This window comes from Streptomyces sp. M92, assembly GCF_028473745.1.
GTDB lineage: Bacteria > Actinomycetota > Actinomycetes > Streptomycetales > Streptomycetaceae > Streptomyces.
The window spans coordinates 57672-110082 of the sequence record NZ_CP101138.1 but is presented as its reverse complement, the minus strand read 5'-3'; the positions used below and the strand labels follow the sequence as shown (position 1 = coordinate 110082).

Below are 52411 nucleotides of genomic sequence, written 5' to 3'. Positions count from 1 at the left end.
ACCCGATCCTGGAGTCGGATCGCCAAACGTGTTTCCGCAGGTCAAAGGCGTCTTCGGGGCTACGCTCTCTTCATGCATGAAAGTGCCCAAGGTCTCGCATCCGTCGGGGCCCCTCAGGCCCCTCAGGCCCGTCGGGAGCTCCGGTCCTCGGGCATGTCGCACACGACCTGACATTGGCGCGCGGGTTGACTGGGGCTCAGCTGGCATAGCAGCAGGAAGGCGTGGCTGGTCGAATCTGTGGCTGAGGTGGCACACGCGCGCCTGGACGGTCGGTGCCCCCGCCGTCGTGGTGGACTGGTTCGTGGCTGGGGTGTTGATGTGGTTCGGGGCCGGGAAATCGACGACAACGGATGACCGCGATCAGTGGAAGGCAACTACCGGTCGCGGGGAGCGCTGGATACTGACCCCACTGAGGCAAACCAACGGTCGGAACCCTGTGCGCACTGTCCTTGCGGCTCCGACTCAATCCTCGTTAAGACCAGATCAGTCGGGCCGGCCTCGGGTCGTTGCGCCTTTTGCGGGGATAGGTGCTAGTTCAGCTTGAGTTCCGTATCGGTCTCGCAGAGGAAGTGGAACCGTTGTGGCTGTGCGGACACTTGTTGCTGTGGACTTCCTACTGCACGAACGGGTCCGGTCTGGCGATCGGGCGGCGTTCGCCGAGATCTTCGACGAGCACGCGCGAGTCGTCTACGCCCACGCGATCCGGACGACGGGCGACTGGGCCATGGCCGAGGACGTCATGTCTCTCACCTTCCTGGAGGCTTGGCGGCTGCGTGACAAGCTGCGTGAGGAAGTCAGAAGCGTTCGGGCGTGGCTCTTGGGCATCGCGACGAACGTGATGCGCAATATCGCTCGGTCGGCACGCCGCCACCGGGAGGCAATGTCCCGTCTGCCGCCCCCGGAAGCGTTGCCGGACTTCTCCGACGAGCTGGTCGGTCAGATGGCCGATGCTCAACGCCTGGCCGCCGCCGCCAGAGCGCTGCAGCGTCTCAAGCGCAGCGAGCGCGAGGTCTTCACACTGGTCGTCTGGTCCGATCTGGGGTACGCGGCGGCCGCTGAGGCTTTGGGGATTCCGGTAGGCACCGTGCGTTCCCGGCTTTCCCGGGCGAGAGAGAAACTGCGCAGGCTCGTCGATGAGGAACTGGTGGTGCCGAATCTGGACGGTGCGGAACCGCGGACCGACAGCGGACACATATCGCACAGCGGGGTGGCCGCAGCCCGCACGTCCCACCGAAGGAGAGCACGATGAATCCGGAACAGCGGGAACGAGCCGAGCGTGAGCGGGCGAGCCGGACGCTGCCTCCCGCTCCCTACCCGGACCCGGCACCCGAACGCGTGGCAGCGCGCCGCGCACACCTCTTGAGCGAGGTCGACCGGCAGACGCATTCCCGTGCTTCCCGACTGGCACCGCGGCCGAAAGGACGTTGGGGCCTGGTATGGGGGGCAGCTGCCGCTGCAGGAGCTGTCGTCGCGGTCCTCAGCCTCGGCTCCGGACCCTCTGACACTGTGGGTAACGTGCCACCGGCCTCAGCAGCATCGGTCCAGCTGCTGGAAAGAGCGGCTCTGGCCGCCGCGACGACGCCGCAGACGACGGTGCGCGCCGGACAGTACTCGTACGTGAAGACGGTCGGCCACACATCGGTGCTGTCCGAGACCACGGCCGGCGAAATGGAGCTCCTGCGCGAGGACGAAAGCATGGAGCAGTGGACCTCGGTGGACGGCAGCGAGCAGACTCTGCAGCGCAAGGACGGCAACGACAGCTTGCTGCCCGGCACCGCAGGTGAGGGGAATCTGAACGCGCCGACCTACGACTTCCTGGCCGCCCTGCCGACCGATCCTGACACTCTGCTGAAGCGGATCCGCGACGACGCCGAGAGGAATCACGGAGCTGGCTCCGGCTCCACGACGGGACCGGACCAGGAAGCCTTCGTCACGATCGGTGATCTTCTGCGGAACGGGGTGACACCTCCCGAGACCGCTGCGGCTCTCTACCGTGCCGCTGCCCTTATTCCCGGCGTCGACGTCGTCCCCGACGCCGTCGACGCGGCAGGACGGAACGGGGTCGCCGTCGCCCGGACGCACGACGGTGAGCGCACTGAATGGATCTTCGACAGGAGCACGGCCCGACTCCTGGGTGAGCGCACAGTTCTTGTGGTGGACAACGCCTGGGGCGAAGCCGGCACAGTCGTCACCTCCGTCGCCGTCATCGACAGCGGCATCGTCGACGAGGCCGGACAGACTCCGTAGAGGGCGAACGGCCGCGCGGCACAACGTCATACACCCATGACGACGACCCGCACAAGATCGAACATCCGGACGATCGTGATCGAGAACCCGACATACTCGATCGCGGCCGTCCCGCACCCACGGAGCGTGCTGTGGGATCCCTGTGAATCACCGGCACAAAACCAGCACAGGAGAAGCAGCATGCGCTCTGCACGCGTCCTTGTCCCGGCTGTCGCCACCCTTTGTGCGTTGGCGGCGAGCGCGACGACTGCAACCGCGGTACCGGAGCCCGTCGCAGTACCTGAGGTCAGAATTACCACGCAGGCCGAGGAGGCCCAGCTGCAGGAGCAGCTCGCCGAATCCAAGCCCGTCATCGCCACCTACAAGGGCGAGAGAATCAACCTGGCTGACGGCTGGCAGGGGGCGCAGGCCTGTAACGAAGTACCGAGCGGTGAGGTCTACTGCTACGACAGCGCCGCCGAAGCGGACCAGGCAATGGCCGCGATCGCCCCGAAAACGACCAGAGGGTCGGAGAGTGGCAGGGCTGCAGCGACGGCCGGCGGTGCGTTCGGTCCTACAGCCTGGAGCGACTGCGCGTACGGGTGGGTCTGCCTGTGGGAGCACTCGGACTTCACGGGGCGCCGGCTTCAGTGGAGCGCCAAGGGGACCAAGCAGCTCGGGGACTGGGACTTCCGGGACAAGGCCAGTGCCGGCTGCGTACAGCGCGATCAGGGCGGTGTGTCGGTCTACGACGCCCGAACGGGCCTGCCTGACCCGTACATGGTCCTGACCAACGGGTACTGCTACAAGTTCTCCACTGCCAGCTACCCGACCGGTGGCACCTTCAACGACAAGGCCGACTACATAACCATGTGATCGGCCGGGTCGGCCTCATCTCGTGCTGACGACGCACTGCACGACGGCGCCTGAGAGACGTGCGTCCTGGCTGTCAGCCGCGGTCCCGTACGCCCCTGGTCGGGACCGCGGCGATCCGGTTCAGCGTCGGGCCGAGCGCTCCACCGCCGAGGCCGGTCTTCAGGAGGGCAGTAGGAAAGGTCCTCGCTGATGCCACGTCGTCACTGTTCTGGTCGATCGTCGCAGCTTCCGCAGAAGCCGCGCCGGGCCCCTTCCGTACGCCCTGACATCGCATTGTTGGAGTAGTAGTTGAGAGCTCACAGACTAGCTCGTAGCGGAATCGCCGGCCTTGCGGCCAGTGCGATCCTGACCGGGCTCATACAGGCCGCGCCGGCGTTCGCCGACTCGAGCCCTCCCAACCCGAAGCCTGCACCGAAGCCGACCGGCAGCTACCCGTCGTCCGACGTGCCCACGCGTGTGCCGGACCCCGGCAAGAAGCTCGGAAAGAGCTGGGACACCTCGCTGGACCGGGCCGTGACCACAGCGGCAGACAACGACGGATTCAAGGTCCTCGTGGCGGACAGCAAGGACGCCTACCAGTGGCGAACCGCTGCGACGCTCGCCGAGCCCGGCATGCCGGCGGACTCGTGGATCGGCAACTCCTGCGTCATGGACCGTGATCACGCTGCGGTCGTGTATGCGCCCCGGACGTTCACGAACAAGCCGGACCTGATGCAGGGTGGGGCGTTCACCGCAGTCGTCGATCTGAAGTCCGGTCAGGTGACGAAACTGCCCTTCACCGGATCGCTGGCCTACTTCGATCCGTCGTGCAACCCCACAACACGCACGGCCGTCTTCACGGCGTTTCGCGACAGCAAGACCCGGCTCGTCACCGTCGACACCAGCGGCAAGACGACCAGCGACACTTCTGTCACTGGTCAGGTGACCTCCGCCGTCCCGACCAAGGACGGTCTTGTCGCGGCACACGGCCGCCGTCTGGTGCGCGTCGACCCGACGAAGAGCAGCCTCACGCGGCTGGCTTCCGCGAACGAGGTGCCCTTCAGCATCCGCCCCACCAGCAAGGGCATCGCCTTCCTCGACCGTAAGGACAACACCGCCCACGCCAAACTGTGGAAGAAGGGGAGCGCACCGTCGCTTCTCGCGACGGGCGAGCTGGGCGACCTGGCCCTCCAGCAGGGAACCGACGGCCGGGCATTCCTCACCGGAGACACCACAGACGCAAACCTTGCCGGCACCGGGATCACCCGCCTGCACGTTTCGGCAGACACCGATGTGTCCACCCACGGCCGACTCGCTGTCGATCCCGTCCTCATGCCCGGCGTCCGTGCAGGCCTGGAACGGATCGGCAACGCAGGCAAGGGCTTCACCAAGGCAGAACCGACACCACGAGCTCGCGCCACTGACGACCCCACGCGGGACAGTGCCGACCCGCTGACCATCACCAGTGTCGCGACCGCCACCGGCGAGAAGATCACCCAGGCGGTCACCGACACAACCAGCGACACAGGAAAAGGCTCCTTCTCACCTGCCCTGCGCGCAGCCGCCGCCACGGAGAAGGCACCGGGAAAGAACGCGCGGACCGTTCAAGCGGCCGACGCACGGGCGCACAACCCGGTGGACACCGACCGCTGGTGCTCCATCCCCCGCAACGACGTCAAGGCGCTGGCCCTGCAGCCGACCCCTAACCAGGTCGAATGGGCTGTCAACATGGCGATCCGCGGCGAACTGCGCGCCAACTGGATCACGCAGGGAGGCTGGCGCTCCCAGTTGGGCCTGGGCACCGTCGACCCTCAGGGACTCTTCCCGCCTCCCGCCTTGAAGGGCGGTGGACAGATCCCGGCGCAGGTGCTGCTGGGCGTGCTCGCCCAGGAGTCGAACCTGTGGCAGGCGGAAGGCGGCGCCATCCCCGGTCAGATGGGCAACCCTCAAGCGGCGATCGCCGGCTTCTACGGTCATGAGGGCGAGACGTCCGAGGCGTACTGGAGGATTCGCTGGCACGAGTCCGACTGTGGCTACGGAGTCGGTCAGGTCACCGACGGCATGCGGCTCGCCGGCTATGAGAAGCCGGGTGAGACGTCCCTGTCCCCGACAAAGCAGAAGGCCGTCGCTCTGGACTACGCGGTCAACATCGCCGCGTCCATGTACATCCTCGCGGACAAGTGGAACCAGGTGCACACCGCCGGGCAGACCATCACCGTCAACAACGACGACCCGTCGAAACCGGAGAACTGGTTCGCCGCCCTGTGGAACTACAATCTCGGGTTCAACGAGAACAAGGGTGACGGCACGCCGTGGGGCCTGGGCTGGTACAACAACCCCGCGAACCCGTTCTACCCGCCCTCGCGGGACCCGTTCATGTCCGACCCGCGTGACGCCGCCAAGCCCCAGAACTGGCCCTACCAGGAAAAGGTGATGGGTTGGGCCGCCTGGTCCATGGACACCGGCTACTCCTATGCCACTTCCGGGCGGCAGGACTGGCCCGGTGAGTCCGGCTACGACTCCGCCGGCTTCCGGCCCGCCTGGTGGATCAACCCAGGCCAGCGCGACCGGATCAAGCCGCCACTGGACGCGTTCTGCAACGCCACCAACAACTGCGATGCCGCCAACCCGCCCGACTGTCCCGACGCGAAGTGCTATGAGACGTACTGGTGGCGCGGCGCAAACGTGACGTGGAAGGCGAACTGTGACGCCGACTGCGGTCACGAGAATGTCAAGTACGTCACGTCCCGCGCGGAACCCGGCCGTGGCTACCGTCTGCAGTACGGCACACCGGAGTGCGGCGCTGCCCCTGCCGGGGCACTGATCGTGGAGTCCGTACCTGACAACACCGCGACCTACGGCGGCTGCGCGTCCGGCACCGACGCCGGACACTTCCAGTTCACCTTCCACCCCAACCCCCTGGCGACCGGTCCAGGCCTGGGCCAGTACGAAGCCAAGGGAGACCTGCACCAGATCGGCGGCGGACAAGGTGGCCACTTCTGGTACACGCACACCCGCGACATCGCTCACCTCGGCGGTCCTGGCAACAGGATGACCATCGACGGCACCTGGACCCTCGACCGCGACGTCGAGTGGACACGCGTCTTCGCCCACCAACCCGACACGGGGGCGCACACCCAGCAGGCCCATTACGTGATCAAGGGAGTCGCCGGCGGCGACCGACACCGCTACGTCAACACCCACTTCAGCGCCAACACCTGGGTGGAACTCGGCGTCTACCGCTTCACCGGCACCCCTCAAGTCCAACTGACGAACACTACCGCCGACGGCACCGCCGACGAAGACGTCGCCTGGGACGCCGTCGCCTTCCAGCCGCTGTCAGGCAAGCCCAAGCACATGGTCGTCGCCATGGGCGACTCCTACACCTCCGGCGAGGGAGCCGGAGCCTACTCACCCGAGTCCGACAGAGACCACGGAGAGAGCGACTGGAACGCCTGCCGACGCAGCGACAACTCCTGGCCGCGCAAGCTCCGGCTGCCCGGTCACAGCACCAGCCTCGGCGAACTCTCGGACAACAGGAGCGCCACTGTCGACTTCCTCGACGTCAGCTGTTCCGGTGCGAAGACCTCGCAGCTGACCCCAGGCGACCCTCTGCCCTGGGGAAGGATCGGCAACTACCATGAGGTGAGCCAGATCGACTCCGGCGTCCTCAGCCCGGACACCACACTGGTCATGCTGACCATCGGCGGCAACGACGGGGACAATTTCACCAACGCCGTCACGAACTGCTACATCGTCGGAGTATGTGACCCCGCCGACTACACAGGCAAGGTCGACCAAGCGGTACTTGATACCGGGGGTCTCATCGCCGACATCGCACTCGCCGCGCCGAACGCACAGATCGTCCTTACGGGCTATCCACGCCTGGTCAGTGACGAGCAATGCGTGACAGCCGACTTCGACGCCCTGAACCAGCTGGCCGACTACGTCCGAGACAAGCAGAAGGCCAAGGTGGCGGAGCTGAGCAAGGCCGGGACCAAGGTGGCTTTCGCCGACCCGATACCCGCCTTCCAGGGGCACGGTATCTGTGACGGCGACGAGTGGATCAACCGTATCGTCGCCGGCCCGAACGGCGATGGCGACTTCCACGCCGGAGACCCGGCCAACCAGGTCCCATGCCTGCCCTGGCCCGGGGAGAACATCTGTGCCAGCCTCGAGTCGTTCCATCCCAAGAACGCCGGCACCACAGGCTATGCACGGGTCATGGAGCAGACACTGGCCGGTATCGGATACAAAGGCAGCTAGTGGCACCTGACCAAACAGGAGGTGCGGTGGTCACGAGGCCGGGGAACCGCCTCGTGACCACCGGCTGCCTCACCGTGCTGATCGCGTTGGCTGCCGTTCTAAGCCTCGTCGTCTCCTGGCTGTGGTATCGGCATTGGCACGACGGGAACGTCAACAGCGAGCGCAGGGAGCGGGCCCTGGCAGCGATCCTCGAGCAGGCTCAAGCCAGGGCGGACGAGACAGACCGCGCACTTGAGACGAGCGGCACCACCGACGTCGACACACTGACCCGAGTAATCTGGCAGCACTCCAAAGCCCCGGTGGTCACCTACGACGCGACCTACCGCGAATTCACTGCCACGGCTGCGTCATCCGCCCAATACGATGCGGAAACCATGCTCCCCGGTGGCGGATCGATCCAGGTGACCCGCTGCTTCGTCTTCACGTACACCCAACACCCTGGCCAGACGTGGACATCGAAGGTATCCGAGCGCGACGACGCCGCGTGCCGTCCGAGCACCCAAATCGGTAACCGGGTCCGCCTGGCGCTGACGCGCATATCAGGCATGTACACCGAGGACCTGACACCCGAGGGTGTACAGCATGTCCTGAACCCCACGAGACGCCGATCCTTCGACGTCAAGAATGTAGTGCACGAAGGGGACACGGTGATCGTCTCCGTCCTCGTCTCCAGCTCCGACGCACGAATCGACCAGTGCTACCGCTTCTCACGACCCGAATCAGGCGCCGTCGGCCAGGAGACAGCCACAGCGGTACCGGCACCCTCGTGCTGAGGGAAGCTGCGCCGCATGGCCGTCCGGCAAGAGGCCGAGCGAGAGGCCAGCCGTGCCAGAGACGGCCCACGCCCCGCCGTCGCTGTCTAGAGGCCCGACGCGGTTGCGCAGCGTGGAGCTGGCGGGCCGCTCGCACGCCGCGCCGGGCCGTCATGATTGAGGACGTGGACTACAGCCTTGTCATCGCGGCCGCCCAGGCCGCCGGCCCCTGCCCGCTCGGTGAGGAATCGGCCTGGGGCCGTCGCGTGCACGCCCTGACCGTCGACCTGCACCTGATCGCCCAGCAGGCGGCGCAGGACATCGACCGCCTGGAGAGCGCCTCGCGGTTCGTGGCGTTCCTGGAGAACGTGGAGATCGAGGAGTCCAGCCGCCGGGGCCTGCTCACCCTGCGCTCCCCGGCCGGGGACACGGAGCACATCCGCACCGAGCAGCAGGAGACCGACCGCGGCCGCGACCTCATCGAGCGGGCCCGCGGCCTGCAGGGCCGGTGGGTGCTGGTCTTCCGGTACAACGAGAAGGCCTCCGCGACCAAGAGCGTACGCATGCTCGCCCACCTCATGGATCTGGGCGACGGCGCCATCGCCGTGAACCTGGCCAAGAAGATCCTCCTCGACGACGCCGGCGGCGCCGTCCCCCGCGCACAGGCCGCATGGGCGGAGGCGGGCCTGCCGGACTCCGGCGCCGTCTCCGTCGAGCAACTGCAGCAGGCCCGCGCCGAACTGCGAGGCGAGTGAGCAACCCCGGCGGCGTGCTCCTAGCCGGTGAGGACCAGGTGATCGGGCACGCCGCGGAGGCGACCTGCCCGCCCGTCCGTGCCGCCTCCCCGTGGAGCGCTGCCTTCCGTCATGCCGCAGCAGATCAGGGGCGGAAGGCGGGGAGCCACCGCCACGGCCGGGCAGTCCGCCCTCCCGCCAGAGGGCTTTCCCAGGCTGCCGCCGCCTCAGGCAGACGAAGTCGCCTTCACCGCGGAAGCCTGTCAGAACTGTCTCGCACAACGCGTTGGTTCTGAGAGGACTACTGCGAATCGCGACCTGCGGAAACGTGATTGACGCCGGGCCTCTCGCGGAACTCTCGCAACCGGTCAGTTATGAGAATCAGACGGGGAGCGGATTCTCCCCGAGCCAGCGACGCACTTGCTCCGCCTCTTGCTCACGCCCGAGGCCGTCGAGTAGCCGCGCCTGCAGGCGCAGCACGCCATGGAGTCGCGGGAGGACTGTCGGCAGCGTGCCGATATGGCGGCGGTACAGTTCCACGGCCTCCCCCGTCGCGCGTAGCGCCCCGAGAAGCTCGCCTCCCGTCGCAGAGATCGCGGCCATGACATACAGCGAGCGCGCGAGGTCGGGTTCGTAGGCGGCGGGGTTGCTTGTGGCGAGCCGTTGGTAGATCTCCACCGCCTCCTGTTCGGCGGTGAGGGCCTCGTCCAGCCGTCCGGCCTCCGACAGCCGGATGCCGAGGTTGTTCAATGAGGCGGCGAAGTTGGGTTCGTAGGCGGCGGGGTTGCTCGTGGCGAGCCGTCGGTAGATCTCCACCGCTTCTTCGGCGGTGGTGAGGGCCTCACCCGGCCGCCCTGCTTCCGCCAGCCGGATGCCGAGGTTGGACAGCGAGGCGGCGAGGTCGGGGTGGTAGGCGGCGGGGTTGCTTGTGGCGAGCCGTTGGTAGATCTCCACCGCCTCCTGTTCGGCGGTGAGGGCCTCGCTGTGCCGCTCCACCTCCGACAGGAGGGTTCCGAGGTTGGACAGCGAGCGGGCGAGGTCGGGGTGGTAGGCGGCGGGGTTGCTTGTGGCGAGCCGTTGGTAGATCTCCACCGCCTCCTGTTCGGCGGTGAGGGCCTCGTCCAGCCGCCCGGCCTCCAACAGCCGGATGCCGAGGTTGGACAGCGAGCGAGCGAGGTCGGGCTGGTAGGCGGCGGGGTTGCTCGTGGCAAGCCTGCGCCGGATCACCACCGCCTCCTGTTCGGCGGTGAGAGCCTCGCTGCGCCGCCCCACCTCCGACAGGAGATTGCCGAGGTTGGACAGCGAGTGGGCGAGGTCGGGCTGGTAGGCGGCGGGGTTGCTCGTGGCAAGCCTGCGCCGGATCACCACCGCCTCCTCGGTGGCGGTGAGGGCCTCACTTCGCCGCCCCACCTCCAACAGCCAGACGCCGAGGTTGGACAGCGAGTGGGCGAGGTTGGGCTGGTAGGCGGCGGGGTTGCTCGTGGCAAGCCTGCGCCGGATCACCACCGCCTCTTCGGTGGCGGTGAGGGCCTCACTTCGCCGCCCCACTTTCGACAGGAGGGTTCCGAGGTTGGACAGCGAGCGGGCGAGGCCGGGGTGGTAGGCGGCGGGGTTGCTTGTGGCAAGCCGTTGGTAGATCTCCACCGCCTCCTGTTCGGCGGTGAGTGCCTCGTCCAGCCGTCCGGCCTCCGAGAGCCGGATGCCGAGGTCGTTCAGTGAGGCGGCGAGGTCGGGTTCGCGGGCGGCGGGGTCGCTGTGCGCAAGTCGTTGGTTGGCCTTGGCGAGGGTGCCGACGAGTCGCAGGGCGAGGGGGGTGAGGATGCGGGATGGGTAGGGGAGTGCCCCTGAGGCGGTCTCCATGGCCTCGTGGTCGAGGGGGGTGGTGTCCAGGGCGGTGTCGATGGTGTGCAGGGTGTGTTCGCTGTCGGCGGTGCGTTCGGCGTTGTAGTGGGCGATGGCTGCGCGGGCCAGGACGGTGATGGCCTGGGCCTGTTGGGCGGGGGTGCCCGCGGTGAGGAGAGCGGGCAGCAGGTCGCCGTGTTCTTCGAGGGTCTGGGAGGCGTGGTACTCGGCGACGCGGTCGGGTTGGAGGGAACCCCAGTAGTGGTCGGGGCCGCCCGGGTACAGGGAGGCCAGCCAGGCCGCGGCAGTCGTGTGCTGGTGATCGGGCAGGCCGGGCAGGGCGGTGATGACGCGCAGGGCCTCCTCTCGGGTTGCGGCCCCGCACAGGGCGGCCACGGCGACGGCGGCGCCCAGGGTGGGGACGGGCAGGGCGATTTTGTAGGCCGGGGTGGTCGCGCTGGCTTCCCAGAATCTTTCCTCGTGTTTGAGCAGAGTGCGCTCCGCAGGGGTGCCGGGAGGTGTGTCGGCGGGTCGGGGGCCGTGCTGGAGGAGGGCGACCAGGGCGGTCATCTGCAGGGTGAGGGCGTTGTCGTAGCCGGGGTTGTGCAGGTCGGCCGGGGGGTGGAGTGTGCCGGCCAGGGCTGTCCAGTCGTGGGCGGGCAGGGTGGGTACCTGGGGCAGCAGGCGGGCGAGGTCGCCGGCGGCCTGCCGGAAGGTGTCGTGCCGGTCCTGGGCGTGTCCGTCCGCAGGGGTGAGCGGACCGAGTCCGACGACGGGGGCTTCTTCGAGCAGGTCCCGTACGTCGGGGAGGGCCTGGAAGGAGCCGGTGCGCCATTGGCCGTCGGAGCGGGCGAGCAGCAGCAGGCGCACGCGGTGGCGGGAGCGGTGCAGGTGGGTGATGAGGCGGCGTAGCAGGCGGGGTCGGGTCTCGGCGTAGTCGAGGACCAGGAGGAGGGGCAGGGCGGTGTTGAGGGTGGCGAAGTCGGGTGGGGTGCCGTCGATGGCGGGGTCGTCGGTGAGGTCGGAGCGCAGGTGTCCGGTGGCCCAGCCCGCCCAGGAGAGGGTGTCGGTGAGGTGGCGGGCGAGGCGGGTCTTGCCTTGTCCGCCGGGCCCGGTCAGCACCCGTACCGAGATGGCCGGTGGTCCGCTCTCGCACCAGGTGCGCAGGTCGTCCAGTTCGCGGTCGCGGCTGTGGAAGGCGACGGCTTGGGTGTCCGCGCGCAGCAGCGCTGCGGGTGAGCGGAAGGTGCGGTCGACGGCGGCGGGGGTGAGCAGGGTGGCGGGTTCGACGGGTTCGAGGACGGGGTTCCAGCCGGTGTGCTCGGTGATGAGGGCGCGGAAGTCGGGGTCGGCGAGGAGGTTCGCGGCGGTGGTGGCGGTCAGGCGGCTGCCGCCTGTGTCGGCGCGGCGGTCGCGGCGTACGACGCCGCACAGCATGTCCCCGCCGTAGCCGTCGTCGGCCAGGAGGGCGGCTCCGGACATGCCGGACCAGCGGGTGCCGGCGCCGGCAGGGCCTTCGTGGGTGGGGCTGGTGCTGGTGATCTCGTAGCGGCCGGCGAGGGCGCCGGTGCCCGGGGCGATCGAGCCGGTCAGCTGCTCGTCCAGGCGCCGGCCGCCTTCGGAGTCCTTCTGCAGACGGGGGAATCCGGTCGCGGTGACCGGGTGGGGGCGGGTGCCGATGAGCAGTCCGTAGCGCTGGGGCGGCCGGGTCAGCAGATCCGCGAGGGACTGGGGGACCTGCCAGTCCTGGCCGTCGGTGACTTCGACCAGGGCGGCATCCACCTTCTTGTCCCAGCGCTGCCAGCGCACGATTGCCGAAAACTCCCGCCCGCCGGTGTCGGGCAGGCAAACCGTCACCGGGGCTCGCGCCGCCTGGTCCGCCCCGTCCAGAGCGTGAGCCGCAGTCAGGACCAGGCGTGGCGCGATCAGATAGCCCGAGCCGAACCCCCGTCTCCCGGTGCCTGCCTTGCTGACCCGGATCTGGGCCCGGCGGTCCAACTCCACGGACAATCCCCCTGTCTCGGTTCTCCGTGCGGTGATGCGGGTGAGGCGGGGCTACTCGGCGTCGCTGACGTCGACGTCGCCCCCACCGGGACGGTGCGGGGTCAGTTTCACGGTCACCGTGTGGGTGGCCTTGCGGCCGCTCTCCTTCTTGCCTCCCAGGCTGATCACGCTCCAGCGCAGACCGCCGTTGACACCCTTGGTGCCGGTCAGCTCCAGACCGAGGTCCAGCGTGATCTCCTCCAGCGTGAACAGCACCCCCTTGTCGCCCGGCCCTGTCGTGGCGGCGATCCTGCCCTGGGCCTCGGCGATCTGGTCCCGCAGCAGGGTGACCGCGTCCGCCAGGTCCATCCACTCCTCGTCCGCTCCGCTCGCACTGCTCATCTCGTCCCCCTCCGTCTCGAGCACACGACCTCCCTCCCGGCTGGAAGAAAGGCGTATCCGGCTCTTTGTCCACGTGCCAACCATCGGAAACGGTTCCCTGCTCGGCGTGTGCGGGCGGCCGGCCGTACCCCGAGCCGGGGCAGGCCGGTCAGTACTGGGCCCTCGGGGAGTATCCGGACGGTAATCAGCGACAGTGGCTGACTCGGAGCAAGGTTCGGCTACGCCGAGGGTGCTGACGCGGTTCTCGTGCTCGCGGCGGGCCTTGCGCTGGGCCGGGAACGCCGGAACGCCCTGGGCGCCGACGAGCGGCTGGCATCGGTCGAGGAGCTGGCGGTGCACGTCGGGGACGGCGCTGACGCGCAGGGTGTAGCCCTGGCTGCGCCGTACGGTCATCCCCTGGTCGAGCGCGGCCCGCTCGGCGAGGTCCAGTTCGGCAGTGCGGAGGAAGCCGGCGACCGTGCCGGGCATGTCGAGAGTGGCCGGCAGTTCTGCGGCGGGGAACCTCCTCGACGGCGGTGTGGTCGGGCACGAGGCCGGCGACGGCGGTGCGGATCGCGCCGTGACGACCCACGGCCTTCGCGCTGATCCACTCCGTGACGGAGCACAGGATCAGACGAAGGCCGCCTGTACGTCCGCTGAACTGCGAGAAAGCTGATCAAGTTCGAGGCAGTCGTTCGACGTCGCGGCGCGGTGTGCCGACAGATGTCTGTCACTCGTCCGCAGGCTCCGCGGGAGTGTCGAGGTGTCTGTCCAGAAAGGCGTTGATGAACTCCAGTCCGAAAACGTGTGTGCTCCGAGAGACATCGGAGGGCGACTCGCCGAACCACAGGACAGTCTCCGGGCTGTGTTTGGCCTCATCGAGCCACATGCGAAGCCTGCCGAGTCGTCCTCCGCTCAGCCGGATGACAGCCTAATGCACACGTTCACGCTCCGCGCCTGCATAGAGATCAAGGACTGACAGGACGTTCGCGGCTTCGGCATCCGGAAACGTGGCGTCGCAAAGCTGACGGATTGCTGGTGACACAGCCACGTCCAACATCCTGCCGACCCCTCTCGGGTTCGGCAACGGCCAGGATCAGGCGAGGTTGAACTACAAGCTCAGCGCCGACGCCGCCCCGGTCCCGCATGACGGACTACCGGCTTCGTGACTGTCCCAGGTCAGCGTCCACCGCTGACTCCGTCGACCGGTCCCCGTGGAACGCCGGGCCGCGGTCGGCAGAGCGGCGGCGTCGCGGAGGCAGGTCGGGCTCAGTACGTGGTGCGAGTCGGCCTGCCGCAGCCGTCAGCTGGAGAGGACGAGGGCGGCCCCCAGTAGGGAGATTGCTGCCGAGAGTACTTTGCGTCGCCAACCGCTCGTCTCGCCGAGCAGGACGATGCCGATCAGGACGTAGATGAACGCGGAACTCTGGTAGACGGGCAAAATGACACCCACAGGTCCTTCCGTCATGGCGACCACCAGGCCGTAATAGCCGGCTGCACCGGCTGTTCCGGCGAGGACGGCCGGCAGCAGGACGGGCCGGAGGGCGGCGGTGCTGGTGCCCTTGTTGAGGGCGAAGCCGGTCAGGGTGGTACCTGCGAAGCCGAGGAAGAGGATGACCGCAGGGTCGAACCAGGCGGTCAGTGCCTTGTCGGTGGTCAGGGCCAGTGTGATGGCGACTGTCGATGCCGCCGCGTAGGCCAGGCCTTTGCGGTTGAGCTGTTCACGCGGCAGTTGTGTGAGCGGTATGTAGGCGACGAGAAGGACGGCCAGTCCGATGGCGTGCGTCGCACTGACCGTCTCGCCGAAGAACACGACCCCGAAGAAAGCCGCCAGGATGAGCCGGAGCCGACTGATCGTCGCCGCGACGGACAGTTCGAGGAGCGCGGAACTGCGGAAGGCGCTGACGGAGTAGATGCTCCAGCAAGTGATGGCGGCGAGGACAAGGAGCAGAACCTCGCCGCTGGGGACGCCGGCGGGGTGGCCGGGGCGGAGCAGGGCGAGAGCGGCGAAGGGGACGGTGAGCAGGGTGCTGGTGAGTTGGTAGACGAGGAGGAACTCGTCCGCCCGGTCGCCGTGCCGGCGAAGCGTCGCGCGCGTGACTGTGCGGTCGGCCGTGTTGAGGACGATCGCGACGACCAGAGGTACGAGGTAGGGCATGATGCCTGGGCCTTTCGTGTGGAGCAGGCCGGAACAGCCAGGGGGCCTGGTGCCGTGGAGCGCTGGGCGGCGGAGTGGGGCAATGAGCGGCCGGCGACGCTGGGGAGGGCCGCCCGTGACCGAGGCCTCACGGCGGACAGGCACGGCGCCAAGACCCGCGAGCGTGCCTGATCCGCCCGAGCGGCCCTAGCTTCCGGCGGAGGTGAGCCCGGCACGGGCGCGTTGGTACGACAGGGAGTCGAGGCCCATTGCCAGGGCCTGGCGGACGGTGGGGTCATGACCAGTCAGGCGTGCTTCGAGTCGGTGGCGGATCTCGTCCATGCAGTCAATGCGGATGCGTGCCGCCTCTCGCGGGCTCCGCGCGGGGCCGTGGCCGGTGAAGGTGAACTTGAACGTGCGGGCGAGCTGCTTGCTCGACGCGAACGTGTCATGGGCGGCACACATGGCGGAGATCGTCCGCCGGAAGGTGCCGTCGCGCGAGACGCCGGCGAGGGCCGGTCCTGCGTCGGTGAGGTAGTCGGCGTAGCCGTCGTAGACCGCGTCGGGCGCGAGTCCGAGCGCAACGAGGTGGACGAAGGCAACGGCGTTGAGTGACTTGACCCATTCGTGCTGAAGCTCGTCGTGGTCGATCGGGCCCCGCTCGGGTATGCCGAAGCGCCGGTGCAGCCGGTGGACGGTGTCTGCCGATTCCTTGAGTTGCCCCGGGCCGAGGCGGGTGGCGAGCAGCGCGGTCAGCGGAACTGCGGGCTGTGTCTTCGCAGCGGAGTCGACGATGGCGCAGCTGAGCGGGCCGCGGAGCTGTGGCCACAGTGCGCCGGCCCTCATGTAGGCGCGGAAGACCTCGGGATGGATCGTGAGCATGGATGCCGTCAGCCCGCTGTTCCCGTCATCGCGTGAGCCCGCGCCGGCCGCCAGGCGACGGCTTTGCGAGCGGACATCGACCAGGCGACGTGCGTGACGACGATGTCGCCGTCCGGGAAGGTGGCCGACAGTTTCTCGCGCATGCCGTCTTCGAGTACGCGCCTTTGCGCGGTGTCGAGGCCCGCTCCGCCACTCGAGCTGGTCCGGATGCGGCCTACCCAGTCGTCCAGCGTGTACCGCTGCTCGAACCGACGTTCGTGCGTGCGGATCGAGGTGAAGCCGAGTTCGGCCGCCACCGGCGCCAGGCGGTCGTGGCTGCCCGTCCCGCCGTGGTCCGCCCAGTCGGGATTCACCTCGCGGATCACCTCCTCGGTGATGCGCGCGGCGGAGCCGGGCAGCGGGAGCCAGTCGTACGTGGTCACCAGAAGGACCCCGCCGGGCTTGAGGATGCGGCGGCACTCGGTGAACGCCCGACGCCCGTCGAACAGATGCCAACTCTGCGAGGCGGTGACGATGTCGACCGAGGCGCGGACCAGACCGGTGCCGGTTGCGGAACCGACCCGGAAGTCGACCTCCGCCCGCCGCCTGGCCGCGGACTTCCGTGCCTGTTCCAGCATTCGCGGCGAGTGGTCGAGGCCGGTCACACGGTAGCCGTGCTCGGCGAGCACGAACGCCATGACGCCCGTCCCCGTGCCCAGATCTACGGCAGTGCGTCCACCACCGTCGTCCAGTGAGTGCTTCGAAAGAGCTTCCGCGCGCAGCGTTTCGAATGACGGTCGATACTTGTCATATATCGTTGCAAATCGGTCGAAGTTGGCCATAGTGATTCTGCCCCCACCTCGCTACTTCAACAAAACGTTGAAAGTGTAGAGGGGTTCATCTGCTCTTCAGTCAGGCGGGGTTGACGGTGAGTCAGCATCGGTGTGCACGGCGCGCAGGCCCAGAGGCGGTCCGGGGTCGCGCAGCGGCGGGGGCCGTAACCCATCGCGTAGTGATCTTGGGGGCCGAAGAGGTCCCGCAGGGCCTCGAGGGAGCAGGGTCACGGCGAAGCGGATGTTGCGTTCCCGACCGCGGTCGTCGAAGACCGGCGCGTCCAGCGGGGGTTCTACGACTTCACCTCGCGTGCCGCGAAGCGGCATCGCAGCAAGCTGCGGGATCCGACGGGCCGGCACGAGTGCACGAAGACCGACCGGTCGAGCTCGTCTCGCACCTGGTGGACGTGATCCGGCACGACGAGCGCCGTGAGGGGCAGGTGCGGGCCGAACTGCTGCGGCAGATACGCGCGGACCCGACCGAGCCGCCGACCGCAGCCCAGGTCAACGCGATCACCCGGTCCGCGCTGCACCGCCTGCTTGGCGACGTGCTCGACCGCGTCCGGCGGCGGACCTTGTGTGGCGGTCTAGTCGCAGATAACAGCAAGAAGCGGGAGTGATCTCCACGGGGCCAGGGCCCCCGCTTCCCGGTCGCCGGGGGGTCGTACAAGGACCGTATCGGGCCTGATCGGGCCGTCTTGGTCCGACACGGACCGAAACGAGACCTGCAGTCGGCTGGGGAAGGAGTGTTCCATGCTTCTTGCTGTTATCCAGCATGACGAGACTGGGTTCCGTACCCTGTCGGCATGCCGAACCCGCGCACCGCCGATGCCCTCGCAGCGATCGGCACCTTCACGAGGGCCCAGCAGGACGCCGGGTACGCCCACGAGACCGTCCGCCTGCGCGGGCTTCTCCTCACCGAGTACCTGGAGCACGTCCTCGACAAGGAGAAGAGCACGCGTCTCACCGCCGAAGAGCTGGTCCAGCCCGAGCACGCCGGCTCGTGGCTCGACGCGGCCGACGCCGGCGAGACCCGACGCCGCAACACCCTCACCGGCCCGAACGCCGCCGCCGCGTCCGACTCCCAGCGCGCCCGCATCCAGACGTACAACGCCTTCGTCGACCACCTCGCCCTCCCTCACCTGCACCGGCCCTACCCGGCCTCCGGCTACGCCGACCGCCTCGAGCCCGAGCAGGCCCACACACTGCTGCGCACCCTCGCCGTACGGCGCCCCACCGGCGCCAACGCCGCCACCGCCGTCCGCACCGCCGCGGTGGCCGCCCTCGTCGCCGCCACCGGCCGCACCGTGCCCCAGCTTCACAGACTCGACGTCACCGACGTCGACCTGGAACGCCGCCCCGTCCCCGTCGTGACCGTCGCCGACTCCGACCACCCCCTCGACAAACACACCGCGGAGATCCTGCGCCGCTGGCTCGACGTCCGTGCCGGCATCACCGCAGCCCTGGAAGGCAGTGACCCCGGATACCTCTGGATCCCCACGAAGCCCGGCCGCGAACGCGCCGGCGTCCAACCGCCCAAGCCCGGCCTGACCCGAGCCGCCGTACGCACCCTGCACGCCGCACACCGCAACCTCGTCCTCCAGGTCGTCGGCGTCCCCCTGCGCCCGTACGCGCTCCTCCCCCGCCCCTGACGCCGCCACCGCCGCACCCGTGACGGAGCCGTTCGCCGACGCATACCCAGGCCGGACTACAGCGGCCGGCGCACGTGACGGCCGCGACCCGGGCAACGTCAAGCAGGAAACGGGAACCGTGCGGCGCCGACGACACCGTGAACGAGGCCACAAGCGCCACCGCAGACCGGACAAGTCGTGCTCTCAGCGGGACGCCTGGTGTCCGGAAAAGTTACCGAGGTTGCAAGGTGAACTTGGCTGCACAACCGGCAGCGGCCGTCCGCGCTCAGGTGGAGCTCGCTGGTAAACCCGCCGCGCGAGCGGCCCAGACCCTCACCTCCAGCACCGCCTCCACCAGGCGGGCGACGAGGCTCTGCCACGGTGTCTCGTCCTGGTGTTCTGCCGGTGCCGCCCCGTTGTTGCGGGGGCCGGCGGCTGGTGTGCGACATCCCGTGGGTTGCTCTGAGGGTCGCTGAGTCCACGACCCCGTGGCCAGGGGGTTCGTCTTCTCCCCGGCAGTTGTTCGCGGGCTGACGTGACTTCGGGATTCCTGAAGCGTTCTCACTGCGCCCCGGTCGCCGAGGTTGGGGCGCAGCCGAGCCGACACCTTGCAGGCCGCAGGCGGCTGTGTACCGAAATCGGCTTCCTGAGTTCTGTGACACGGTGGCACGCACGACTGCGTGCGCCGCGGCCATGGCGGCCGTGTCCCGGTCCTTGAGCACACCGACTGTCGAGGCAGCAGAGCTCGATGCGCCCGGTCATCCGGTGGATCTCGTTTTCGTGCCGCAGCTCCAGGAAGAGGAAGTACATAGTCAGGCCTGCGCGCGGGTCAGCCGGGTCGGGAGGTCGCACGGACCACGGCCATCTCTGCCGTACGTCGGCCCGGTGACACGGGCAGCCCTTGGCGAACGGAGTATCGAACGCGGCGCGGCCTGCAGCAGGGTCCTCGAACGGGCACGTCCTCCGTGCACCGCTCAGTCCGGAGTGCAGGTGCCCGAGCCGATGAATTCCGCCACTCCGCTGTTCCCCTGATAGACCGCCACCGACCAGCGGGTGTAGTTCCAGTTCACGTTTCGGTCGTACTCGGCGGCCATCTTCTGGCAGACGGTCTTGGAGACGAGTTGCTGGAACTGGCTCCTCTGGGCGCGGCCCACGAGCACATCCAGGTCGTCCGCGGCCCACACGTAGGCGGCCTTTTCAACGGGATCGAAGCCGAGGCTGATGGAGTCGTCCCTGCCGAAGGGAGTCAAGCCGTACTGCCCTTCGACGGCTCTGGTGTTCCAGGCTTTCGTGACGGCTTTGACGACGGTGTCCGCGACACGGATCTCGGCCCTGTCGCTGCTGGGAGTCGTGGCGGTCGCGATACCGGTCTCGCTTCCCTGCCACTGCCCCGCGGTCTCCGGGAGACAGCCGTCGGTCGCCTGCCCGAAGTCGAGGAAGGTCGGTTCCGTCTGGCCGTCGAAGTCCTTCCACAGGACGTAGTAGCGGCCGTACGGCCAGGTGGTGGGGGCTCCCTCGAGGCGGTGGGCGAGGGCGGTGCAGGCGGCCATCGCCCCTGCCCTGCCGAACACTTCCTTGTAGTCGTCGGTCAGTGTGGAGATCGGGCCGCCGGTGACCATCACGGTCTGGGCCCGTCTGTTGAACGTGACGGTGGGCTTCATGAAGGCCATGTCCTTCGTGGCGAGCATGGACGTCATGTCCTTCCGGATGGCCTTCTCGACGTCCTTCTCGTCCGGGCCGGCCGCGCCGGTGCTCCTCGTCCACTCGTCGTAACCGGGCTGAGCGGGGTCGTCGGCCCGCGTGTAAGCGGGATCGGGCACCCCGAGCAGCGGGTCGTTCGGGATGCCGACCGTACGGGGGTCGGCCGAAGGCCCGGTGCCGGTGCCGGTACCCGATGCGGCAGGTCCGGTGCGCGGGGCGTTCGGCTCCGCGGGCGTGGCGTGTGCGTCGGCGGCGTCGTGCGTGGGGCTCTCCGTGCCGGAGGGGAGGGCGAGGGCGCCGCCCACGATGCCGCCGACGACGACCGCGGCCGCCAGGACCGTCGCGACCGTGCGTCTTCGGGAGCGCGTGGGCGGGAGGTTCCAGGCGGGGTCGTCCAGGGGCGGCATGTCCCACTGGGCCGTCACCAGTTCGCCGACGCGGGTGGGTCCCAGTGCCGTGCCGTCTTCGAGGACCTGCGTGTCCTGCGAGGCGAGAAGCGCCACGCACTCCTCCGCCGCAGAGGCGGCGCTCATCCGGTCGGCGGGCTCCTTCGCGAGGCACGTCTCCACGATTTCCCGCAGCTTCCCGGGCATGCCGTCGAGGTCGGGCTCGCCCGACATGACGCGGAACGCGACCACGTCCGGAGCACCAGTGCCGAAGGGGAGGCGACCGGTGGCGGCGTAGGCGACCAGCGCGCCCCAGGCGAACATGTCGCCCGCGGGCCCGGCGGTGCCGGTGCGGTAGTGCTCTGGACTGATCCAGCCGGGGGTACCGGTCATGGCACCGGTTCTTGTGATGCTCGTGCCGTCGGCGGCATGGGCGATGCCGAAGTCCAGGACGCGCGGACCGGCGGGGGTGAGGACGACGTTCTGCGGCTTGACGTCCCGGTGGACGACACCCGCGGCGTGGATGGCGGCCAGCGCCTGGGCCGTGCCGGTCGCGAAGGCGTACAGGGTTCCGCCCGACAGCGGTCCGCTGTCGGCGAGGTGCTGGTTGAGGGTGGGGCCGGGGGCATAGACGGTGGCCAGCCACGGAGGGTTCGCCTCGGGCTCGGCCGCGAGCAGCGGTATGAGGCACGGGCCCTGGACCCGGCGGGAAAGGTCCACCTCGCGGCGGAACCGGGCCCGGAAGTCGGCGTCCTCGGCCTGTGCGGAGTGGATCACCTTGACCGCGACCCGAAGCCCGTCGGAGGTGAGTCCGGCGTGAACGGTTCCCATGCCGCCCGAGCCGAGTCGGCCGATGATCCGGTAAGGGCCGATACGTGAAGGGTCACCAGGGCGGATGGGCTGGATCCGCCCGCTTGGGCCGACAGTGCTCACAAGAAGTCCGTTTCGTCTTATGCACAAGTGGTTCGTCAGGCTGGGAAGGCCAGGAGGGCGAGCGCGGGCGGGGGCTGCCGGTTGTTCCCCGGCTCGCTTCCCGCGGGATTGGGGTCCGACGTGTTGTTCAGGCTCGGGAAACGGTCGGCGCGTCCCGACCCGAGCGGTGCGGGACGGGACGCGCCCGGCCAGTGGTGATTCAGGCCTGACCGGGGTCGAGGCCGAGAGCGGTTGCGGTGTCCTGTCCGCCCCAGCCCTGCGGGGTGCGCCACAGGAGGTGGACGCCGAAGACGTCGTGGACGGTGGCGGCCGACCAGTCCTCGGCGGGCGGCTCGGACAGCACCAGGTAGAGGCGGTCGGCGGCCGTCGGCAGGGTGTGGTTGATCTCGTGGAGGCGGGCCGCTCCCGAGCGGAGGTCGGGGTACGTGGACAGACCGGCGCCCAGGACCTCGTAGAGGAAGTGGCCGTGCTCGGTGGTGCAGCTGCCGTCGGCGATCGGTGAGTCGCCGTTCGGCTGCCGGTCGGCTCGCAGCAGGGCCGCCATCAGCTCGAAGCGCACCGCCTCATGGGTCTTGCAGACGCGGTCGGCCGCGGCCGCGGTCTCCAGGAACCGGAGCAGGTCCGTGCTCGGGACGGCCTTCGGTGCGGATGTCGGCGCATCGGTGCCGGTGGTTGTGCTGGGCATGGGGCGGTTCTCCTCCAGCTCCGACTGCTCGGGCTGCTGTGGTGGTGCGGACGGTTCGGTCCGGCCGGACGGGGCGGGCTCGGGGGATCGCGCGGCGGCGGGCTCGGGGTCCCGGGTTCCGTTCACCGGACGGTCGGCGGTTTTGGCCTCGAGGCGCTGTTCCAGCGTCCGCCGTGCCTCGGCCAGGGCCTCGGCCCAGCCGCTGCGCTGCAGCTCTGCCCGGAATCGCTCCAGGTCGGGGACATCCGAGGCGAGCGCGCGGTTGGTGTTCGCGGCGAGGTCCCGCAACAGGGCGAGACGGTCCCTGTCCGGGGAGCCGAGGACGCGCCATACGTCCAGCCAGTCGTGCTGGTCCAGGCGCAGGCAACGGTTGGCCATGCCCTTGAGTTCGGAGAGCCGGGCCCGGGCGTCGTTCGGGACGTTGCCGTCGGCCAGTTCCCCGACGACGGTGAGCGCGGCCACGTACCGCTCGGCCATGGTGGGCGAGATGGGCCTGCGTCCGCGTTCGTCGACGGTGACGAAGGTGACGTTGGAGGTGTGGCGCAGGACCCAGGCGTCCAGCTCCGCCCCGGTCTCGGGCGGTGTGGAGCCGTGGCGTACGGCCAGGAGCAGCGGACGGTCGGTGGCGGGTGAAACGGCCTCGACCTTGTAGTTGCCGCCGGTGGTGTGGCCGACCACGCGGACCTTGATGTCGGTGCCGATCTCGGGGGCGTTCCCCGCCGCCGAGGACGGTCCGGCCGTACTGCCGGCGACCTCGGCGGTGCCGGGGGCGGCGCTGGTGGGCGGCTGTTCCGCGGCATGCGCGGTGCCGGTGTTCGTGAGGGCCTGCGGGAGCGGTGCGGTGTGCAGGACGGTCAGGGTCTGGGTGCTGCGGGTCAGCGCGATGTACAGCTGGCGCAGGCCGGCCGGGCCGCGAGCGGCGATGGTGGCGGGTTCCACCACGAGGACGTGGTCGTACTCCATGCCCTTGGCCTGGGCGGCGGCCAGCACGGACACCGCCTCGCGTTCCTGCTGCGTGAGGCCGTCCGCCTCGTCGAGGTGGCGTGCGATCTCGCCCAGCCAGCCGGAGTCGTCGGGGACGATGACGGCCACCGAGCGCAGGGTGTGCCCGTCGCTGCTGCCGAGGAGGCGGACGGCCTGGGCGACGGTGTCGTCCAGGAGCCGCCACGGCTCGGTCAGGATGGTCCGTACGGCACCTTCGCCGGCTTCGCGCACCGCCTGCGGGTAGGGCAGCGAGGGGGCGACCGTGCGGGCCAGCGGCGCGACGAACTCCATGATCTCGGCGGGCACGCGGTAGCTGGTGGTCAGTTCGGCCACGCGCCAGTCGCCGTGGTCGGACAGCAGAGTGCCCAGTTCCTCCCAGTCGGTGTGCACGCGCGGACCGGTGGCCTGGGCGAGGTCGCCGAGGACGGTCATGGAACCGCCCCGCGCGACGCGCCGGCGCAGGGTGCGGGCCTGCATGGGGGTCAGGTCCTGGGCCTCGTCGACGACGATGTGGCCGTAGCGGCGCGGGGTCTCGCCGGTGATGAGATACCGGAGTTCCTCGAGCAGGACGAGGTCGTCCAGGGTCCACGGGTCACCGTCGGCGGTGGCGGCGCGGGGGCGGTGCAGGGCGGCCTGCTCCTCGTCGTCGAGTACGCCGGCGCCGCAGTCGCGCAGCAGGTCGGGCGAGTCGTAGAGGCTGCGCAGGGCCTCCAGGGCGCCGGGCGAGGGCCAGACCCGGTCGAGGAGGCGCTCGACCCTGCGGTTGCGTTCCAGGCTGCGGCGGATCGTGCCGTCGGCGCCGCGCCGCGGGGCGACGGCCACGAGTTCGGCCAGGAGGCGGTCGACGAGCTGGTTGCGGAAGCGGTCGCGGCGTTCGCGGTGGGCACCGTCACCGCCGCGCGCCTCGGCGAGGAGGGCGAGGACCTCGGAGCGTGGCACGCGCAGGGTGGTGCTGCCGGCGGTGACGGTGAACGCCGGCTCGTCGCCCTCGAAGGAGGGAGCGGTGAGGAGAGCGTCGAGGGCTTCGGGGCGGCACTCGCGCTCGACCCGCCGACGCAGGACGGCCGCCATGCGCTCGTCGGACTTCACCAGCCGCGCCCGCGGGGTGTCGGTGCCGAGAGCCTCGCCCTCCCACAGACGGGACAGCTGGACGGAGTTGACGTCGCGGGTGCCGAGGGTGGGCAGCACCTGGCCGACGTAGTCGAGGAACCGCTGGTGGGGGCCGATGACGAGGATGTCCGAGGCCGTGAAGTGCTCGTTGTTGACCAGCCAGGTCACGCGGTGCAGGCCGACCGCGGACTTGCCGGTGCCCGGCCCGCCCTGCACCACGAGGATGTCGGTCGGCGAACCCGTGACCAGGTCCATCTGGTCACGGCGGATCGTCTCCACGATGTCCCGCATCCGGCCGCTGCGCGAACGCTGCAGCTCGCGCAGAAGGAAATCGTCCGGCTGCAGGGGCCGTTTGCGACGCTGGATACGGGCGATGTCGGCAGGCGTGTGGGCCGGCGGACGCCCCCCGCGCTTCGCGGTGCCCGGCCGTCCGGCCGTCGGGGCGTCGTCGGCGGCGGGCCTGGGCGTGGGAACGAGGCCCGCGTCGGGGGCGGCGTCGAGGGCGGCCTCGGAAACGGTGCCGGAAAGTGCTCCGGGCACGGTGATCTCATCGGAGTAGTCCTCGACGACACTCTCCGCGCAGCGCAGCCGCCGCCGCAGAACGACGTCGCCCGGCGCCTCCTGCTGCGCCTCGAGCCACTTGGTGGCCATACCGCTGGTCCACAGCACGACGACGGTGTCGCGGGTCCGGACGTCGGAGACGGGACGCCGGCCGACGTACCAGGGGCGGGGCTCGCCGCCGGGCTCCTCCGGGGCGTCGACGCGGGCGAAGACCAGCGACTCGCCCCCGAGGTTGCCGTAGGCCGCTGCCCGCTGCTCCGCGTCCTTCTTGTTGGCGATGCCGTCCTTGCCGGTGGCCGACGCCGTGGCGGTCACTGTTCCGTTCATCTCGGACAGCCGCGCCTCGTAGCAGGCGTACGCGTGGTCCACCGCCTTCTGCTCGAGGGCGATGACGTCGTCGCGTGTGGTGGTGCTCATGTGCTTTCCCTCCCTTGCGACGCCCCGCAGGGCGCCGCTACGGGCATACGCCCGTCCCCGGCGATATGACTATCAGAGACCGGATGGTGACGAACAGTCCGGGCCCACTTCAGGAGGCCAGCTCCTCCACCAACTCCCCGACCACCATCCGCCAGACACGGACCTGGTCGTGTGCGGGACCGATCTCGTACTGGTGGTAGTGGCACCCCAGGCACAGGTGCGACCAGACGGCGCGGGTACGCCGGGCGGTCTGTTCCGCGGTGTAGTGGTGCAGGCAGAGCAGCTTGGCCCGCATGGTCGCGCGGGCAAGCCCCGGCACCGCGGCGTCGAGCACCCGGTCGACGCCGATCTCCAGGGCTGCCCGCAGGGCGGTACAGGCCCCGCGATTGCGGCCGGCGGCCGTGGTACCGGTGAGATCTCCGGCGAGCAGGAGGTCGGCCGTCAGTAGGAGGCCTTCCGCGGAGGCCGTCAGGGAGGCGGACGCGGAGGGGACGGAGGATGCGGTGAGAACGACGGGGGCGTTCATCAGGCCGCCACCTCCGGCCTGCGCACCTTCTGCGCCATGGTCTCGACGGCGTCGACGAAGCGGTGCGGGTCGGTGACCCCCGCCCCTGCGGCGTGAGCACCGTCCTGACACTGCTTGAGCAGGTCCACCGCGTGCGGCCCGCAGCGCGCAATCAGTTCCCGGTAGACGTCACCGGTCCGCCCGGCGTCACCGAACAGGGCCAGCGCCGCGACCTTCATGAGCTTGTCGGCCCCGGCGACGGCGGCCTGCAGCGCGTGCTCGGGGTCTCCGGCGCGGTGGTGCCGGATCGAGGCGGCCTCGAGGAAGGCGTTCTCCAGGGCGATACGGCAGAGACTGGGCAGGACGTGGGTCCTCGCCGCCGCCGGGAGGTCACGGCTGCCGGCGATGGCCCGGGCGTCGTCGAGCGCCTGCCGGACCGGGTCGGTGACCGGCCTGACGTTCACCCGGGACGACGTGCCCCGTTCGACCTCGAACACGGTCACCGGCAACTCCTGGCCGGCGAACGCGCGCTGGAGCCGCGTGTCGTGGGTGAACACCACGACCTGCCGGTGCTCGCCGAGCTCGTGCAGGACCCGGGCGAGCCCGTGGACCTTGGCCGGGTCCATGGACTGCACGGGGTCGTCGATGACGATGAAGCCGAACGGGCTGTCGGTGGTGGCCGCGCGGGGCAGGAACAGGGACAGGGCGAGGGAGTGCTGCTCGCCCTGGCTCATCACGCCGAGCGCCGAGGCCTCACGGCCGTCGACGGTGACGTCCATGACGAGCTTGCGGACGGTGGCCTTCTCGCTGCCCTTCAGGCTCACGGCCTTGAGGTCGATGTTGCTCTCCTGGCGGAGCTTCTCCCAGATCCGCTGCGACTGGTCGGCGAAGCCCTCCATGCGCTGCTCCCGCAGCTCGGCGGCGAGGGCCTTGAGCCAGGCGCTCGCCTTCCTCAGGTCCCTCAGCCGGTCCTTGGCCGCCTCGACGGCCCGGGCGCGCTCCGCCCAGCCCGCCAGGCGGGCGACGAGTGCGCTCCAGCGCTCGTCACGCTTCTCCAGCTCACTGGCGGCCCTCTCCCGGACGGCGGCGCAGGCGTCGGCCAGGACCACGGCGGCCTCGAGGGCGCGCCGGGCGAGTTCGGCGGGGTCGCCGATCGTGCGGCAGGCGGTCCAGGCGTTCCAGGGATCGGTCAGAGAGACGGGGACCCGCTCGGGCGTGTGGACGAGATCCTGCACCGTCCGTGCGGCCGAGCGGAGCTCATCGCGCGCGGCGGTGGCCGTCTCGGCCTCCTGCCGGAGCGTGGCGATCTGAGCGAGGGCCTCGGCGGCCCAGGCCGCGTCCAGCTTTCCGGTGGTTCCGCAGACGGGGCAGGAGTCCGCGTCGGGGTGGCGGTCGTGGTGGCCCACCGCCTGCTCGAGAAGCGCCGCGCGCTGCAGGGCGTCCTCGGCGCTGGTGCCGCGCAGGTCGTCGACGCGGGCGAGGGCCTCGCGCAGCCGGTCCACCGCCACGCCGGTCCGCTGCATGTCGGGCCCCTGGACGGCGGCCTCGAGCCGCAGCTCGGCGATCAGGCCGTCGTCGGCCCGGGCGGGCAGACCGGACACCAGCGCGTCGACGGCGGCGAAGTCAGGGGTGCCCGGAGTGTCGACGGCCAGGAGAGCCTGGACGGCACGGTCGTCGTCCTCCAGCTCGTACAGGGCGTCCTTGAGGCCGGGCAGCTCCTCCTTCACCGCCTTCGCCGCCGCCTCGAGCTCCCTGAGCTCCTGGCGGAGCCGGGACTCGGCGGCGCTGAGCCGGCCCAGGCCGAGGATGGTGGCGATGGCGTCGTACATCTGGGCCGGCTTCCCGCTGATCATGCGGTCGAGGTCGGCGTACGAGAGGAAGGGCCGGAAATTCGCCAGGGGCTGCCCCCAACCCACCTGGTCCAGGGGGACGCGGCCCTGTCCGGGCCGCCTGAGCTCACCGCGGGAATCCTCGAACTCCTCGCCCTCCCAGGTCCGGACGAGAGTGCTGCGGCCAGCGTCTCCCTCGAAAGCGAGCTTGACCTCGATCTCCGGCCCGCCGACGGTGTCGTGGAGGTTGCGCCAGTTGCGGGTGCGCGCCGCGTCCTTGCCCTCCCACCTCAGGTTCGTACCGGTGAAGGCGGTCTCGATGCCCTCGGCAATGCTGGACTTGCCGGAACCGTTGCGGCCCACGACGAGGTTCACGCCGGGCCGGGGGTTGAGGCTGAGCCAGGTACGGGGGCCGATGCCACGGAACCGAGTGACAGCGACGGACTCGAGGTAGACGCGGCCGACCGGGGAGGTCCCCTGGGTCTCGCCGTCTCCCAGCGCTTCCGCGACCAGCGTCTTCACGGGCTCGGCGAGTTCCGCTGCAGCCAGGCGGGACCGCACCAGCTCGGCCAGCGGGGCGGGCTGGCCGGTGGCGGCCGGATGGGCGGAGGTGGGGTTCGTGTGCGGGGTGGGCTGTTCTGCCTCGGTCATGGGTGCCTACCAGGGTCCGGTGCTGAAGCGGAGAAGGGTGGGACACCGGCTGAGGCCGCGGGGGGTGTGGTTCCTGCGGCGCCTGCCGACACGACGAACCATAGAAGGAGACAAGTCGCCTATTGCTGCGGAAAGTTGATAACGGGGGTTACCAATCTCCAACCCAGTTCACTACCGTGGACGCGGCTTCGGGCAGCGGACACTGTCGGAGTGCCGCCGAACCGGCCGAGACGTCGCGCTCAGTAACGGACCGCGAGATCGAGCGGGGGGAGCGCGACGTGACGACCCCCGCGCTGGAGGCCCTCATTGCGGCCCCGTTCTTCCGAGGCCATCGCAGGGCTTCGTGACCACGGCTCTTCTTCGACTGGCGAAGCACGGTCCTGGCCTTGTCGTGGTGCCCGTATCGGGTCATCACGAGTAGCACGCAGTACACGACGAAGGGCATAGAGCGGCGCATCGGCCTCGGAGCGAGCGCCGGTCTGTGATCCCGTGCCCCTCGCAGTGCTATGGGCCTGCGGCGCTTCGTGCCGCACTATGGGGCTGCAGTGAACCGCGAGTGAGGAAGGGGACTCCTGTGCCTCGTTGCAAGTCATGCCCGGACCCGCACAGGGGCAAGTGCCGCACATGCAAGGGCAGGGGCAAGGTCGATGGCTTCGCCCGAGAGAAGGACTGTGGCAAATGCGGCGGTGACGGCGTCTGTCCCACCTGCAACGGGGACGGGACCGTCTCCGTCTTCCGCTAGGCCCAGTCGGTCCTCGGCGAGATCGATCTTGAAGACGGAGGACCCCGGCGCAAGGTGATCGCCGAGTCCTCCGTCTTCTGGTGATCGGTCAGCGGCAGGATCGCCAGCGGATGAACCGGCCGCAGGGATCAATGGAACCGTGGTTGGCACTGAGATTGATCATGGCCGGGACGGCATCGTCCCGAGCCGACGGTCGGCGAATGCCTGCGTGGTGCGGGCGGCGTGGCCTTTACGCTCAGCCCTCGCTTGGGTGCTTCTGACCGGGCTTCGCGCTCCCCCCGCTTCGCGTCCGCCACGATCTCGAAGAACTTGAGCATCGGGCAGAAGCCGAGCCGGGTCGGGCCCGACTTGTCGGCCACCAAGTCCCAGTCGCCGTCCACCAGCGTCCAGCACGCCACCACGTCTTCCGGCGATCACACCCCTGCCGCACACCCCGCCCCTTTGCCATCGACCATCCAGGCATTCACCCAGTCGGCTCCACGAGGCCCCCAGCACCGGGAAACGGCGGAAGTGACCGACTTGAAGCTACCGGCGGGTTACTTGCTCCCTGGTGTCTGGGCCAGGACTCCGGGGCCTACTAGGAGCGGTCACGGCGTACGTGAGTGCCGTCAACGGACGGCCAACGAGCAACAGGTAGCTGCAGGTGATCGTGGTCGCCGGCTGTCATTCCTCATCCGGGATCGCCTGGGCACCGTCCCGCCCGGGCATCCGCACGAAGGCCGGGTTGGTCGAGATCGCTGAGGACTCCATGCGGTCGGCCTCATCGGACGCACCCTCGGCGCGCAGCACCGGGATGAGGTCGTGCAGGACCACCGCCTGGTTCCACTCGTACGCCCCACCCCGGTAGATGGCCAGTGCTGCCTCCAGGTCGCTGCGTGCTTCGTCCAGCTGACCCAGTTCGCGGTGGGCGACACCTCGCAGGTGTCTGGCCATGGCCTCCGCGTACGCGTCGCCGGCCCGCCGGGTCACCTCGATCGCCTCGGTGAGGGGCGCCAGCGCCTCGTCCGGGCGGCCCTGCTTCACGTGGAGCAGACCAATGTCTCGCTGGGTGTGGGCGTACCACATGTCGTCCCCGAGCTCCCGGAACAGGCCAAGGGCAGCCCGTGCCGATGCCCAGGCGTCGTCGAACCGTCCCATGCCGACGTACACACGGATGCGCGCATTGTCGATGCGGCCGAGCCACTGCCGCTCGCCCATCGGGCCCAGGATGTCCTCGGCCTTGTCGTAGGCCTCCAGCGCGTCCTGGCGGCGGGCGAGCAGCCGGTAGATCTTGCCCAGCGCGTACTGGCTCCGCGCTTCCCAGACCCTGTCGTTCAGGACGCCGAAGTCACGGATCGCTTGCTCCAGGAGCGGGGCGGCTTCCTCGGGCCTGCGCAGGTATCCGAGCGTCTCGGCCAGGGTGCGCCGAAGCCTCGCCTGTGCCCGCCTGTCCCCGAACCCCTCGGCCAGCCGCAGCGCCTCCCGCTGGCTCTCCTCCGCCTCCTCGGGTTGCCCGCGCCACCGCTGGAACTCGCCGAGCTTCTCCAGGGAGATCTGGACATGCCACAGGTCGTTCTCCGTGCGCAGTTCCCCGACAGCCGTGTTCATGTGGTCCAAGGCTGCCGGGTAGTCGCTCTTGGCCGCGTAGGCACGCGCGATGACCGTCCGGTCCCGTGCCGTCGGCGTGACGGCTGGATCGGGGGATCCGCCCGGGAGGAAGAGTTCCAGGGCGGCGTCCGGCAGATTGTTTCCCAGGGCGACCTCGGCGCGGCCACGACGCAGGCTCCGGATCACCCGGGTGCGCTGCTCGGACCTCTCGTCGAAGAGGTATCGGGCGGAGTCCGGGGACAGGTTCACGTCGTCGAGGAAGTAGGTCAGGGCCTCGGCGATCTCCGCTCCCTGGGGCTCCATGCCGAGGCGGCGGGCGCGGGTGATCGCCCACCGGATGCGTTCGCTCTCCTGCGCCATCCAGGAGCCGGCCGTCTCGCGATCCAGGTCTCCCGGCCGCTCGCCGGCAGCTTCGGCGTCGAGCTCGGGAGCCCGGGCTGCCGCCAGGTAGACGACGGCTTCCCGGTAGGCGGTGACCAGACGCTGCTCGGCGTTGCGGCGCTCGTCCGGGGGCAAGTCTGCGTACTGCTCCCGGGCGAAGACGCGCACCAGGTCGTGGAGGGTGTAGGAGGGCTCTGCGTCGTCGTGCCGGTGGGCCTCCATCAGGCCTACGCCCACGAGCTCGTCACACACCCCGCCCGCCATGGCCGATGTCGGCAGGATTCCCCCGACATGCCAGTCGGTCAGCGTACCCACGGGCAGGGAGGACATCAGCCCGAACGCCTGCCGTGCGCTCTCCGGCAGTTCCCGGTAGATGAGGGAGAGACATGTCTGGAGGCTGTCGTTCTCGTGGACCAGCTCGTGCAGCCGCGCCTGTTCGTTCGCGAGCCTCGCTCGCATCTGCCGGAGCGTCAGGTCCTCTCGTGCGTGGATCTTCCCGCCGACGATGCGCAGGGCCAGCGGAAGCCTGTCACAGAACTTAACGATGTCCAGGGCCGCGCCGGGTTCCGCGGCGACGCGCTCTCGGCCCGCATGGCGCTGAGGATGGCCAACGCCTGGTCCTCCGCGGGGAGTTCCACCTTCAGCGGGTGGCGCCTGGTGATGTTCCCTGCCGACAGGTTCCTTCTGCTCGTCACGAGGACCGAGCAGCCGGCCCCCACGGGCAGAAGCGGCTGGATCTGTTCCGTGCTGTGTGCGTTGTCGAGCACGATCAGCAGGCGCATGGCGTTCGTGAGGCTGCGGAAGCGGGTGGAGCGGTCGTCGACGTTGCGTGGGATGTCCTCCTGCGCTGTCCCCAGATTCCGGAGGAACACCTCCAGCACCTCCCCACTGTCACGTGGCGTGGCGGTGCCGCCTCTGAGGTCGACGTACAGCTGACCGTCGGGATAGTGCTCCTTGACGCGGTGCGCCGCGTGCAGGGCGAGTGCCGTCTTCCCAGTACCGGCCGCGCCGTGGACGACGGTCACGGCACACTGCCCGGCGGACGGGTCCGCGGGGAGTGTGCCGCTCGTCGGGGCCGGCACGTCCCGGAGCCGTTCGACGAGGCTGCTGCTGAGCGTCTCCCTCCCCACCAGCAACTGTTCCGGGGGGAGCTGGTGGCGCTCTTCCAGTCCGGCCCGTACCGACACGGCGAGGTCGTCCGCCGAGTGGCGGTACAGGAACGCTGTCAGGCCGGCCACGACCATGGCGGCGCCCCCGAAGGCACCGAGCGCCCACTTGCCCTTCAACTCACTGAAGATCAGGTCCCCGGTCATCCCGCCGACGGCCGCGACCGCTGTGGCACCCCCGAGCAGAAGCCGCCTGCGACGGGTCCGCACCTGAATCGACACCCTGTCCCCCCGGAGTGAATGTGGGCGGATGATGGCATGAATCTGCCGCCCGTGACGTGCGGAGGAACGGAAACGAGACAGCAGGTCCGCGCGCTCCTACGCACGCCACTCTCGTCGGCAACAGGGCAGCGGTCGACAGTCAGCGAAAGATGCGGATCGATGAGATCTTGTTGCTGGCGTTACCGAGATCGCTGCTTGCTGATCGTGCGCCAGCAGTGATGGAAGTCCCAGTGCACCTGGCCCCGTGGTAGAGCACAGCACGGTGGTAGGTGTTGTTGATGTACGACTCTGCCCTGTTGTCGAATCCCCATGTCGAGCCCAGGTTCTGACACCCGTATTCGCGGAACTTCAGCATCCTTCCTTCGAACCCCTTTTTGTCGAAGAGGCAGAGAGCAGGGTCCTCCACCGGGTGCGCAGCCGAGCGCGGGCACTCAGTGGACACAGCAGATGCGGCAGGGGCCACCGCCATGCCACCGGCGAGGAGGACGAGGGCCCCACCTCCGGAAACGAACGCCTGTGCCAGGCGCTTGTACATGTTGATCACGGTTTTCCCTTCCTGCTGGCTGATTTCCGAAGCCGCGCCAGAGCGGAAATTTCATCTGCACTGTGAAGCCGAGCCGGGCAGCGCCGGTCTTGTTGCACAGCCAGCCGATGTCCCTGCTGCTGAGCGTGAAGTGATCGACAACCTCGTTCAGGCCCAGCTTCCGCGCCATCCCGGCTGCCCGCCCCTTCACCGAACCGCTCCCCCGCTCGTAGGACCCAACGAGCCGTTTGCCGCAGGGGCAACGGGCACAGCGGACAAACTGGAGCTAGGCCAACGTGCAGGTATCGTGCTGGCACCCGGCCGGATGCCGAGCCCGGTCCGCGAAGCCTGCAGGCGTCGCCCACATACGGCCCTGGCCCGCGACATGCCCTCCCGTGATCAGCGAAGGATGGGGATCACTTCCACCTCGGCCTGCATGGCGCGCAGCCGCCGGGCCGCGTTCAGGAGCGACACCTGGGCAAAGGCGAAGAGGGAGTCGACGGTGATGTCCCGCCCCTCCTTGAGGAGGATGCCGAACACCACGCGGAGGCCACCGAGATCCTCCGGGACGCTGTGGCCTCCGGCTCGGGCGGCCACCTGCGCGCGAAACTTCTCACGCACCTCAAGGTCGGTACGGAGCGTCTCGACGGCGACCACCCCCTGGGCGAAGAGGTGGTTGAGGGACGCAGTCTGCGACGCCTTCTTCACACAGATCAGCTCGCCCCGGGGCCCGAGAACGTCACAGATCTCCAGGCCGCCGCCGTTGAACCTGTCGGTGACGACGGTCTTCTTGTCGAACAGCGTGTAGCCCGGCTGCTTGGCGACCTCTTCGTTGTACCAGGCCTCGTCGTGGGAATCCCGTCCCTTCGAGTCGCGTGCGCCCTTCGGCCACGCCGGCAGGGTCACCGTCCCCCTCCGCGCGAACAGCTCCCGCAGCTCCTCCTCCAGCGTCTCCAGGAACTCGGCGCCGACCTCGTACCACTTCCCCTGCCCGTAGAAGTAGCGGTGGGCCCCGACCGGAACGTCGGCGATGAGCCACTCGGAGCCCTTGGTGGAGGAGCTCGCGGGAGTCCGGCAGTCGTCGTCGGCGTACAGCGTGACGCGTACCTCTCCGAGCGCCTTCAACCGGTCGCCCGCGTCTTCGTCCCCGACGAACCTCAGCAGGGCGGCCAGGTTGAGGTCGGTCACCTCCTGGCGGCCGTGGTTCGGTCTGGTGAGCCGGAACGCCTGGGCGGAGCCGAACGCCTCCAGACAGGATTCCGGCACGCTGAGGGCGAGGCGCGGACTGTCCGGGTCCGCAAGCAGCCTCTCCAGGGCGCCCGTCGCCTCCTCCGCCTTGTGGCCGGAAGGGGCGAGGGTGCGGACACGGTCGACGAACCGCAGTTCGGGAAGGGATTCGGGACGTGCGCAGATCTCCTCGATCGCCCGCAGATCGCTGAGGAAGTCCTCGGGGCGGGTCGCCAGCGGCAGCTTGATCGTCGACGCCGCGCATTCCACCCTGACCTGGTGGGCCTTCCCGTCCCGTACGGACGTCAGGGGGATGCCGCTGACGGTGCCGCACAGGCGCCTGACGATGGCGCCGATCCGGTCGAGTCCGAAGCCGTCGATGCGCTCACCACGGGCGACCGAATACTCGTCGACCCGCCCCCGACCGTCCATGATCTGGTTGCGGACCTTGATGACGCCGTCCTCGTCGAGGCTGCGCGTGGCGAACTCCAGTCCGAAGTCGTCGTCGCGGTGGGAGGGGTCGAGCATGTGATGGCCCACGCCGTAGCTGAGGGCGTAGAAGCCGCGCTCGGTCCGCATCAGGATGAGACCGGCGGCGGAGTGGCTGCGTTCGCTGACCTCGAGGCCGGTGATGGCTTCGACCGCAGTGCACCAGTCGGCCCGCTCGCGGGGTACTCCCCCGGTGACCAGCACGCCTTCGATGCCCTCCGCAGTGAAGTCCCGCACCGTGTGGTCGGGGCTCTCGAGATAGCGGTTTCGGACCAGACCCCGAAGGTCGGCTACCTCTCCCTGGGGCACCTTGAGACGGTGGAGCGTCGACTTCCGGGTGGTGTGCTTGCGCTGCCGCGTGCTGCTCATGGCACAGCCCTTTCGAACGGGGGTAAGAGTGGGTGGCGCTCGGTCATGTGCGAGTTCCTCGGTGCCGCGGCCGAGTCCGTGGCAGTCGCCGAGCGTGAACTCGCGCCCGTCGGCGCGCAGTTCGTCCTCGGTCTGGGTGAGACCGCCGCGGTGGGACACCTCGACGGTGTGGAGCTTCGGGGCGGCGGGAGCCGTCGACCGTGAAGGAGTGCAGCCGGTCCCGGTCTTCTCGCCGGTCGAGAGGAAGCCGGTGGCGACCAGGGATCCGTCGGCGCCGGTGACGTTGACCTGGGTGCCGAGGCGGATGCCGGAGTAGCCGCCGGTGCTGGAGCAGGACGCCCCTCGTGCAGGCCCACGCCGACGTCGATGCCGAGCGTGCGGGGCGGGCCGCGCGTTCCGTGAGCGGGGCGGAGAGCCGGGGACGCGCGGAGGTGTCAGCCGGCCTTCTCCCATTTCTGACAGCCGTTGGTCTGGAAGTACTCGCCCTTGTTGAGGGTCACGCGGCCCTGGCCCTTGAGGTTGTCGTTGGCGATGATCGCGTCGAACTCTCCGGAGGCGTCCTTGAGCCGGGCCCAGTAGCAGTTGGGGATGATGCTGTCGTCCTGGGGCCCGGCGGTCTTGTACGTGCCGGCCTGGATGTCCTCGCCCACCAGGTACTGGCCGTCCCCGTCGAAGCTGGCCGGCGGGCCGGGCTTCTTCGTCGGCTTCGGCTTGGCGGTGACCGTCTCCTTGACCGTCTCGGTGACGGTGACCGCCGGCTCCGGCGCGTCCGCGCCCTTCCCGGCGGGTGCGGTCTCGGTGACGGTGACGGCCGGGACGGGCCCCGAGGCCTCCGCGGTGCCGTCGGCCTCTCCGCTGCCGCCTATCGCGGCACCGAAGATCAGCGCGACGACTGCCGTCGCCCCGTGAGTGAGACACGCCTTGCGGCGCGAGGGCCTGCCCCCGGTGGGCATGCCCTGGGCAGACGGCGGCGTGAACGCGGGCGGCTGCCCGGCCGCCGTGGGCATCGGGTGCGGGCCGCCGGCCCAGCCGGGCACGGGCCCGGTGTGCGGACCAGGGCCCTGACCGGAGCCCGGACGCGCGTTCGGGTCGGCGCCTCCGGGCTGCTGGGGAGCGGGCGGGAACGAGGGCGTGTCGGCCATGGTGGGACCTCCGTACGGAACGTGGTGCGGTGAGCGGACACCAACGGTGCACCTGATCCGATTCGGAGACTCTCGAACTATCTGGTAACCCCGGTTATCAGGCCGATCGAGAGCTCAATGTCCCCCTCGCTGTAATGTTCTGCCTGCCGTAGTAAGACCGGGCGATCCACCCGGGAGCGGCTACGAGGAACAGGTCCGACACAGAGGGGGGACGGGGCCGAGTGACCACCGCGCGCGAAGCCGTACCGCCCATCGTGCCCGAGACGCCGGCCTGGCGGATCACTTACGCCGAGATTGCCGCCCTCGCCCAGGTGCGGCGGCCTGTGCCCACCACCTGGAGCCGCCGACACCCGGACTTTCCCGCGCCCGTCGCCCACGTGGACGACCGGCCCCTGTTCGACGGCCGCGCGATCGTCGACTGGCTGACGTCGACCGGTCGCGGCAACACCGATGCCCGCCGTCTTCGCGCGGAGCTGGCCCTGTACACCCTCGCCGCCTGGCGTACGCCCGACCTGCCGGCTCCCGTCCTGGTAGGGGCGCTGACCGCGCTGATCTGCCTGCGCCAGCAGCTCGACGCGCCCGTCTCCGGCCAGGACTGGGCCGGATTGCTGGCCCGCGCCGCCGACCTGGACCCGGAGGACCAGTTCCTGCTGTCGGAGCTGCGCGCCGTACCCGGCGGTCCGGACGACCACACCGGCGGCTCCACGGGCTCTGCGGGGTCCACGAGCTCCGCGGACACCAGGGGCCCGGCCCTGGCCACCCTGGCCGACGAGCTGACCGAGGCCGCCTACACCCCCGCCGAGGCCTTCGACTGGGTACTGGAGGCCCGCAGACGCCTTGGCTCCCACGACCCGGCCGCCGACGAGCCCGCCCCGGCCGTGGTCCATGCGCTCGCCGCCCTGGCCGGGGTGGAAGACCTGAGCGAGGAATCCGTCCTCGCCACGCCGTACGCCCGCACCGGCGACCTACTCGCTGCCCTGCACACCCTGGCACCGGAGGGTTCCGGCCACACCTACCTCGCCTGCGATCCCGACCCGGACCGGGTCCGGCTCGTACGCCGCCGAATGCTGGTGCGCGGGGTGTACGAGTTCCAGCTCGACGTCACCGAGGGCGAGGAACTGGCCGCCTCCGTAGACGTATGGGGCGACCCCCACCTGCTGGTCTGCGTCCTGCCGTACGAGGCCGCAGAGGCCCGCGACCCCGTGACGGTACTGGACCGGATACAGGCACTCACCGACTATCTCGGCACCGGCTCCACGGCTGTCGTCCTCGGCCCCGCCGACGTCCTCGTGGGGCCCCTGCCCCGGCACGACGACGCCGATCGCCTGCGCCGTTCCTTCCTCAGCTCCGGTCTGCTCAAGGCCGCGATCGGCCTCCCCGAGGGCGTGCTCCCCTACCGCCCCGGCTACCGCAGCGCCGTGTGGGTCCTGTCCCGCACGACACAGGAGGAGCGCACAGGTCTCGTCCTCCTCGCCGATCTCTCCGCCCGCCCGCTGACCGAGCCGGTCCTCGACGCGCTCGCTGAGGACATCGCCATCTGGCGCGCCTCCGGCTGGCGCGGCGACCGCAGGCACGAGCCGCGCCACGCCGTGATCGTCCCCGCGAAGGACCTCGACGACCGGCCGGGCAGCCCCTTCACCCCGCAGCACCGCCCGCACGAGTCCCGCTACACGCGCGGTGTCATCGAGCGGCCGGCTCGGATCAGCGGCCTGGAGCGGCGCCTGATCGAGCTCCACGAGCACTCCTCGGCGAGCCACCGGGCCGATCTGCGCGCGGCGCTGCGCGTCCAGGCCGTGTTGCGCCCCGAGGACCAGCAGCCGCCCCAGCGCACCACTGTCCGGCGGCTGATCGAGCAGCGCCGGCTGCGCCGCCGCCCCGGCCACCGGATCGCCCCCGAGCACATCACGGCCGAGGGCCACTACACGGTGCTCACCCCTGAGGAGATCCTGGGCATCGCGCGCCCGGGCGGCCGCCGCATCGACCGCGGTTTACTGCTCACCGCGTACGACCACGCCGAGTTCACCGAGCCCGGCGACCTCGTCGTCACCGCGAACCCGCGCTTCGGCGTGCACCTCGACGAGGCCGGCCTGTCCGTGGTCGCGGCCCCGGCCCGCGTCCTGCGGGTACGGCCTGACGCCGATCCCCCGGTCTTCCCTCGGGTGCTGGCCGCGCTGCTGCGGGCGGCAGCCGCCGAGTACGCGCGCACCAGCGGGGCCGTACGGGCCTCCCGAGGCATCGAGGATCTCCTCGTCCCGGACCTGGGGCGGGAGGAGGCCGAGCGCTTCGACGCCCTGCTGGCCGAGGTCGAGGGCCGGGCGGCGCTCCTGCGGGAGCAGTGCGCGGCCCTCGACGACCTGGCCAGCACAGCAGCCGCCGGCGTGGCCGACGGCACGCTGACCTTCCAGGACCTTCCCGGTCCCGGGTCCAATGACCGAACCGCATGACCGACTGAACACCGACCGATTGATCGACCGAAGGAGACGTCCCACCCCATGCCTCCCGGCACAAAGAAAGCCACCGACCAGGCGGAGCTGTTCAGCGCCTCCACCGCCAAGGAGATCCAGGCGATTCTGTGGAGGGCCGCAGACAAGCTGCGCGGCTCCATCGACGCCGCGCAGTACAAGGAGTTCGTCCTCGGCCTGATCTTCCTGAAGTACGTCTCCGACGCCTTCGACGAGCGCCGCAACGAGCTGAAGAAGGAGCTCGCCGAGGACGGCATCGACGGGGAGCGCCTCGACGACTTCTTGGAGGACCGCGACGAGTACACCGGCGCCCACGTTTTCTGGGTCCCGGAGACCGCGCGGTGGTCGTGGATCGCCGCGAACGCCAAGAGCCAGGGCGTCGGCAAGCTCCTCGACGAGGCGATGGACGCGGTCATGGCGGAGAACGCCTCGTTGAAGGGCGTCCTGCCGAAGATCTTCAACCGCGACAACGTCGACCAGAAGCGCCTGGCCGAGCTCGTCGACCTCATCAGCGACGCCCGCTTCGGCGGCACCGAGGACAAGCCGGCGCAGGACGTGCTGGGCGAGGTGTACGAGTACTTCCTCGGGAACTTCGCACGGGCGGAGGGCAAGCGGGGTGGCGAGTTCTACACGCCGCAGTCGGTCGTCCGGCTGATCGTCGAGATCCTGGAGCCGTACGGGGGCCGGGTGTACGACCCGGCGTGCGGCTCGGGCGGCATGTTCGTCCAGGCCAGCAAGTTCATCGAGGCGCACCGGGGCCGCAGCCACAAGGCGGACATCGCGGTCTACGGCCAGGAGCTCAACGAGCGCACGTGGCGTCTGGCCAAGATGAACCTCGCCATCCACGGCATCGACGGCAACCTCGCCGCTCGCTGGGGCGACACCTTCGCCGACGACAAGCACCCGGACCTCAAGGCCGACTTCGTGATGGCCAATCCGCCCTTCAACATCAAGGACTGGGCACGGGACGAGGGCGACGCGCGGTGGAAGTACGGGGTGCCGCCGCGGAACAACGCCAACTACGCGTGGCTTCAGCACATGATCGCCAAGCTGGGCGAGCGGGGTACGGCCGGCATCGTCCTGGCCAACGGCTCGATGAGCTCCCAGTCGAGTGGCGAGGGCGAGATCCGTCAGGCTCTGGTCGAGGCGGACCTGGTGGCCTGCATGGTCGCGCTGCCGTCCCAGCTCTTCCGCACTACCCAGATTCCGGCGTGTCTGTGGTTCCTGGCCAAGGACAAGACCCCGCAGGGCGCGAAACGCCTGGAGGACCGGCGCGGCGAGATCCTCTTCATCGACGCCCGGGGCATGGGCGAGATGGTCGACCGGACCGAGCGGGTCTTGACGGGAGCGGATCTCGCGAAGATCGCCGGGACGTTTCATGCGTGGCGAGGTACGGCCTCGGCACGCGCGGAGGGGCTGACGTACGAGGACGAACCGGCGTTCTGCTTCTCAGCCGACTTGGAGACGGTGCGGAAGCACGGGTATGTGCTGGCGCCGGGACGGTATGTGGGTGCCGTCGAGACGGAGGAAGAAGATGCGGAAGCGGTGGCGAGAAGGATCGCCTCGCTAACGGAAGAACTGTTCGGGCTCTTCGAGGAGTCGGCTGGTCTGGAAAAGATGGTTCGGAAGCAGCTGGGGGGCCTAGGTGAATGACGTTCTTCTCGCAGACTCGCCCAGCGAGTGGCGACGCACGACGCTCGCGGCCGCGTGCTCTGATGGTGGAGGAATTCAGACCGGTCCTTTCGGCAGCCAACTGCACGCGTCTGACTATGTAGAGAAGGGCATCCCGAGCGTCATGCCGCAGGACCTCGGCGAGAATGTAATCCGCGAGGATGCAATTGCGCACATTACGCCTGCGGACGCCCAACGGCTGTCGAAGTACCTGCTGAGGAACGGTGACATCGTCTATTCACGCCGAGGCGACGTCACCAGACGTGCACTGGTACGCCTCGCCCAGGAGGGGTGGCTGTGCGGCACCGGTTGCCTTCGCGTCCGTCCAGGGGCGGGGGTGAATTCCCTCTTCCTATCCTACTACCTGGGTCACCCTGAGGTGCGTGACTGGATCACCCGTCACGCGGTCGGGGCGACTATGCCGAACCTCAATACCCAAATTCTCGGTGCAGTGCCGGTCGTTCTACCGGAGCCGAGGGAGCAGCAGGCGATCGCAGCCCTGCTCGGAGCGCTGGATGACAAGATCGCCGTCAATGAGCGCATCTCGGCCACATACGAGCAAATCCTCCGCTATAAGTACACCGTGATGGGTCTGTCCGACGAACCCGACAATGAACACGCTATTCCGGTCACGGACTTGATCACCTTCAATCCCAAGCTGACCAAGCCCTCCACCGATGAGCCGGTCTATGTAGACATGGCGGCATTGCAGACCGATAAAGCCAGCATCCCAAACTGGACGCGGAGGGCGCCCAAGTCCGGCCCACGGTTCATGAACGGCGACACCCTCATGGCACGCATCACCCCCTGCCTGGAAAACGGAAAGACCGGATATGTCAACTTCATGAAAGATGGCGAAGTGGGGCTCGGATCCACCGAATTTATCGTCATGCGATCCCGTGATGGGGTTCCTAGAGAACTCAGTTATTTCTTGGCGCGCGACAAAAGATTCCGCGCACACGCCATTCGTAATATGGCCGGCACTTCCGGACGTCAGCGGGTGAGCGCGACGGATGTGGCTAACTACTTCGTAAACCGGCCGAACGCTGAAGCCCTAGCGAATTTTGGTGAGGAAGCCGCGGCGGCATTCTCCCATGTTAAGTCACTGCAGAGTGAGAACCGGCTACTCGCCACTCTCCGCGACACCCTCCTCCCCCAGCTCATGTCCGGCCGGCTGCGCGTCAAGGACGCCGAGAAGATTGTCGAGGACCACGTATGACGAACGAGGACGACGGCAGAGAGAACCACCGCCCCCACGAGGCCGACTGGGAGCTCCTCGCCCTCGAGGAGCTCGCCGAGCTCGCCTGGGAACCCGCACCCGGCAACGCGTTCGCCCCCGGCTCCGACCACCGCAAGTCGTGGGACGACCTGATCCTCTACCCCGATCTCCGCGAGGCCGTCGAGCGGCTCAACCCCGGCCTCCCCCCGGACGCCGTCCGCGAGGCCGTCGCCACCGCCGCGACCCCGGCGTCGCAGGACACGTACGAGGAGAACCGCACCGCCCACGAGTACCTGACGACCGGCATCCGCTCCGTCACGTACACCGACGCCTTCGGTGCCGAGCACAACCCGACCATCCGCCTCGTCGACCTGGACGACTCCGACGCGAACGTCTACCGCGCGCTCAACCAGGTCACCGTCATCGACGGCGAGAAGAACCGCCGCTTCGACGTCGTCCTGTACGTCAACGGTCTGCCCCTCGCCGTGCTGGAGCTGAAGCGGGCCGGCGACGAGGACGCCACGCTCCAGACGGCGCACTCGCAGGTCGCCCGGTACGTCCAGGAGTTCCCGACCGCCTTCCGCTACAACGCGGTGGTCCTGCTCTCCGACGGCATCACCGCGAAGTACGGCACGCCCTTCACCCCGTACGAGCACTTCGCGCCGTGGAACACGGACGAGTTCGGCAACCGTGTCGACGTGCTCGAGGCCGAGGGCATATGGGACTCCGGTCAGAACCTCGCCCTGCACGGCCTGTTCACCCAGCCGCGCTTCCTCTCCCTCGTCCGGTCCTTCATCAACTTCGTCCCGTCGAAGCGGATGAAGCGGATCGCCAAGCCGCACCAGTTCTACGCGGTGACCCGCGCCGTCGAGGCCGTACGCGAGGCCGCGGCGAGCGACGGGAAGGCCGGCGTCGTCTGGCACACGCAGGGCTCGGGCAAGTCCGAGGAGATGGTGCTCACCACGACGATGGTGATGCGCGACCCGGCGCTGCTGAACCCGACGGTCGTGGTCATCACGGACCGCACCGACCTCGACGACCAGCTGTTCTCCACCTTCCTCGAGAGCGAAGTCCTCCCGGAAAGCCCGCACCAGGTGCAGACCCGGGCCGAGCTGCGCGAGAAGCTGGCGGCCAAGAACGTCGGCGGCATCCTCTTCACCACTCTGCAGAAGTTCGGCCGGACGAAGGAAGAGAAGGAGTCCGGCGCGGACCACCCGCTCCTCTCCGACCGGCGCAACATCGTGGTGGTCGTCGACGAGGCGCACCGCAGCCACTACGACTCCCTCGACGGCTACGCCCGCCACCTGCGCGACGCGCTCCCCCACGCCACCCTGCTCGCCTTCACCGGCACCCCGATCTCCGAAGCCGACCGCAACACCCGCGAGGTCTTCGGCGACAAGGGCGAGTACAACGGCTACATCGACGTCTACGACCTCAAGCGGGCCGCCGACGACGGGGCCACCGTCAAGGTCTTCCACGAGAGCCGGGTGATCTCGCTCGTCCTGGACAAGGACGTCGATCCCACGAAGATCGACGAGGAAGCCGACCGCATCACCGACGGCCTCGACGACACCGAGCGCCGCCGCGTCGAGCAGGCCGTCGCCACGATGAACGCGATGTACGGCACGCCCGCCCGCATTCGGGACCTCGCCGACGACCTGGTGAAGCACTGGGAGGCGCGGCGCGAGCGGATGCAGCCGTTCGTCGGCGTCTCGGAGAAGGGCGGTGCGGCCGGCAAGGCGATGGTCGTGTGCGCGACCCGGGAGATCTGCGTCCGCGTCTACGACGCCCTGCGCGAGCTGCGGCCCGAGTGGCACAGTGACGAGATCGACAAGGGCGCCATGAAGGTCGTCTTCTCCACGAACTCGCGGAAGGACCCCGACCACCTGCTCGCCCACTCCCTGAGCGACGGTCGGCGCAAGGCGGTCATCAACCGGGCGAAGGACCCCGACGACGAGCTGGAGCTGCTCATCGTCAACAACATGCTGCTGACCGGCTTCGACGCCCCGCCGGTCCACACGATGTACCTGGACCGGCCGCTCAAGGGCGCCAATCTGATGCAGGCGCTGGCCCGCGTCAACCGCCGCTTCCGTGCCAAGCAGGACGGCCTCCTCGTCGGGTACGCGCCACTGACGGAGAACCTCCAGCGGGCGATCGCCGAGTACACCGAGGCCGACCAGGAGGACCGCACGCTCGGCCAGGACCTCGACCGGGCGCTGGACGAGTTGCGCAACGAGTACGACGTGCTCTCCGACATCCTGCGCGGCTTCGGCTGGCGGGAACGGCTGGCCATGCCGGTGAGGACGGCGTTCATCGACGCCGCCATCCGGGCCGCCAACTACCTGCGGGACCCGCAGACTGCGGGCAACGACCCGGAGAAGCTGGACGATCCCCGGCAGACCCTCGGGCGCCGCTTCCGCGACCACGCCCACCGGCTGGAGCGCTTCTACGCGCTGTGCGGCAGCGCCACGAACATCGGCGAGCGGTTCCCGGACCACCCGGCCTGGCGGCGGGACATCCAGTTCTTCGTCGAGGTCCGCGCCTACATGGCGAAGTACGACGCGATGGACCGCGAGGCACGCGGCCTGCCAGTGGCCCGTGACGTCGAGCTGTACCTGGCTCAGCTGACCTCCTCGGTCGTCGAGACCAGCGGCGTGACCGACCTGTTCGCGGAGGCCGGCCTGGAGACCGCCGACCTGACGCAGCTCAACGACGCGCTCGTCGGCCGGCTGCTGAACAGCGAGACCCCGCACCTGGCGGCGGAGGCGCTACGACGACTCATCGAGAAGAAGATGCGCGAGGTGACACGGCACAACGTCGTGCGGCGCACGACCTTCTCCGAGCGGCTCCAGGACCTCATGGTCCGGTACATGCGGCAGCAGTACACGAGCGCGGAGCTCATCGCCAAGCTGATCGAGATGGCCAAGGAGGTCATGGAGGACAGCCGGCGCGGTGAGAAGTTCGACCCGCCGCTGGACTGGCGCGAGCTCGCCTTCTACGACGCGGTCGCCGACCACGGCACGGCGCGTTCGGTGATGGGCGACGAGGTGCTGGCCGGGATCGCCCGCGAGCTGGTCGCGGAGGTACGCAGCAAGCTCAAGCCGGACTGGATCGCCCGCGAGCCGGTCCGGGCCCGACTGCGCAGCGCCATCAAGCGCCTCCTGGCCCGCCGCAACTACCCGCCGGACCAGGCCCCGGAGGCCATCGACCTGGTGCTGAAGCAGATGGAGCACTTCGCCAACGAGTGGTCCACCACCAGCCTCCAGGACGACTGAGGCACGCGCTCCACGCACCCGTCGTCCACGCTTCGTCCCGGCACCGGCCCCTGTTGCTGGGACGAAGCCGTCTTCCTGCACGGCGAGTTCGACCAGATCACGTCCCTGAACGTTGGTCCCCTGCGCGGCCGCCGCAGCCGCCCGGTGATTGAGTGAGAACAAGTTCTGCAAGCCGAACCGGTGTTTCGACCGGGCCGTCAAGGCATGAGAGGTTGTCGATGTCCGACCATGACGATCAGTTGTCCTTCGATGACGTCAAGAACGAACCGGAACCGGAGGGATCAGACGACTACTGGCCGGTTCCTCTCGACGACGTCATCCAGGCATGGAAGTCGTCCACCGAGCACCTTCGCGCCACAGGCAGGCGGATCGAGGCTCTGGCTGAGGAACTGAACAAGGCGCTTACGTCTCACGATGCCCGGATGTTGGAGCGAACCGTCACCGCATTCCGAGAAATCGCCGAATGTACTCGCGAAAACGACTTCATGTCACTGTGCTTGGAGACTGTTGAGCTGCATCACCGAGGGACTGGGGTGCTCGATCCCGATCGCTCGGATACGCCACAAAAGTCATCTTTTGTTCGAGTGATCCCGCAGTGGGAAGTGACCCGCGCGGCAGAGGATCGAGAACTGCAGTCTCGCCATATCGAGGCGTACGAGACTCATCTCCGCCAGACTTTCGCCCACTTCCACGAAACCTGGACAGCGTTGGTCGACGGTGCCCTGATCTGCGACTTCGTCATGATCGAAGGCGAGTTTCCCAAGCTGGCCGACCTTGCCGGGGAGGCCCAGAAGGCGAGAAAGATGTGGATGGAAGCCATGCGGCCGTGGCTCAACCACCAGTGAGGAAGTGACGGCGTGGCACTGAGCCATGGTCCTCTTGAGTTGGCTCGGCATGGTCCTCAGCGGGCGGCCCCCTGGTCGCCGTCCGGTGGTCAGGTGAGGCCGGCGGTGGCGTTGTCCTCCCAGCCGTCGACCCGCTGGAAGTAGCCGTTCATGGAGCGGGAGTGCCGGGCCCATCCGCCCTGGTCGGCGATGGCCACGGCGTCCTTGCCCTTCTTGCGGGCGGTCGTGGCCAGGCCGATGCGGAGGGAGTGGCCGGTCCAGGCGAGCGGGATGCCGGCGCGGACGCTGATCCGCTTCACGGCCCGGGTGACGGAGTCGGGGACCATGCCGCCGGTGACGTTGCCATGTCGGTCGACGCCGACGAACGCGGGCGCGTCGGGCTGCGACCAGCGCGGCTCGGCGTCTGCGGCGAGGCGGGCCCGGTACGCCTTCCAGGCCTCCACCGGGCAGACCTCCGGGTCCTGTTGATAGTTGATCTTCGCATCGCGGACGCTGTGCTTGGTCTTGCCGGTGAGTACCGACACCACCAGGCCGTGCGGGGTGAGGACGACGTCCCCGGCGAGGAGACCGGCGGGGTCCTGTGCGCGCGAGGCGTAGTGGAAGCCGGTCAGGACGAGTGCCTTGTCCCGGGCCCCGGCGAGCGTGTCGGGGCAGGCCCTCGCCACCCGGTACAGGTCGGGGACCTCGGCCGCGGCGGCCTGGCCCCGGCCGCGCCGCTCCCCCGCTTTCAGCAGTTCCACGGCTGCCGCCTCCAGCGTCGTCCGCACCTGTGCCTGGTCGTCCCGGCCCACCTCCGCACCGCGGCCGCGCAGTTCGACTACGGCCCCGGCGAGGATCGTGCTCGCCGAGGAGGCGGCGTACCCTCTTCCGTCCACCCGGCCCCGATCCAGCAGCCACACGACGAACGCCACCAACGCACCGCGCGTGGCCTCCAGTTCGGGGAACCCCTGCGTCGCGCAGAACCGGGTCCAGACCTTCCACGCCTTCGCGTACGTGTCCGTCGTGTTGGCCGGTCGCAGTCGCCGCTGGACCTGGTCCGCGAAGTCCTCCGCGTCCGCGAGACGCCGAGCCACCTCCACGCCGTGACGCTCCGCCCACTGAACGACCAAGGGGGACCGCTCCGCCGGAACGGGAGTCGAGTCGGCCTCTCCTGACGGGTGCTCGGTGTCGGTGCTCAACACGCGCTCCCCCTCTCGGTCCTGACGTCGGATAAGGAGAGGTTATCCGAGGCGAGACGCACCGTGCCACCAGGCCACCCGAACGAGTGCATAATTCCGCCAACTTTCTCCCCGGTCTAGACGGGCGGACCCTCGGAGCGGCATCCTCCATGGAGCCCGGGAAGAACCGGGCAAGGATTCACCGGAAGGTCTCCATGAGAATCGTCATCGAGGGCGCGACCGAAGAGTTCGCCGAGAAGATCGTTGCGCTCGCCGCCCAGCACCACGCGGAGCTGTCCGTCACCACGGTCCGCCCCGGCTGGACCGTCGACCGTGCCGAGCGCTACCTCCGCTCCCTCCCCGCCGGCGGACGCCGGATGGCCGAGATGGTCATCGTGGACGGCGACGGCTACCTCGACGCCGACCACCTCCGCCGTGTCCTCGGCAAGCTCAACGGCCCGTCCAACGCACTGACCCGGGCCATGCCGCGGGGAGTCCGCAAGGGCTGGTGGCCGGAGGGCACCCCGGCACCCGTCACTCCCGTCTCCAACCCCGACAACCCGTCCTGGCACCAGAACATCGCGTACCGGATGGACAAGGAACTCGTCCCCGTCTTCCGCGAGGCACTCACCCGCATCGTTAATCCCTAGCAGGCATCCGACGACGACCAGGGGCATCGATGACCGGCTACGACATCACCCGGGACTCGGCGTACGCGTGCCTGCCTTCCTATCCCCCCGACAACTCCGTCCAGAAGAAGACGACATGACGTTATCGCCCGACGCGCTGACCACGGCGGACACGCTGTGGCAGCGCCTCATCGAGCACCAGCCCGCCGTGGTCGCCGCACTCGCCATGCAGGTCCGCGCGCTGCCCGAGGACTGGTCCCAGCGCGTTCTCGGCGTGGCCCGGCCACACGCCGCGCTGGAGCTGCCCGCCACCGATGACGTGCCCATGGAGATCGAGCCGTACGACGCCGCCGACTGGGAGAACTGCCCGGCGTGCGGCGAACTTGACCGGCCGTGCCGCTACCACGAGGGCCGGCGGGCTGACATGACCAGATGTCGTGATCAATCCTCGTGGCGCCGACGCGCGAGATGGACGGTGATGTCGGCGACCATCTCGACTCTGTCCGGCAGTACCTGCTCGATCTGACTCAAGGCGTGCTCTCGCTCCGCGATCGGCAAGACGAGATAGGCCGAGATGGTGGAGAGATGCCCCACGTAGTCGCGAGCGCTCATCGTCACGCGCCGTTCGATCACGGACTGCTGAACGCCGGTGAACCAGTCAGACCGTTGCAACTCTGTACCCGGCCACTGCATCTCATGATCCGGAGGCGTCCCGTCAGGCGACGCAACCTCGTCACTCTCCAAGAACGGTGCTCGCGCCGCGCGGACAGCTTCCTCTACAGCCGGGTCAGCCAGTCGAAATGGCCCCCCGCATGAGGCGAATACGCCGCCCGGTTCCAGCAGCGTGGCGATGCGCGACCACCGGCCCTCCGGTTTCGTCCAATGCAGCGCTGCTGCCGCATAGACGAGTCCGTACCGATTGCCCGGTTGCAAGTCCTCGAACGCAGCCTGCACCGTTCCGACGTTCGTCGGCACGCGCTTGCGCAGCTCGGCGAGCATGGATCCGTCAGGATCAGTCGCGGTGACTATGACCCCTCGTTGAGCGAACAGGCGGGTTGCCTTGCCTGTCCCAGCTCCGATCTCGAGTGCGGTCCGAACCGGGTAGCCCGCGTATGCCATCACCATGTCGAACAGCTCTACGGGGTACCCCGGCCGGAACCGTTCGTATGCTCCCGCCACCACCCCGAAACTCAGCGCGCGACCAGACATGCCCAGCATCCTGACACGAGCGGCCCCTGCGGTGTTTGATCATTTTGGGGCCGAGACACGAGCTGATGTCTCATGAGACACGTCAAATTTTGGAGAAGGACGGATGGCGGGTACTTCTGTCCTGGGGCGCCGGGGGCCTGGCGCTGCGCTCCTGCCAGGGAACGGCCTTCGCCAATTCCTTCCCCGAGCTGTGTGTCGGCGCCTCGCAGCTCCCGGACGCGACCGCTCTCGATGGGGAGGTGTCGTATGGGGCAGGACGACAGGCTCGCCTTCGAGCGGCTCCAGGGACGGTTGCAGCGGCGCGGAGCTAGCGCGAACCGGCTCGCCGCCGAGTATCCCGCCCACCTCGTCGCCTTCGACCTGCTGCGCCTGGCGGGCACCGACACCACCGGGTGGACGTACAGGCGACGCCGGGCCGCCCTGGAAGCCCTCTTCGCTGAGCACCGGCTCACCGCACCGTGGGCGTTGTGCCCGTCGACCACCGACCCGGACACCGTGCGCGAGTGGCTGGGCACCTGGACGGCCGTCGGTCTCGAAGGGGTGATTTCCAAGAGGTTGGAAGGCGTCTACGAGCCGTCCGTGCGTGGGTGGCACAAGCACAAGGTCAGGGTGACCGAGGACGCCGTAGTGGGGGCGTACACGGGCCCGGCGGCTGGCACGCTGCTGCTGGGGCGATACGACACGGCCGGGCGCCTGCGCTACGTCGGACGCAGCACGCCGCTTCCGCAGGCCTCGGGCCGGTCGGTCGCCAGGTTCCTCACCTCGGCTGGGGACCAGCGTCCCTGGGCAGGGTGGTCGTTCTCTGCCGGGTGGGGGTCACGCGAAAGTCTGCACGTCACGCTGGTCACCCCGGAGCTTGTGGTGGAGGTCGGTGTCGACGTCGCCCGGGACGGTGCCGGGCGGTGGCGTCACCCGGCGCGCTGGCACCGGATGCGCCCGGAGCTGTCGCCCGCCGATACCCCGCTTCGAGCCGGGGCTGAAACGCTAGGTTGGCCTGGCTCTTGATCTGCCGCCGGTAGCCGGGCTCGTCGACCAAGCGCAGGATGTGCAGAGTCTTGGAGATCCGCTCGTAGTGGGCGATCGCGTCGCCGAGCGGGGTGGGGCGGCCGTCGCGGGACAGCATCCCGATCACGTCGTACGCGCGCACGGCGCCGGTGTGGATGGAGCCGATGATCCAAAGGTTGTCCTCCCAGTGGCGTTCGATCCTGGCGAGGTCGATCCGACCGCGGGCCGCGTCCTGGAAGGCGCCGTAGCCGGCGGCGCGGTCGATGCGCCACATCTTCTGATCCGGCAGGTCAGCGAGATGCGGCGCGTACGCGAATCCCGCCAGGGTAAGCAGCCCGAAGATAGAAGCGATCAGGAAACCCGCTGCTCAGTGCAGTGTCCTCAGGTCGCTGGCCTGGACGTGGTCTCACGCGGCATACTCGACGCATGGCTGGCATCGAGATCGACGACACCACCGCGGACGCGCTGCGGGCCCTAGCCGACGCGGCGGGACTGCCGCTGGACGCCTACCTCGCGCAGGTCGCCGAGGAGAAGCGGCGCGAGCGCGCGCTGGCCGAGGGCGCGGAAATCTTCCGGCAGGTGACCAGCGACCCGGAAACGGTCGCTGCGTTCGACGCCGAGTACGGTGGCTCTGCGCCGGCCCGGACCGCCCCGCGGGCGGCCTGACCTGTGCCTGCCGAGTACTACGTCGACTACCGGTGGTTCCTCGAACGCCAGGCTGAGCTGCTGGACGATCTCGCCGTCAACGACTACTCCGTCTTCGTCGGCCTGGCCGCCCGGCACAAGGTCGACCCGCCCCGTCACGACCAGCACAACCCAGACGCCTTCTGGCGTGCGGCAGTAATGCTGGAGGAGTGCGTCGTGCTCCGGCCGCTGCCCGCCCGCAACGAGCTGTACGGCTTCGGCGTGGCCGTGGCGTACCTCGGAATGCACGGGGAGCGGGTGAACACCAAGTTCGAAGCCTGGCGGGACCTCATCGCCGACATCACCGCCCTGCGGCTCGACTCGTTCGCCGTCGCCGAACGGCTGCGCTCACTGCGCCTGCCGACGGCCTGACCTCGCTGTCCGCCACATCCGGGGCCGCGGGTGCGGAAAGCCGCTGGCCGCGTTGCAGCCCGGCAGCCCTTCCCCGCCGGAAGCACGCCGGCCCAGAGTTCCCCACACCTACCGGCAGTGGCTAGCTCCGTAGAGCGGAATGTTCAGGTCAGTAGGAATAGCGAGTCCAGTCCTGGCCCGGAACTTAGACCTCGTGGCCGTACGACTTGGCGACGTACCCGAAATTGCCGCTGCAGTCGGCCTTGCTGCTGCCCGTTCCGGTAGTGGCTGATCCGTATGCGGTGAATTAGCCGCCTGACTCTTTCACGGAGAGCAACCATGTCGCCCGATATTGTCTGGCTCGTGCTTGGGCCGGCCAGGAGCAAATCGCTCGGACGGGCACGTCCCCGCCAGGCGACACCGGCCCGCGGCACGGGCAGGAAGACAGCGAGTGCAGTTCGTTCGGGACCACGCAACCGCCCCGGACGATGACGGCGCCGTCGGCAGCGGGCGGTACGGCGGCGTGCTCCGCGCGGGTGCGGTCTTGCGAACCGGTGCCCGAGTGGAGCGCCCTCCGTACGGGGCGCGTGCAAGCAGTGAACGGCAGGCGCCAGCCCCGGTAGGCTGCATAGCAATTATGAGCAGTATTCACTACGACCTCAGAGCGTTCACTGATCCCTTACCGAACGGGCTACGGAGCCCGGACAGCGGCAATCACCCTGTCGGTATGGCGCAGTTGGTGTGGGCCGCGGTCACGATCGGGACGACTCCGTTCGGTCCCCGTCTGCGCGCCGGACAGGCCCTGGAACTCCAGTGGCGGTCGGCCATGATGCGGGCCGCGATTGAACCTGTGAGCGGCATCTACTCGCGGAGCACGTCGTACAACCGACTCGATCCCGCCGAGAAGGGTGCCGTCAGCTTCTTCCTGGGCCAGGCGCAGGCCAAGGTCTTCGCGCACGACTTCTTCGGCGTCAGCCGCTTCGTGCACCTGGACGCATACCTGGCCCACCTGGGCGCACAGCGCAGCCGGACCCGTCCAGACTTCATCGGATTCCATGGCCGACAGGTGGCCATCGCCACCGAGGTCAAGGGTCGCTCGAACGGGTACACCGACAAGCTTGTCACGGATGCCAAGAAGCAGGCCTGCAACCTCCCACAGATCGTCGGGCACCCCACCTCAGCGACGTACGCGCACGTGGCCCACTTCTCTCGTGGTGAGTGGCGCGCGCACCTGGAGGACCCACCCCACCAACGCCGAGCAGCGGGCGTCGATCCGGCGATGCTGACAGTCGCCTACTACCTGCCTGTCGTACGCGCCATCCGGAGTCGAGCCCCGGACAATCGCCGCTTCGCGGGAGAAGACGCCCCCTACCTCGCTGCCTACTTCGCCGAAGCCGACTTCACGGTGTCGGTGCGGGCGGACATCGCGGAGCGCGTGCCCGTGGACGATGACAGCTGGTCAGAAGCCCGGCCGTCGAGGGCGTCAGCGCTGTACGAGTGGGTGCTTCGGCTCGATGAGGCAGGGCCCGAAGCGTTCGGGCGGCAGAGCGCGCTCGAAGAGGACGACTTCCATTTCCTCGGTCGTGACGGGGTGCTCGTCGAGCTGGGCTCCAGCTGGCGTCAGTGGAACGAAAGAGCTCTCGGGTAGCCACTCGTGCTGGTGTCGTCGTTCATCCTTCAAAACAGTGGTTGCAGGCCTGAGCCGCTGCCAACGCGACGGTCAATCAACCCTACCCGAAGCCATCCCCGCGACTACGGGAGCAGTTCTGGAACCCGGCCTTTCGTGAACCATC

At 69.1% G+C, this 52411-nt stretch carries 36 protein-coding genes and 1 pseudogene; 19 read left to right on the top strand and 18 right to left on the bottom strand.

What is annotated here, in order from left to right:
* The first annotated feature begins 604 nt into the window (after nt 1–604).
* The 3 genes from M6G08_RS35830 to M6G08_RS35820 are packed head-to-tail and all read left to right on the top strand — an operon-like array spanning nt 605 to nt 3102.
* Nucleotides 605–1249, top strand: a complete 645-nt coding sequence (locus M6G08_RS35830) for an RNA polymerase sigma factor (protein ID WP_191889338.1) — start codon at nt 605–607, stop codon at nt 1247–1249.
* Nucleotides 1246–2247: a CU044_5270 family protein gene (locus M6G08_RS35825; protein ID WP_272591564.1), complete on the top strand. Its 1002-nt coding sequence runs from the start codon at nt 1246–1248 to the stop codon at nt 2245–2247. Before M6G08_RS35830 ends, M6G08_RS35825 begins: the two co-directional genes overlap by 4 nt.
* 36 nt (nt 2248–2283) lie before the next feature.
* A complete protein-coding gene (locus M6G08_RS35820; RefSeq protein ID WP_272591563.1) occupies nt 2284–3102 on the top strand; it encodes a peptidase inhibitor family I36 protein in 819 nt (272 codons plus the stop codon).
* Nucleotides 3103–3175: 73 nt separating this feature from the next.
* Here the strand turns inward: M6G08_RS35820 and M6G08_RS35815 are convergent, their stop codons facing one another.
* Nucleotides 3176–3298: a hypothetical protein gene (locus M6G08_RS35815; RefSeq protein WP_272591562.1), complete on the bottom strand. Its 123-nt coding sequence runs from the start codon at nt 3296–3298 to the stop codon at nt 3176–3178.
* 248 nt (nt 3299–3546) lie between these two features.
* On the opposite strand from M6G08_RS35815, the gene M6G08_RS35810 reads away from it, so the two are divergent.
* From M6G08_RS35810 to M6G08_RS35800, 3 genes are all read left to right on the top strand, one after another.
* Nucleotides 3547–7347 carry an SGNH/GDSL hydrolase family protein gene (locus tag M6G08_RS35810; RefSeq protein WP_272591561.1) on the top strand — a complete coding sequence of 1267 codons (3801 nt, stop codon included), beginning with the start codon at nt 3547–3549 and terminating at the stop codon, nt 7345–7347.
* 53 nt (nt 7348–7400) lie between these two features.
* Nucleotides 7401–8120, top strand: coding sequence for a hypothetical protein (locus M6G08_RS35805; RefSeq protein ID WP_272591560.1), 720 nt, complete (start codon nt 7401–7403; stop codon nt 8118–8120).
* 164 nt (nt 8121–8284) lie between these two features.
* The gene (locus M6G08_RS35800; protein ID WP_272591559.1) at nt 8285–8854 is read left to right on the top strand and encodes a hypothetical protein; all 570 of its coding nucleotides are present in this window, start codon (nt 8285–8287) and stop codon (nt 8852–8854) included.
* A gap of 360 nt (nt 8855–9214) precedes the next feature.
* On the opposite strand, the gene M6G08_RS35795 is transcribed toward M6G08_RS35800, so the two are convergent.
* From M6G08_RS35795 to M6G08_RS35770, 5 genes are all read right to left on the bottom strand, one after another.
* Nucleotides 9215–12679 (bottom strand): tetratricopeptide repeat protein, encoded by a 3465-nt coding sequence (locus tag M6G08_RS35795; protein ID WP_272591558.1) that lies wholly within the window; start codon nt 12677–12679, stop codon nt 9215–9217.
* Between the two features lie 51 nt (nt 12680–12730).
* Nucleotides 12731–13084 (bottom strand): trypco2 family protein, encoded by a 354-nt coding sequence (locus M6G08_RS35790; RefSeq protein WP_272591602.1) that lies wholly within the window; start codon nt 13082–13084, stop codon nt 12731–12733.
* 1258 nt (nt 13085–14342) lie between these two features.
* Nucleotides 14343–15197 (bottom strand): DMT family transporter, encoded by an 855-nt coding sequence (locus tag M6G08_RS35780; RefSeq protein WP_272591557.1) that lies wholly within the window; start codon nt 15195–15197, stop codon nt 14343–14345.
* Between the two features lie 186 nt (nt 15198–15383).
* The gene (locus M6G08_RS35775) at nt 15384–16058 is read right to left on the bottom strand and encodes a hypothetical protein (RefSeq protein WP_272591556.1); all 675 of its coding nucleotides are present in this window, start codon (nt 16056–16058) and stop codon (nt 15384–15386) included.
* 8 nt (nt 16059–16066) lie between these two features.
* Complete coding sequence (locus M6G08_RS35770; protein ID WP_272591555.1) at nt 16067–16879, bottom strand: class I SAM-dependent methyltransferase; 813 nt, start codon at nt 16877–16879, stop codon at nt 16067–16069.
* Between the two features lie 353 nt (nt 16880–17232).
* Here M6G08_RS35770 and M6G08_RS35765 point away from each other — a divergent pair, with 353 nt between their 5' ends.
* Nucleotides 17233–17490 carry a hypothetical protein gene (locus M6G08_RS35765; RefSeq protein WP_272591554.1) on the top strand — a complete coding sequence of 86 codons (258 nt, stop codon included), beginning with the start codon at nt 17233–17235 and terminating at the stop codon, nt 17488–17490.
* 186 nt (nt 17491–17676) lie between these two features.
* Nucleotides 17677–18522 (top strand): hypothetical protein, encoded by an 846-nt coding sequence (locus M6G08_RS35760; protein WP_272591553.1) that lies wholly within the window; start codon nt 17677–17679, stop codon nt 18520–18522.
* A gap of 953 nt (nt 18523–19475) precedes the next feature.
* Here the strand turns inward: M6G08_RS35760 and M6G08_RS35755 are convergent.
* The 9 genes from M6G08_RS35755 to M6G08_RS35715 form a co-directional block, all read right to left on the bottom strand.
* Nucleotides 19476–21521, bottom strand: coding sequence for a serine/threonine-protein kinase (locus M6G08_RS35755; protein WP_443049032.1), 2046 nt, complete (start codon nt 21519–21521; stop codon nt 19476–19478).
* A gap of 199 nt (nt 21522–21720) precedes the next feature.
* Entirely contained in the window at nt 21721–25278 is a 3558-nt protein-coding gene (locus M6G08_RS35750) for a HelD family protein (RefSeq protein WP_272591552.1), read from the bottom strand.
* Between the two features lie 109 nt (nt 25279–25387).
* Complete coding sequence (locus M6G08_RS35745) at nt 25388–25804, bottom strand: hypothetical protein (protein WP_272591551.1); 417 nt, start codon at nt 25802–25804, stop codon at nt 25388–25390.
* Nucleotides 25804–28263, bottom strand: coding sequence for an AAA family ATPase (locus M6G08_RS35740; protein WP_272591550.1), 2460 nt, complete (start codon nt 28261–28263; stop codon nt 25804–25806). Before M6G08_RS35740 ends, M6G08_RS35745 begins: the two co-directional genes overlap by 1 nt.
* Before the next feature lie 1405 nt (nt 28264–29668).
* Nucleotides 29669–31432 (bottom strand): tetratricopeptide repeat protein, encoded by a 1764-nt coding sequence (locus M6G08_RS35735; protein WP_272591549.1) that lies wholly within the window; start codon nt 31430–31432, stop codon nt 29669–29671.
* 11 nt (nt 31433–31443) lie between these two features.
* Nucleotides 31444–32286: an NB-ARC domain-containing protein gene (locus M6G08_RS35730; protein WP_272591548.1), complete on the bottom strand. Its 843-nt coding sequence runs from the start codon at nt 32284–32286 to the stop codon at nt 31444–31446.
* A 214-nt stretch (nt 32287–32500) separates the two neighbouring features.
* On the bottom strand, nt 32501–32896 hold the full coding sequence (locus M6G08_RS35725; protein WP_272591600.1) for a peptidase inhibitor family I36 protein: 396 nt from the start codon (nt 32894–32896) through the stop codon (nt 32501–32503).
* A 387-nt stretch (nt 32897–33283) separates the two neighbouring features.
* Nucleotides 33284–35422 carry a DUF6119 family protein gene (locus M6G08_RS35720; RefSeq protein ID WP_272591547.1) on the bottom strand — a complete coding sequence of 713 codons (2139 nt, stop codon included), beginning with the start codon at nt 35420–35422 and terminating at the stop codon, nt 33284–33286.
* Entirely contained in the window at nt 35404–36111 is a 708-nt protein-coding gene (locus M6G08_RS35715) for an Rv1352/Rv1906c domain-containing protein (protein WP_272591546.1), read from the bottom strand. Before M6G08_RS35715 ends, M6G08_RS35720 begins: the two co-directional genes overlap by 19 nt.
* Before the next feature lie 221 nt (nt 36112–36332).
* On the opposite strand from M6G08_RS35715, the gene M6G08_RS35710 reads away from it, so the two are divergent.
* The 5 genes from M6G08_RS35710 to M6G08_RS35690 all read left to right on the top strand — a co-directional run bounded on the left by M6G08_RS35710 (nt 36333) and on the right by M6G08_RS35690 (nt 45583).
* The gene (locus M6G08_RS35710) at nt 36333–38555 is read left to right on the top strand and encodes a hypothetical protein (protein ID WP_272591545.1); all 2223 of its coding nucleotides are present in this window, start codon (nt 36333–36335) and stop codon (nt 38553–38555) included.
* 48 nt (nt 38556–38603) lie between these two features.
* Nucleotides 38604–40226, top strand: a complete 1623-nt coding sequence (locus M6G08_RS35705) for a class I SAM-dependent DNA methyltransferase (protein ID WP_272591544.1) — start codon at nt 38604–38606, stop codon at nt 40224–40226.
* Nucleotides 40219–41463: a restriction endonuclease subunit S gene (locus tag M6G08_RS35700; protein WP_272591543.1), complete on the top strand. Its 1245-nt coding sequence runs from the start codon at nt 40219–40221 to the stop codon at nt 41461–41463. The genes M6G08_RS35705 and M6G08_RS35700 overlap by 8 nt, the downstream gene beginning before the upstream one ends.
* Complete coding sequence (locus M6G08_RS35695) at nt 41460–44738, top strand: type I restriction endonuclease subunit R (protein ID WP_272591542.1); 3279 nt, start codon at nt 41460–41462, stop codon at nt 44736–44738. The genes M6G08_RS35700 and M6G08_RS35695 overlap by 4 nt, the downstream gene beginning before the upstream one ends.
* 218 nt (nt 44739–44956) lie before the next feature.
* Complete coding sequence (locus M6G08_RS35690; protein WP_272591541.1) at nt 44957–45583, top strand: hypothetical protein; 627 nt, start codon at nt 44957–44959, stop codon at nt 45581–45583.
* An 89-nt stretch (nt 45584–45672) separates the two neighbouring features.
* Here M6G08_RS35690 and M6G08_RS35685 read toward each other — a convergent pair whose 3' ends face one another.
* Complete coding sequence (locus tag M6G08_RS35685) at nt 45673–46761, bottom strand: site-specific integrase (RefSeq protein WP_272591540.1); 1089 nt, start codon at nt 46759–46761, stop codon at nt 45673–45675.
* Nucleotides 46762–46955: 194 nt separating this feature from the next.
* Between M6G08_RS35685 and M6G08_RS35680 the strand changes: the two genes are divergently transcribed.
* Both M6G08_RS35680 and M6G08_RS35675 read left to right on the top strand, forming a co-directional pair.
* On the top strand, nt 46956–47390 hold the full coding sequence (locus M6G08_RS35680) for a hypothetical protein (RefSeq protein ID WP_272591539.1): 435 nt from the start codon (nt 46956–46958) through the stop codon (nt 47388–47390).
* A gap of 115 nt (nt 47391–47505) precedes the next feature.
* Nucleotides 47506–47895, top strand: coding sequence for a hypothetical protein (locus tag M6G08_RS35675; protein ID WP_272591538.1), 390 nt, complete (start codon nt 47506–47508; stop codon nt 47893–47895).
* On the opposite strand, the gene M6G08_RS35670 is transcribed toward M6G08_RS35675, so the two are convergent.
* Entirely contained in the window at nt 47811–48578 is a 768-nt protein-coding gene (locus M6G08_RS35670) for a class I SAM-dependent methyltransferase (protein ID WP_272591537.1), read from the bottom strand. The genes M6G08_RS35675 and M6G08_RS35670 overlap by 85 nt on opposite strands.
* Nucleotides 48579–48650: 72 nt before the next feature.
* Between M6G08_RS35670 and M6G08_RS35665 the strand changes: the two genes are divergently transcribed.
* Nucleotides 48651–49583 carry an ATP-dependent DNA ligase gene (locus tag M6G08_RS35665; RefSeq protein ID WP_443049031.1) on the top strand — a complete coding sequence of 311 codons (933 nt, stop codon included), beginning with the start codon at nt 48651–48653 and terminating at the stop codon, nt 49581–49583.
* Here M6G08_RS35665 and M6G08_RS35660 read toward each other — a convergent pair.
* Nucleotides 49564–49926 (bottom strand): annotated as a pseudogene (locus tag M6G08_RS35660) (Tn3 family transposase); the annotation flags it as partial. The gene M6G08_RS35665 and the pseudogene M6G08_RS35660 sit on opposite strands and share 20 nt — an antisense overlap.
* Before the next feature lie 83 nt (nt 49927–50009).
* On the opposite strand from M6G08_RS35660, the gene M6G08_RS35655 reads away from it, so the two are divergent.
* The 3 genes from M6G08_RS35655 to M6G08_RS35645 all read left to right on the top strand — a co-directional run bounded on the left by M6G08_RS35655 (nt 50010) and on the right by M6G08_RS35645 (nt 52266).
* Nucleotides 50010–50249, top strand: a complete 240-nt coding sequence (locus M6G08_RS35655) for an antitoxin MazE7 (protein WP_272591535.1) — start codon at nt 50010–50012, stop codon at nt 50247–50249.
* A 3-nt stretch (nt 50250–50252) separates the two neighbouring features.
* Nucleotides 50253–50639: a toxin Doc gene (locus M6G08_RS35650; protein WP_272591534.1), complete on the top strand. Its 387-nt coding sequence runs from the start codon at nt 50253–50255 to the stop codon at nt 50637–50639.
* A gap of 706 nt (nt 50640–51345) precedes the next feature.
* The gene (locus M6G08_RS35645; protein WP_272591533.1) at nt 51346–52266 is read left to right on the top strand and encodes a hypothetical protein; all 921 of its coding nucleotides are present in this window, start codon (nt 51346–51348) and stop codon (nt 52264–52266) included.
* Nucleotides 52267–52411: the final 145 nt, after the last annotated feature.

What these genes read in the sequence shown, in the direction of transcription:
- M6G08_RS35825 (WP_272591564.1), top strand. Translation starts at nt 1,246, where the DNA reads ATGAATCCGGAACAGCGGGAACGAGCCGAGCGTGAGCGGGCGAGCCGG.
- M6G08_RS35820 (WP_272591563.1), top strand. Translation starts at nt 2,284, where the DNA reads ATGACGACGACCCGCACAAGATCGAACATCCGGACGATCGTGATCGAG.
- M6G08_RS35780 (WP_272591557.1), bottom strand. Translation starts at nt 15,197, where the DNA reads ATGCCCTACCTCGTACCTCTGGTCGTCGCGATCGTCCTCAACACGGCC.
- M6G08_RS35775 (WP_272591556.1), bottom strand. Translation starts at nt 16,058, where the DNA reads ATGCTCACGATCCATCCCGAGGTCTTCCGCGCCTACATGAGGGCCGGC.
- M6G08_RS35770 (WP_272591555.1), bottom strand. Translation starts at nt 16,879, where the DNA reads ATGGCCAACTTCGACCGATTTGCAACGATATATGACAAGTATCGACCG.
- M6G08_RS35760 (WP_272591553.1), top strand. Translation starts at nt 17,677, where the DNA reads ATGCCGAACCCGCGCACCGCCGATGCCCTCGCAGCGATCGGCACCTTC.
- M6G08_RS35750 (WP_272591552.1), bottom strand. Translation starts at nt 25,278, where the DNA reads ATGAGCACCACCACACGCGACGACGTCATCGCCCTCGAGCAGAAGGCG.
- M6G08_RS35745 (WP_272591551.1), bottom strand. Translation starts at nt 25,804, where the DNA reads ATGAACGCCCCCGTCGTTCTCACCGCATCCTCCGTCCCCTCCGCGTCC.
- M6G08_RS35740 (WP_272591550.1), bottom strand. Translation starts at nt 28,263, where the DNA reads ATGACCGAGGCAGAACAGCCCACCCCGCACACGAACCCCACCTCCGCC.
- M6G08_RS35735 (WP_272591549.1), bottom strand. Translation starts at nt 31,432, where the DNA reads ATGCGAGCGAGGCTCGCGAACGAACAGGCGCGGCTGCACGAGCTGGTC.
- M6G08_RS35730 (WP_272591548.1), bottom strand. Translation starts at nt 32,286, where the DNA reads ATGACCGGGGACCTGATCTTCAGTGAGTTGAAGGGCAAGTGGGCGCTC.
- M6G08_RS35725 (WP_272591600.1), bottom strand. Translation starts at nt 32,896, where the DNA reads ATGTACAAGCGCCTGGCACAGGCGTTCGTTTCCGGAGGTGGGGCCCTC.
- M6G08_RS35720 (WP_272591547.1), bottom strand. Translation starts at nt 35,422, where the DNA reads ATGGGAGAAGGCCGGCTGACACCTCCGCGCGTCCCCGGCTCTCCGCCC.
- M6G08_RS35715 (WP_272591546.1), bottom strand. Translation starts at nt 36,111, where the DNA reads ATGGCCGACACGCCCTCGTTCCCGCCCGCTCCCCAGCAGCCCGGAGGC.
- M6G08_RS35705 (WP_272591544.1), top strand. Translation starts at nt 38,604, where the DNA reads ATGCCTCCCGGCACAAAGAAAGCCACCGACCAGGCGGAGCTGTTCAGC.
- M6G08_RS35695 (WP_272591542.1), top strand. Translation starts at nt 41,460, where the DNA reads ATGACGAACGAGGACGACGGCAGAGAGAACCACCGCCCCCACGAGGCC.
- M6G08_RS35690 (WP_272591541.1), top strand. Translation starts at nt 44,957, where the DNA reads ATGTCCGACCATGACGATCAGTTGTCCTTCGATGACGTCAAGAACGAA.
- M6G08_RS35680 (WP_272591539.1), top strand. Translation starts at nt 46,956, where the DNA reads ATGAGAATCGTCATCGAGGGCGCGACCGAAGAGTTCGCCGAGAAGATC.
- M6G08_RS35675 (WP_272591538.1), top strand. Translation starts at nt 47,506, where the DNA reads ATGACGTTATCGCCCGACGCGCTGACCACGGCGGACACGCTGTGGCAG.
- M6G08_RS35670 (WP_272591537.1), bottom strand. Translation starts at nt 48,578, where the DNA reads ATGTCTGGTCGCGCGCTGAGTTTCGGGGTGGTGGCGGGAGCATACGAA.
- M6G08_RS35665 (WP_443049031.1), top strand. Translation starts at nt 48,651, where the DNA reads ATGAGACACGTCAAATTTTGGAGAAGGACGGATGGCGGGTACTTCTGT.
- M6G08_RS35655 (WP_272591535.1), top strand. Translation starts at nt 50,010, where the DNA reads ATGGCTGGCATCGAGATCGACGACACCACCGCGGACGCGCTGCGGGCC.
- M6G08_RS35645 (WP_272591533.1), top strand. Translation starts at nt 51,346, where the DNA reads ATGGCGCAGTTGGTGTGGGCCGCGGTCACGATCGGGACGACTCCGTTC.